Origin of the sequence: Shewanella vesiculosa (assembly GCF_009994065.1) — a bacterium.
Classification (GTDB): Bacteria; Pseudomonadota; Gammaproteobacteria; order Enterobacterales; family Shewanellaceae; genus Shewanella; species Shewanella vesiculosa.
The window spans coordinates 288,358-346,028 of record NZ_JAACSD010000003.1 but is presented as its reverse complement, the minus strand read 5'-3'; the positions used below and the strand labels follow the sequence as shown (position 1 = coordinate 346,028).

59 protein-coding genes (2 of these 59 only partly in view) are annotated in these 57,671 nt (G+C 41.2%); 22 read left to right on the top strand and 37 right to left on the bottom strand.

What is annotated here, in order from left to right:
- Positions 1-765 carry the 3' portion of a GNAT family N-acetyltransferase gene (locus GW828_RS01550; RefSeq protein ID WP_273057056.1) on the top strand. Its footprint begins 408 nt before the window's first position, so only the last 765 of its 1,173 coding nucleotides appear in the window; its start codon lies beyond the left edge, outside the window; it ends in the stop codon at positions 763-765.
- Positions 766-810: 45 nt separating this feature from the next.
- Here the strand turns inward: GW828_RS01550 and GW828_RS01545 are convergent, their stop codons facing one another.
- The 3 genes from GW828_RS01545 to GW828_RS01535 form a co-directional block, all read right to left on the bottom strand.
- Positions 811-1,428 carry a LysE family translocator gene (locus GW828_RS01545; RefSeq protein ID WP_124015822.1) on the bottom strand — a complete coding sequence of 206 codons (618 nt, stop codon included), beginning with the start codon at positions 1,426-1,428 and terminating at the stop codon, positions 811-813.
- Positions 1,429-1,532: 104 nt separating this feature from the next.
- Positions 1,533-2,573 (bottom strand): 4-hydroxyphenylpyruvate dioxygenase, encoded by a 1,041-nt coding sequence (gene hppD, locus GW828_RS01540; RefSeq protein WP_273057058.1) that lies wholly within the window; start codon positions 2,571-2,573, stop codon positions 1,533-1,535.
- 68 nt (positions 2,574-2,641) lie between these two features.
- On the bottom strand, positions 2,642-3,802 hold the full coding sequence (locus GW828_RS01535) for a homogentisate 1,2-dioxygenase (RefSeq protein ID WP_124015824.1): 1,161 nt from the start codon (positions 3,800-3,802) through the stop codon (positions 2,642-2,644).
- 219 nt (positions 3,803-4,021) lie between these two features.
- Here GW828_RS01535 and GW828_RS01530 point away from each other — a divergent pair, with 219 nt between their 5' ends.
- Both GW828_RS01530 and GW828_RS01525 read left to right on the top strand, forming a co-directional pair.
- A complete protein-coding gene (locus GW828_RS01530) occupies positions 4,022-4,951 on the top strand; it encodes a LysR family transcriptional regulator (protein ID WP_124015825.1) in 930 nt (309 codons plus the stop codon).
- Between the two features lie 187 nt (positions 4,952-5,138).
- Complete coding sequence (locus GW828_RS01525) at positions 5,139-5,927, top strand: TIGR00266 family protein (RefSeq protein ID WP_124015826.1); 789 nt, start codon at positions 5,139-5,141, stop codon at positions 5,925-5,927.
- Between the two features lie 149 nt (positions 5,928-6,076).
- Here GW828_RS01525 and GW828_RS01520 read toward each other — a convergent pair whose 3' ends face one another.
- Both GW828_RS01520 and GW828_RS01515 read right to left on the bottom strand, forming a co-directional pair.
- Complete coding sequence (locus GW828_RS01520) at positions 6,077-6,544, bottom strand: EVE domain-containing protein (RefSeq protein WP_273057060.1); 468 nt, start codon at positions 6,542-6,544, stop codon at positions 6,077-6,079.
- A 156-nt stretch (positions 6,545-6,700) separates the two neighbouring features.
- Positions 6,701-7,114 carry a YccF domain-containing protein gene (locus GW828_RS01515; RefSeq protein ID WP_124015828.1) on the bottom strand — a complete coding sequence of 138 codons (414 nt, stop codon included), beginning with the start codon at positions 7,112-7,114 and terminating at the stop codon, positions 6,701-6,703.
- Between the two features lie 197 nt (positions 7,115-7,311).
- Between GW828_RS01515 and GW828_RS01510 the strand changes: the two genes are divergently transcribed.
- Positions 7,312-8,283, top strand: a complete 972-nt coding sequence (locus GW828_RS01510; RefSeq protein ID WP_182722749.1) for a 1-aminocyclopropane-1-carboxylate deaminase/D-cysteine desulfhydrase — start codon at positions 7,312-7,314, stop codon at positions 8,281-8,283.
- A 226-nt stretch (positions 8,284-8,509) separates the two neighbouring features.
- Here the strand turns inward: GW828_RS01510 and GW828_RS01505 are convergent, their stop codons facing one another.
- From GW828_RS01505 to GW828_RS01485, 5 genes are all read right to left on the bottom strand, one after another.
- Positions 8,510-8,683, bottom strand: a complete 174-nt coding sequence (locus tag GW828_RS01505; protein ID WP_124015830.1) for a hypothetical protein — start codon at positions 8,681-8,683, stop codon at positions 8,510-8,512.
- A gap of 722 nt (positions 8,684-9,405) precedes the next feature.
- Positions 9,406-10,092 (bottom strand): ChrR family anti-sigma-E factor, encoded by a 687-nt coding sequence (locus GW828_RS01500; RefSeq protein WP_182722750.1) that lies wholly within the window; start codon positions 10,090-10,092, stop codon positions 9,406-9,408.
- Positions 10,085-10,747 (bottom strand): sigma-70 family RNA polymerase sigma factor, encoded by a 663-nt coding sequence (locus tag GW828_RS01495; protein ID WP_124015832.1) that lies wholly within the window; start codon positions 10,745-10,747, stop codon positions 10,085-10,087. The genes GW828_RS01500 and GW828_RS01495 overlap by 8 nt, the downstream gene beginning before the upstream one ends.
- 159 nt (positions 10,748-10,906) lie before the next feature.
- On the bottom strand, positions 10,907-11,497 hold the full coding sequence (locus GW828_RS01490; RefSeq protein ID WP_273057064.1) for an LON peptidase substrate-binding domain-containing protein: 591 nt from the start codon (positions 11,495-11,497) through the stop codon (positions 10,907-10,909).
- Between the two features lie 58 nt (positions 11,498-11,555).
- Positions 11,556-12,065: a lipocalin family protein gene (locus GW828_RS01485; RefSeq protein ID WP_273057066.1), complete on the bottom strand. Its 510-nt coding sequence runs from the start codon at positions 12,063-12,065 to the stop codon at positions 11,556-11,558.
- A 258-nt stretch (positions 12,066-12,323) separates the two neighbouring features.
- Between GW828_RS01485 and GW828_RS01480 the strand changes: the two genes are divergently transcribed.
- The gene (locus tag GW828_RS01480) at positions 12,324-13,265 is read left to right on the top strand and encodes a chemotaxis protein CheV (protein WP_124015834.1); all 942 of its coding nucleotides are present in this window, start codon (positions 12,324-12,326) and stop codon (positions 13,263-13,265) included.
- A 49-nt stretch (positions 13,266-13,314) separates the two neighbouring features.
- Here the strand turns inward: GW828_RS01480 and GW828_RS01475 are convergent, their stop codons facing one another.
- Positions 13,315-13,989, bottom strand: a complete 675-nt coding sequence (locus GW828_RS01475) for a hypothetical protein (RefSeq protein WP_420542411.1) — start codon at positions 13,987-13,989, stop codon at positions 13,315-13,317.
- A gap of 238 nt (positions 13,990-14,227) precedes the next feature.
- Complete coding sequence (locus GW828_RS01470; RefSeq protein WP_182697124.1) at positions 14,228-14,587, bottom strand: DUF2750 domain-containing protein; 360 nt, start codon at positions 14,585-14,587, stop codon at positions 14,228-14,230.
- A gap of 498 nt (positions 14,588-15,085) precedes the next feature.
- Between GW828_RS01470 and GW828_RS01465 the strand changes: the two genes are divergently transcribed.
- From GW828_RS01465 to GW828_RS01455, 3 genes are all read left to right on the top strand, one after another.
- Positions 15,086-16,333 (top strand): lytic murein transglycosylase, encoded by a 1,248-nt coding sequence (locus GW828_RS01465; protein ID WP_182722752.1) that lies wholly within the window; start codon positions 15,086-15,088, stop codon positions 16,331-16,333.
- An 83-nt stretch (positions 16,334-16,416) separates the two neighbouring features.
- Entirely contained in the window at positions 16,417-16,899 is a 483-nt protein-coding gene (locus GW828_RS01460; protein ID WP_124015838.1) for an FKBP-type peptidyl-prolyl cis-trans isomerase, read from the top strand.
- Positions 16,900-16,995: 96 nt separating this feature from the next.
- On the top strand, positions 16,996-17,223 hold the full coding sequence (locus GW828_RS01455; protein WP_124015839.1) for a DUF3389 domain-containing protein: 228 nt from the start codon (positions 16,996-16,998) through the stop codon (positions 17,221-17,223).
- Positions 17,224-17,490: 267 nt separating this feature from the next.
- On the opposite strand, the gene GW828_RS01450 is transcribed toward GW828_RS01455, so the two are convergent.
- Complete coding sequence (locus GW828_RS01450) at positions 17,491-18,522, bottom strand: glutathione S-transferase family protein (protein ID WP_273057071.1); 1,032 nt, start codon at positions 18,520-18,522, stop codon at positions 17,491-17,493.
- A 211-nt stretch (positions 18,523-18,733) separates the two neighbouring features.
- Here GW828_RS01450 and GW828_RS01445 point away from each other — a divergent pair, with 211 nt between their 5' ends.
- From GW828_RS01445 to GW828_RS01435, 3 genes are all read left to right on the top strand, one after another.
- On the top strand, positions 18,734-19,402 hold the full coding sequence (locus GW828_RS01445; RefSeq protein WP_124015841.1) for an alpha/beta hydrolase: 669 nt from the start codon (positions 18,734-18,736) through the stop codon (positions 19,400-19,402).
- A gap of 313 nt (positions 19,403-19,715) precedes the next feature.
- Complete coding sequence (ushA, locus tag GW828_RS01440) at positions 19,716-21,434, top strand: bifunctional UDP-sugar hydrolase/5'-nucleotidase UshA (RefSeq protein ID WP_124015842.1); 1,719 nt, start codon at positions 19,716-19,718, stop codon at positions 21,432-21,434.
- Between the two features lie 195 nt (positions 21,435-21,629).
- The gene (locus tag GW828_RS01435; protein WP_165870071.1) at positions 21,630-21,803 is read left to right on the top strand and encodes a hypothetical protein; all 174 of its coding nucleotides are present in this window, start codon (positions 21,630-21,632) and stop codon (positions 21,801-21,803) included.
- Positions 21,804-22,016: 213 nt separating this feature from the next.
- On the opposite strand, the gene GW828_RS01430 is transcribed toward GW828_RS01435, so the two are convergent.
- The 6 genes from GW828_RS01430 to GW828_RS01405 all read right to left on the bottom strand — a co-directional run bounded on the left by GW828_RS01430 (position 22,017) and on the right by GW828_RS01405 (position 26,339).
- Positions 22,017-22,862, bottom strand: coding sequence for a D-hexose-6-phosphate mutarotase (locus GW828_RS01430; protein WP_273057076.1), 846 nt, complete (start codon positions 22,860-22,862; stop codon positions 22,017-22,019).
- Positions 22,863-22,947: 85 nt separating this feature from the next.
- Positions 22,948-23,562, bottom strand: coding sequence for a DUF938 domain-containing protein (locus tag GW828_RS01425; RefSeq protein WP_182722756.1), 615 nt, complete (start codon positions 23,560-23,562; stop codon positions 22,948-22,950).
- On the bottom strand, positions 23,562-24,224 hold the full coding sequence (locus GW828_RS01420; RefSeq protein ID WP_182697130.1) for a response regulator transcription factor: 663 nt from the start codon (positions 24,222-24,224) through the stop codon (positions 23,562-23,564). Before GW828_RS01420 ends, GW828_RS01425 begins: the two co-directional genes overlap by 1 nt.
- A gap of 183 nt (positions 24,225-24,407) precedes the next feature.
- Positions 24,408-24,845: an acyl-CoA thioesterase gene (locus tag GW828_RS01415; RefSeq protein ID WP_124015846.1), complete on the bottom strand. Its 438-nt coding sequence runs from the start codon at positions 24,843-24,845 to the stop codon at positions 24,408-24,410.
- 233 nt (positions 24,846-25,078) lie between these two features.
- The gene (locus GW828_RS01410) at positions 25,079-25,618 is read right to left on the bottom strand and encodes a SixA phosphatase family protein (RefSeq protein WP_273057080.1); all 540 of its coding nucleotides are present in this window, start codon (positions 25,616-25,618) and stop codon (positions 25,079-25,081) included.
- Positions 25,619-25,622: 4 nt separating this feature from the next.
- Positions 25,623-26,339 (bottom strand): SIMPL domain-containing protein, encoded by a 717-nt coding sequence (locus GW828_RS01405; RefSeq protein ID WP_273057083.1) that lies wholly within the window; start codon positions 26,337-26,339, stop codon positions 25,623-25,625.
- A gap of 361 nt (positions 26,340-26,700) precedes the next feature.
- Here GW828_RS01405 and GW828_RS01400 point away from each other — a divergent pair, with 361 nt between their 5' ends.
- A complete protein-coding gene (locus GW828_RS01400; protein WP_273057085.1) occupies positions 26,701-27,924 on the top strand; it encodes an HD-GYP domain-containing protein in 1,224 nt (407 codons plus the stop codon).
- 101 nt (positions 27,925-28,025) lie between these two features.
- Here the strand turns inward: GW828_RS01400 and GW828_RS01395 are convergent, their stop codons facing one another.
- On the bottom strand, positions 28,026-29,090 hold the full coding sequence (locus GW828_RS01395; RefSeq protein ID WP_124015850.1) for a 3-deoxy-7-phosphoheptulonate synthase: 1,065 nt from the start codon (positions 29,088-29,090) through the stop codon (positions 28,026-28,028).
- A 194-nt stretch (positions 29,091-29,284) separates the two neighbouring features.
- On the bottom strand, positions 29,285-30,097 hold the full coding sequence (gene ppsR / locus GW828_RS01390) for a posphoenolpyruvate synthetase regulatory kinase/phosphorylase PpsR (RefSeq protein ID WP_124015851.1): 813 nt from the start codon (positions 30,095-30,097) through the stop codon (positions 29,285-29,287).
- 126 nt (positions 30,098-30,223) lie between these two features.
- Between ppsR and ppsA the strand changes: the two genes are divergently transcribed.
- The 5 genes from ppsA to GW828_RS01365 all read left to right on the top strand — a co-directional run bounded on the left by ppsA (position 30,224) and on the right by GW828_RS01365 (position 37,404).
- Positions 30,224-32,593 (top strand): phosphoenolpyruvate synthase, encoded by a 2,370-nt coding sequence (ppsA, locus tag GW828_RS01385; RefSeq protein WP_124016001.1) that lies wholly within the window; start codon positions 30,224-30,226, stop codon positions 32,591-32,593.
- A 129-nt stretch (positions 32,594-32,722) separates the two neighbouring features.
- On the top strand, positions 32,723-35,770 hold the full coding sequence (ydiJ, locus tag GW828_RS01380; RefSeq protein WP_273057374.1) for a D-2-hydroxyglutarate dehydrogenase YdiJ: 3,048 nt from the start codon (positions 32,723-32,725) through the stop codon (positions 35,768-35,770).
- 13 nt (positions 35,771-35,783) lie between these two features.
- Entirely contained in the window at positions 35,784-36,242 is a 459-nt protein-coding gene (locus GW828_RS01375) for a DUF1285 domain-containing protein (protein ID WP_273057087.1), read from the top strand.
- Positions 36,243-36,362: 120 nt separating this feature from the next.
- Complete coding sequence (locus GW828_RS01370; protein WP_124015853.1) at positions 36,363-36,782, top strand: MarR family winged helix-turn-helix transcriptional regulator; 420 nt, start codon at positions 36,363-36,365, stop codon at positions 36,780-36,782.
- A gap of 217 nt (positions 36,783-36,999) precedes the next feature.
- A complete protein-coding gene (locus GW828_RS01365; RefSeq protein WP_273057090.1) occupies positions 37,000-37,404 on the top strand; it encodes an NUDIX hydrolase in 405 nt (134 codons plus the stop codon).
- A 66-nt stretch (positions 37,405-37,470) separates the two neighbouring features.
- Here the strand turns inward: GW828_RS01365 and GW828_RS01360 are convergent, their stop codons facing one another.
- Genes GW828_RS01360 through GW828_RS01345 form a run of 4 tightly spaced genes read right to left on the bottom strand, consistent with a single transcriptional unit; the run spans position 37,471 to position 39,758 of the window.
- Positions 37,471-37,872, bottom strand: a complete 402-nt coding sequence (locus GW828_RS01360; protein WP_124015855.1) for a CBS domain-containing protein — start codon at positions 37,870-37,872, stop codon at positions 37,471-37,473.
- Positions 37,869-38,219 carry a P-II family nitrogen regulator gene (locus GW828_RS01355; RefSeq protein WP_124015856.1) on the bottom strand — a complete coding sequence of 117 codons (351 nt, stop codon included), beginning with the start codon at positions 38,217-38,219 and terminating at the stop codon, positions 37,869-37,871. The genes GW828_RS01360 and GW828_RS01355 overlap by 4 nt, the downstream gene beginning before the upstream one ends.
- A gap of 3 nt (positions 38,220-38,222) precedes the next feature.
- The gene (locus tag GW828_RS01350; protein WP_182722832.1) at positions 38,223-38,975 is read right to left on the bottom strand and encodes a DUF1538 domain-containing protein; all 753 of its coding nucleotides are present in this window, start codon (positions 38,973-38,975) and stop codon (positions 38,223-38,225) included.
- A gap of 45 nt (positions 38,976-39,020) precedes the next feature.
- A complete protein-coding gene (locus tag GW828_RS01345) occupies positions 39,021-39,758 on the bottom strand; it encodes a DUF1538 domain-containing protein (RefSeq protein WP_124015857.1) in 738 nt (245 codons plus the stop codon).
- A 252-nt stretch (positions 39,759-40,010) separates the two neighbouring features.
- Between GW828_RS01345 and GW828_RS01340 the strand changes: the two genes are divergently transcribed.
- Positions 40,011-41,117 (top strand): energy transducer TonB, encoded by a 1,107-nt coding sequence (locus GW828_RS01340; RefSeq protein WP_273057094.1) that lies wholly within the window; start codon positions 40,011-40,013, stop codon positions 41,115-41,117.
- A 46-nt stretch (positions 41,118-41,163) separates the two neighbouring features.
- Here GW828_RS01340 and GW828_RS01335 read toward each other — a convergent pair whose 3' ends face one another.
- The 5 genes from GW828_RS01335 to GW828_RS01315 all read right to left on the bottom strand — a co-directional run bounded on the left by GW828_RS01335 (position 41,164) and on the right by GW828_RS01315 (position 46,326).
- Entirely contained in the window at positions 41,164-41,508 is a 345-nt protein-coding gene (locus tag GW828_RS01335) for a hypothetical protein (protein WP_124015859.1), read from the bottom strand.
- Between the two features lie 371 nt (positions 41,509-41,879).
- Positions 41,880-42,338 (bottom strand): CBS domain-containing protein, encoded by a 459-nt coding sequence (locus GW828_RS01330; RefSeq protein WP_182697138.1) that lies wholly within the window; start codon positions 42,336-42,338, stop codon positions 41,880-41,882.
- A 104-nt stretch (positions 42,339-42,442) separates the two neighbouring features.
- Positions 42,443-44,182 (bottom strand): bifunctional ornithine lipid synthase OlsF, encoded by a 1,740-nt coding sequence (gene olsF / locus GW828_RS01325; protein WP_273057096.1) that lies wholly within the window; start codon positions 44,180-44,182, stop codon positions 42,443-42,445.
- Between the two features lie 13 nt (positions 44,183-44,195).
- On the bottom strand, positions 44,196-45,098 hold the full coding sequence (locus tag GW828_RS01320; RefSeq protein ID WP_273057098.1) for a UDP-2,3-diacylglucosamine diphosphatase: 903 nt from the start codon (positions 45,096-45,098) through the stop codon (positions 44,196-44,198).
- A 196-nt stretch (positions 45,099-45,294) separates the two neighbouring features.
- Positions 45,295-46,326, bottom strand: coding sequence for a Glu/Leu/Phe/Val dehydrogenase dimerization domain-containing protein (locus GW828_RS01315; protein WP_273057100.1), 1,032 nt, complete (start codon positions 46,324-46,326; stop codon positions 45,295-45,297).
- Positions 46,327-46,608: 282 nt separating this feature from the next.
- On the opposite strand from GW828_RS01315, the gene GW828_RS01310 reads away from it, so the two are divergent.
- Positions 46,609-47,049 carry a DUF4826 family protein gene (locus tag GW828_RS01310; RefSeq protein ID WP_124015864.1) on the top strand — a complete coding sequence of 147 codons (441 nt, stop codon included), beginning with the start codon at positions 46,609-46,611 and terminating at the stop codon, positions 47,047-47,049.
- A 129-nt stretch (positions 47,050-47,178) separates the two neighbouring features.
- Here the strand turns inward: GW828_RS01310 and GW828_RS01305 are convergent, their stop codons facing one another.
- The 6 genes from GW828_RS01305 to GW828_RS01280 form a co-directional block, all read right to left on the bottom strand.
- Positions 47,179-48,321 carry a ribosomal protein uL16 3-hydroxylase gene (locus GW828_RS01305; RefSeq protein WP_273057102.1) on the bottom strand — a complete coding sequence of 381 codons (1,143 nt, stop codon included), beginning with the start codon at positions 48,319-48,321 and terminating at the stop codon, positions 47,179-47,181.
- A 195-nt stretch (positions 48,322-48,516) separates the two neighbouring features.
- On the bottom strand, positions 48,517-49,887 hold the full coding sequence (purB, locus tag GW828_RS01300; protein ID WP_124015866.1) for an adenylosuccinate lyase: 1,371 nt from the start codon (positions 49,885-49,887) through the stop codon (positions 48,517-48,519).
- Positions 49,888-49,926: 39 nt separating this feature from the next.
- The gene (gene hflD, locus GW828_RS01295; protein ID WP_273057104.1) at positions 49,927-50,559 is read right to left on the bottom strand and encodes a high frequency lysogenization protein HflD; all 633 of its coding nucleotides are present in this window, start codon (positions 50,557-50,559) and stop codon (positions 49,927-49,929) included.
- Between the two features lie 3 nt (positions 50,560-50,562).
- Complete coding sequence (mnmA, locus tag GW828_RS01290; RefSeq protein WP_124015867.1) at positions 50,563-51,681, bottom strand: tRNA 2-thiouridine(34) synthase MnmA; 1,119 nt, start codon at positions 51,679-51,681, stop codon at positions 50,563-50,565.
- Positions 51,682-51,916: 235 nt separating this feature from the next.
- Positions 51,917-52,390, bottom strand: coding sequence for an NUDIX hydrolase (locus GW828_RS01285; RefSeq protein WP_273057106.1), 474 nt, complete (start codon positions 52,388-52,390; stop codon positions 51,917-51,919).
- A gap of 32 nt (positions 52,391-52,422) precedes the next feature.
- On the bottom strand, positions 52,423-53,034 hold the full coding sequence (locus GW828_RS01280; protein ID WP_273057108.1) for a pseudouridine synthase: 612 nt from the start codon (positions 53,032-53,034) through the stop codon (positions 52,423-52,425).
- A 437-nt stretch (positions 53,035-53,471) separates the two neighbouring features.
- Here GW828_RS01280 and GW828_RS01275 point away from each other — a divergent pair, with 437 nt between their 5' ends.
- Entirely contained in the window at positions 53,472-55,697 is a 2,226-nt protein-coding gene (locus tag GW828_RS01275) for an NADP-dependent isocitrate dehydrogenase (protein WP_182697144.1), read from the top strand.
- A gap of 145 nt (positions 55,698-55,842) precedes the next feature.
- On the opposite strand, the gene cspD is transcribed toward GW828_RS01275, so the two are convergent.
- Positions 55,843-56,049 carry a cold shock domain-containing protein CspD gene (cspD, locus tag GW828_RS01270; protein ID WP_011637711.1) on the bottom strand — a complete coding sequence of 69 codons (207 nt, stop codon included), beginning with the start codon at positions 56,047-56,049 and terminating at the stop codon, positions 55,843-55,845.
- A gap of 196 nt (positions 56,050-56,245) precedes the next feature.
- Between cspD and clpS the strand changes: the two genes are divergently transcribed.
- Together clpS and clpA are read left to right on the top strand one after the other, a co-directional pair.
- Positions 56,246-56,554 carry an ATP-dependent Clp protease adapter ClpS gene (clpS, locus tag GW828_RS01265; protein ID WP_124015871.1) on the top strand — a complete coding sequence of 103 codons (309 nt, stop codon included), beginning with the start codon at positions 56,246-56,248 and terminating at the stop codon, positions 56,552-56,554.
- A gap of 42 nt (positions 56,555-56,596) precedes the next feature.
- Positions 56,597-57,671: the 5' portion of an ATP-dependent Clp protease ATP-binding subunit ClpA gene (gene clpA / locus GW828_RS01260; RefSeq protein WP_124015872.1), read on the top strand. Its footprint extends 1,184 nt past the window's final position; 1,075 of the gene's 2,259 nt are visible here — the first part of the coding sequence; its start codon is at positions 56,597-56,599; the stop codon falls past the right edge of the window.

Below are 57,671 nucleotides of genomic sequence, written 5' to 3'. Positions count from 1 at the left end.
AGCATTCAGCACTTCTTGTCGCAGACTGTCATTGAACATAACTGGTCATCTTGGCATTGTTTATTTATCCATGAGGCGCAACAGCATCAGTTTTCTCAGGCAGATGCTATGCAACGCTTGGGGTGCCAGTTTCATTGGCACAACCAAGGTTATGCTGATTTTAATGATTTTATTGCCAGATTAACGTCACGTAAACGTAAAAACATCATCAAAGAGCGAACCATTGCAAGACAAAAGCTACAATTTAGTTTTATTGATGGTGATAAGGCCAGTCCTAAGCAGTGGCAGGGTTTTGTTCGCTGTTATCAAAATACCTATTTAAAACGTTCCGGTCACACAGGGTATTTATCACCTGCCTTTTTCGAACAAATAGTAGCAACGATGGGCGCGTCGATACGTTTATTGATTATTGAAGATGTTGATGGAAATCTAGTGGCATCGGCGCTGTACTTCGTGTCAGATACACACTTATTTGGCCGCTATTGGGGAGCATTAACTGAATGTGATGGATTGCATTTTGAGGCCTGTTACTATCAAGGTATTGAGTTTGCCATTGCCAATCAATTAATGGTATTTGATGCTGGCGCCCAAGGTGAACATAAAGTTATGCGAGGATTTCGTCCGGTCAAAACTTTCTCAAGTCATTTTATTGCTCATGAAGGTTTTAATGATGCGATTGGTCATTTTTGTCAGCAAGAACGCGCGCACATTGACATCTACATGCAACAAATGTGCGAACAACTGCCGTATAAGGCGATAGAATAATAGACATATCGGTAGTGAAATGGCTAAGTCAGTGGGATTGTGTGGTTAGCCTAATGCTAACCATATACCAACAACGATCATTAAACTCCCTGCAATACGGTTCATCCAACGAATGTTATCGCCGCGACTTAAGAATAAACGTAAGCTTTTACCACCACTGGCATAAGCCAACATAGAGACACTTTCGGTGATCATGATAATCCCGAGTAACACCGCAAGTTGTGGGCCAACGGCATAATCGACATTAATAAACGGTGGCAATAGTGAAATCATAAAGGCCCAACCTTTAGGGTTCGCAATGGCGGTGATAAAACCTTGACTGATTAAACTGACTCGGTTGGTTTTCACATCAAGGCCAGTAATGATGGCCATTCTGCCTTTGGCGCGCCACATATTAATTCCAATATAAGCCAGGTAGGCACCACCCACCCACTTAAGGATATCGAACACTTGTGGGTAATTTAACATGATGCTGGCCACCCCAAGTACTGCAGCAATGGCGACCAATGCCACGCCCACTAATTCACCGAGCATCATCCATAATGTTTTACGCACACCAATGCTCATGCCGAGGGTCATGGCTAATGTCATGCACATCCCAGGGGTGATAGACACAAAAAAGAATGTAGGGATAAAAACCGCAAGAACAGCATAATCTGGCATGGGTAACGTCTTTGGTTAGCAATATGGATGGCAGAGTGTAATGGCCTAAAATGATAAAAACCAGCACTTTGCTGGTTTTTATGTATCACTTAGTGTCTATAAAATTACAGCACACCACGTTTCATTTGATCACGTTCAATGGATTCAAATAATGCAGTAAAGTTACCCTCGCCAAAGCCAAGGTTATTTTTACGCTGAATGATCTCAATGAAGATTGGCCCAAATAAATTTTTGGTGAAAATTTGCAGTAAATAACCGTCATCATCACCATCAACCAAAATCTGGTGATGCTTGATCCGATCGTGATCTTCCGTGACCTGTGGCAACTTATCGAAAATAGTGTCGTAATATTCAGGAATAATATCCAGAGTCTTAATTGAAGTGCCTTCCATTGCATCTAATGAAGCAACAATATCACGGCTTCTAAATGCTAGATGTTGCACACCTGGGCCATTGTATTCACCCAAGTATTCATCAATCTGGTTTTTGTCGTTGCCTTTACCTTCGTTAATCGGAATGCAGAAGCTGCCATCTGGAGAACGCAAAGCATAAGACACTAGAGCCGTTTGCGCGCCACTAATATCAAAGTAACGCACTTCGGTAAAACCAAAGATATCTTTATAAAAGTTAGCCCATTTTTCCATAGTGCCTTTGTAGACATTATTGGTTAAATGGTCGACTTCCATAAAGCCTTTTTCTGGTGTGACGATAGGCTGCTCTAAATCAACAAAGTCAGTTTGATAAATATTGTTTTGTTCGCCAAAGATATCAATAAAATAAATTAAGCTATCGCCAATGCCATAAATAGCCGGATACGGCATGTCTTTGTTGGCATCATCTGCCGGTGTTGCACCTCGAGCCACCGCTTCGGTATATGCAAAATTAGCATCTTCAACCCGCCAACCCATTGAACAAATAGCTGGGCCGTGTGATTTAGCAAAGTCTGCAGAAAAGCCTGCGCGGCCTTTATTCAACAAAAAGTTAATGTCGTTTTGTTTGTAATAAACGATGTCGTTATTTTTGGCTTTTTTTAACATTGAAAAACCAAAATCAATAAACACTTGATGCATATATTCGGTATCTGGACTGGCAAATTCGGTGAATTCAATGCCTAACAGGCCCAGTGGGTTTAGTTCGCTTGCCATTTTTTTTTCCTTTATTTTATGTCAACACCATCACTCTTAGATGACTTAGGGTTGATATAAATGTGGTCTTAGTTTTCTAACCAAGAGCGATTGTAATCATCACTCATGCAATTTTTTACATGAGCGGTTAAATTCAGAGGGGCGAAGGTATCGACCATCACCGCGTATTCGTAAGTTTCAGTTTTACCTATAGAGGCTTCGGTCCGTCCAGGTTGCGGGCCGTGGGGGACACCTTTTTGATGTAAGGTCATGTAGCCAGCTTCAATACCGGTACGGCTCATAAAATCACCGTCGACGTAATACAGCACTTCATCGCTATCGATATTGTTGTGGTAATAAGGCGCCGGAATTGATCTAGGATGGAAATCGTATGGGCGTGGCACAAAGTTACAAATTACAAAATTGTGTGCAGTAAACACTAAATGTTCAGATGGTGGTAAATGAATTTTGCCAACTTTAGGGGCATATTCACTGATGTTAAATGCCCATGGATAGACACAACCATCCCAACCGACTAAGTCAAATGGATGCCATTGAAGTGTCATCTGTTGATAGCGATCGCCAAACTTACACATTAACGGGAATTCGCCTTTTTCGACCACAGCCTCGGTTAAGGTTGGGGTTCGAATATCACGCTCGCAATAAGGAGCGGACTCGAGCATTTGGCCATATTCATTTCTAAAATGCTTAGGCACCTCTACCATTGACGAGGATTCAATCACAAACAAACGTACATCTTGATAATCGTTAAATTTTAGCTGGTAGGTGGTTCCGCGCGGAATAATTAAATAATCCCACTTCTGAGTATTGATAACACCGTACTCACTTAATAGTTGCCCTTCACCTTGGTGAATAAACACCACTTCATCGGCATAAGCATTGCGATAAAACTCATTAGTGTCTTCAGTCACTTTAGCCGTGTACATGGCGACATCATTATTGAAAAATATTTTATTACGAGCACTAAAGAAATTGCCTTGGCAGTCGGCTTGGCGCGAGTCTAATTTGTAATTTTGAATGAGCGGATCTTGCCATTGTTCGCCATGTGACAGAGCATAAGGTTTAACATCGATCGCTTTGGTTGGCATATTATGATGATATTTATTGGAATAAATATTTGAAAAGCCATGGGTCGAAAATAATTCTTCACGGTACAACTCACCATTATCTTTTTCGAAGGCAATGTGACGTTTGGTCGGGATCTGACCTTGCTTAACATAGAATGGCATGTGATTGTCCTATGGTGAATCGACTGCGAGTGTCGTGGCGTTTATAGTATTTATTGTTATGGCCTAATCTCATTGGCTAAACCAATATGTGATCTAACTAACAATTTAGTGGTAAAGATGAACAAAAAAAAGAATAATAAATAACTCAACTCAATCAACTTTTTTGATTGTTATGTTAGCTTTACATTTGTGTATGGATAACGGGACAGTGGAAATCTTATGCGAATAGATATAGATGCCTTTAATGTACTGCAAGTACTTGTTGAAGAAGGAAGTTTTGCAAAAGCTTCAGAACGGTTACACAAGGCACAATCGGCAGTAAGCTATCAGATTAAAAAACTGGAGCAACATCTGGGGGTAACATTATTTAATCGAGATCATTATCGAGCGGAATTAACCCCCGAAGGTAAAGTGATTTTGGCCGAAGGGCAGCGCTTATTACAGCATTTAGCCAATATAGAACATCTTGCCAGTCGCTTTAGTCAAGGATGGGAACCTAAACTTGAATTAGTGATAGACGGCGCACTGCCGATGGAACCGATTATGACGGCTTTAAAACGGATGTCGGAGCATAATATACCCACTAAAATTCAACTCAATATGGAGTTTTTAGGCGGAGTACAGCATCGATTTGAACGTGATCAAGCCGACTTAATGCTAGTGAAAGACTATCGTACTGGGCCCTCTTATCATCCTAAAGCATTGCCTACCATTACCAGTGTGCTGGTGGCATCATCACAGCATCCATTAAGTCAGCTTAAGAGGATTAGTTTGCCTGAGTTACAGCAACATGTAGAGTTGACCATTGAAGATTCATCTCCTGGTAAACGTGACCGCGATGAAATGCAGTTTGGCGGCGATAAAGTCTTTTATTTGTCGGGCTTTATCATGAAAAAAAATGCCTTACTAAAAGGCCTAGGTTTTGGCTGGATGCCGGATTTTTTAATTACTGAAGAATTACATCAAGGACAACTTATTGAAGTTGATTTTATTGGTGGTAATAGGTTTAGTTTTACCCCGCAACTAGTATCAACTTTAGAGCGACCACTTGGTCGAGCAGGGCAATTATTTACTGAATTAATTTTGCAAGAATTTGCCCAATATCAGCAACAGCAACAATTAGGGTTAAGTGGTGCAGGATTGGGTTAATCATTGGCATACGTCTGGAGAGCCATCAACAGATTTATTGGGCAGCCTAGCACAGTGAAAAGTTGTCGTGTTAAATTGCGGATCCTTTTGTTATTTTATAACATTGTTACAGGGAAATTATTTAGCTTTGTTAGGCGACAACAATGTTAGGTGACAACAATCAATCATAAATTTTTAAGGAATGAAAATGACCAGAAAATGCCATGAAGTAGATTATGAAATTATCGGTTCTAGTATGCAGCTTGTTGAAGTTGAACTTGATCCAAATGAATCAGTGATTGCTGAAGCAGGCGCGATGACCTATATCGAAGAAGATATTAGTTTTGAGGCTAAAATGGGTGATGGCTCTGAGCCTGAATCTGGTTTTTTTGGCAAGCTACTGGGGGCTGGTAAACGTGCCATTTCGGGTGAGGGGATTTTTATGACTCACTTTACCAATGAAGGTCAACATAAACGAAAAGTGGCATTTGCTGCGCCGTTTCCTGGGACTATTTTGGCGATCGACTTAGCTCAACATCAAGGCGAACTTATCTGCCAGAAAGACAGCTTTTTAGCAGCGGCTTTAGGTACGCAAGTGAGTATGAAGTTTAATAAGCGATTAGGAACCGGTTTTTTTGGTGGTGAAGGTTTCATTCTACAAAGCCTTAAAGGTGATGGTATGGCATTTGTGCATGCCGGTGGCACACTGATAAAAAAAGAACTGCGTGGTGAGACATTGCGAGTTGATACTGGGTGTTTAGTCGGATTTACGCCCGGGATTGATTATGATATTCAGCGCGCTGGTTCTTTAAAATCAATGGTGTTTGGTGGCGAAGGTTTGTTTCTTGCGACCTTACAAGGTCATGGGACAGTATGGTTACAAAGCTTACCGTTTTCTCGCATGGCTGACAGAATTATTGCTCATGCACCATCTCGTGGTGGCAAAGATCAGGGTGAAGGATCTGTGCTTGGTGGAATAGGGCGGATGATTAACTAATCTGGGCATTGGCTGATCTTATTCATTTTCGTTCGTAATTAGATGCTCAGACGATTTAGCGCTAATTGTCTGAGCCGTCTTTAGGAAGCGGCTTTTAAAAGGATGGTTACCTGTTAGCGACCAGCTGCCCAGTGGTTAATTCAAGGTTATTAATCTACGTTTGTTAGTTTCATAATATGTTGGTATTGCTCTTGTGTGACGGGCTGAACACTCAGGCGAGTACCTTTAGCCACTAGTACCATATCTTGCAGTAAGGGATCTGCCTTCAATTGCTTCAAGCTGACTGGGTTAGAGAATTTGACCATAAATTGAATATGCACTTGCCACCAACGAGGTGCAGTGGCGTCAGATTTCATATCAAAATACGCTGAGCGGTCATCAAAAGCGCTGACATCAATTTGAGGCTGACTACTAATGTTGGCTAAACCTACAATGGCAGGTACTTTGCAGCTAGAGTGGTAAAACAACACTAGATCACCCAATGCGATTTGATCGCGAATATAATTACGTGCTTGATAGTTACGAATACCTTGCCAAGCAACCGTTTGCTGCTCACACATCTGTAGATCATCAATGCTAAAGTCATCTGGTTCAGACTTCATTAACCAATAGTTCATGCGATTCCATTACTGTCATTAAAGAGAGTGAATTACTTTTCTGTGCTTGATTATGGCAATGTACACGCTGCTAAGACAATTAGGCAAATAAAAAGCCGATAGCACTGTGCTATCGGCTTTTTATAACAGTAGTCATTCAACAGTTATTAATGAATGCTAATAAGTCGGTTTGGCAATAACAGTTTGACCAATAGGGGTTAAACTTAGTAAGGCTAACTTAAGATGTTGTAACGCGAAAGGAATACCTATAATTGTTACAAAACAAGCCAATGCATGGACTAGATGGCCAATCGCAAGCCAAATACCAAAGCATAAAAACCATATAACATTACCTACTAAACCTAACGTGCCAGTGCCAATATCTTCTTGGCCTGAAATGTGTTTTCGGTTAACCGTTTCTTGCCCAAATGGCCAGAAAGCCAGCTCGCCAATAACAAAACATGCACGGCCAAATGGGATACCAATGATACTGATAAAGCATAATAGCCCCACCAACCACCATGCTAGGCCCATGATAAACCCCCCCATAAGAAACCAAGCAATATTAAAGATTAAGCGTAAAAGTGACATTTTCAATCCTATCAATAGTCAATATTACTTAGAATGAAGCGATATTCATGCCATATTTTTAACTGTTTGATTATAATAGGTTAAATGTGAGTTTTTTACTTTATAGTTAGATGTGTGTGATGAGTAATACAAATGAATCGATGAGATTTATCATTTTTTAGTTAAAATACTCATATTACAGTTGATTAAGGCAATGTATGTTTTCGATAAGCCCAGTACAAGCGATGAACTTTGATGGACGCAGCATCTATATTAAACGGGATGATCTATTACATGCTGATTTTAGTGGTAATAAAGCGCGTAAATTTTATCATTTCCTCCATCATGATTATTCACACGTTAACCAGCTAGTGGCATCGGGCTCGGCACAAGCCAACTCATTGTACTCCTTGTCTGTACTTGCAAAGCTGCAAGGATGGAAATTTGATTACTATGTAAGTCATATCAACACATTCTTGTTACAACATCCTCAGGGTAACTATGCTGCTGCGATACAAAATGGTGCCAATATTATTGATGTCAGTCATTTGGCCGATGCCGAAAACCTTCAAGGTATGCATTTAGACGATGCGATGCAATACATTGTGTCGTCGCACCCAAATTACACAGATAAAAATCAATTACTATTTATTCCCGAAGGTGGACGTTGTGGGTATGCCGAAACCGGGATAACACAACTCGCCACTGAAATTATTCAATGGGCTCAAGACCGACGACTAAATGAGTTGATGGTATTTCTCCCCTCAGGCACGGGGACCACTGCGGCTTATTTAAATAAACAAATTATTCAACAACTGACTCAATTATCATTAACGGAAGTTTTTGCTATTGAGGTGTTAACTTGCAGTACCGTTGGCGGAGATAAATATTTACGCCAACAGTTTTCACAATTAGTTGATGAGATTTATTTTCCTAGAATTATTAATGATGGTCATAAATATCATTTTGGGAAATTATCACAACGTTGTTTTGATATGTGGAAAACAGTTTGCCAGTCGGGAATTGAATTTGAATTGTTGTATGATCCGGTTGGCTTTTTAGTATTACAACATTATTTAAATAGTCAGGCTGTCAGTGCCACCAATGTTCTTTACATACATCAGGGGGGAGCCTTAGGCAATAAAACCATGTTACCAAGATACCAACGAAAATTTCCTCACTCGGTTTGATCACACAAGTGCAGGATGCATTTTTGCTACAAGGTATTGATAGTAAGAGAAATAGGTTTTTTAGATGGTTAACTTGGGGTTTAAAACTGAAGAATAACTTGAAAATAAGCTAGTGAGCTATTCATTTTACTCTGTTTTAATAAACATCGGTAATTGAGAGGAGAATACCGAGAAATGAGTTTATTAAATAACAGAGTAAATGATTAACGCAAAGCGTTAGGGGGGATTACTTATTAGCTGATAATAACCATTTCATGAAGTTTATTGCTTCAATACGCTTTGAAAAGGTTTTTTTGTTTTTACCTAGGCTGTCGGTAAAAGCAATTGAGTTTTTGTTTGACGAAATAGAATTAACTGGAAAGCTAACTGAAATTTCGTGTCCATTAATGTTGTATGACATTGGCCACACTCCTTCTATATATTCACCCATTAGGTGAGACAATTGTTCAATAAAATATCCTTGGCATTTTTTAGTGTTGCAAAAGATTAATGTTTCGAGATTTAACTTAACCTATCTTTTACTCACTAATCAAGTGTTGTTATGTGAATAGTTGATTAAGGTCTAATTTGTGTCTACAACTTTTATGTTGCCACATAGCCTAAAATCACAGTAATACATACAGCACTTAATTTGTAAGTTGAACATAGTTTTATGACAATAAGATTACGCCAATAGAAATTATCATATCAACAGAAATCAATTGAATTTAAAACAATGTACAGAAGCTTGTCTTGGGTTTATTTACGAAGTGAAGTTGAGCAGACTTACAGGTAGGTAACCAAAATTAACAAGAAAACTAAATCTGTGTAGATAATATACTGAGTGTTTGCATATGGCAATAGTCTTTTTCAATTTTTAATCAAATTAATGTGCTTTTCGATTAAAAAATAGCTAATCCTAATGGCATTACTGGTTATTCATAGGATAATTTCACTGCGTTATACAGTTTAGCTCATAAAAATGGATGATGAGGTACCTCATCATCCATTTTCTAAATCATTCTTTTAGAAGAAATTAAACTAATAATCTAACTTATGCCGCCATCATCAGCTAAGTGATAAGTTGGCATACGTAAGCTATCTTTGCAGCGAGCAGTAAATAACTCGCAAGGATATTGATATTTAGTAAATTAGATCACCAATTGGATTTAGTAACTTACTTATACCTTTAGTGAAGTATAAGGGCGCATCGACTACGGTGTAACACAAACAACCATCAATTGTTTTAGGTGAATGTTGGTGCGCTTTATCAAGCAACATAAAATCACCTGGTTTATAAGTGTTATAGCAATCGCTAAACTCTCCTGCCAGTAACAAGGTTAACTCTGCACCTTTATGAGTATGCTCAGGTATTTCACCATTAGCAGCAATGTGCAACAAACTTGCTCTTGCTTGTGGCTCTCCGGTATCAAGTCTTAAACGACTCACTTTACCAATACCTTGCCATGATGCATTGATTTGATTGCGAAATGCTCTTGGTAAAGGGTAATGCTGACCTTTGATGTTGACACTGTTATCTTCTGTCTTGTCGATATTCGTCGGCTGCTCGGCCGCTAATGTATCTAGAGTTGAATTTAATAACTGGCTCAATAATGCGTCTAACTGATCATTATCTTTACTGTTAGTGAATTGTGGTGCTACTGCCGATTCAAATTGCTGTTCAGACATGGCAATTGTCATCTGGTCAAGCTGCTGTTGGCAATGCTGACAAAACTCAGCATGGGCAGAAATTGCAATCGACATGGACAGCGGTAATTCGCCTTTAGCATGGAGAGACAGCATGTGCTGGTCAGGGTGGTAATTAATCATAGTGTTTCTCCATAAAGCTTTTCAATTTTTCTAAACCTAGTCTAAGTCGAGATTTAACCGTTCCAATTGGAATATTAAGTTTGTCTGCAAGCTCTTGTTGAGTCAGCTCTTGCATATAAATACCTTGTACTACTTGGCGTTGTAAGGGAGGTAATTCCTCTACATGCTGCAACAAAGAAGCCGATAATAAGAAGTCATTGTCGTCATTTTCTGCATCATCAGATTCAAACAATGGCCAAATGTCATCACCAAATGCATCTTCGCGGTTATGTTGCACTTTGCGAAGCATGTCAAAGCATTGATTACGCATTATGGTGAAAACCCAAGTGCTTACAGCTGCTTTATCTGCATTATAAAGATGTGCTTTGGTCCATACTCGAGTCATTGTCTCTTGCACTAAATCCATTGCTAAGCCCTGTTGACTTAAACGCTGTACGCCAAAAGAATTAATTTTAGGGCCAAAATGCGAAAAGAGTTTGGCAAAAGAAGTCTTGCATCGATGATTAGCGACTTTCATCATTAATGCAGCGAGTTCATCTGCCATTGGATTTGGTTCGTCTGATTTCATAGCACCGCTTCGTTTAATTAGGGATCTCTGTGCAAGATGTCCCTTATCATAACGATTTTGTGCGCTTTGTGATTGAATATTTTCCATTATTTTCACTCGCATCCAATAATTACGTCATTAAGCATAATTAATTATCTTATCGATGCAGTTGCTAATGTGGCCTAAAAAGACATTAGCAACTTCATTGACAAACAATAGCTATAACCATGTATACGAAAGCTCACTTAATTAAGATCACTCTTGTTATTATTTTATGATATCGAATAAGAATGATTTAGCTAATTGGTGGTCATGACTATTTATACACTGATATTTTTGTTTTGAACTCAATGGGATAATTTCAAGCCAACGCTGGCATACCCAAGACATATCATTAAAACTTTCTTCAGAGTAATGGGCCAGATGCTGCGGATACTGCTGTAAAATTTGCTTTAACGTTTGACTCAGTATTTTATCTTTTTTTCGATTAATCATATTGCTTTGAGCCGGTTCAATTTGTTGTTCAATGATATCGCTTGGCCAAGAATCAATTAAACTGACGTCACCTCGTTTCAAGCCGTCATCATCAACGCTAATGTGGTTAATGGTGAAGGTTTGTTTTCCTTGAACACTGATGCCTAATAAGCCATCGTCAAGCGTCTCAAAGTCGATAATTTGGGTTAACGTACCAATAGGTAGAATGGTTTTTTTATCATCAGCCAGCATACATAAGCCAAACCCAATACCACTCTTTAGTGATTCAGATACTAAGCGTTTGTATCTGAGTTCAAAAATGCGTAATTGGGTATATCCCTGAGGCAATAAGCAAACGGGTAGTGGAAATAATGGGATATTCATAACGGCACCTGTGTCAGATATAACAAATAAACTTACTTAACGTACGTGTAAAAAGAGCTTAACGATCATCTTTTAATGTGCCTTGCTCCACCCAAATTAGATTGTTGGTGTTAATCCCCAATGCTGAGAGTTTGTTTATAAAACCTTGTTTGGTGTTGGAGTTAATCACAGCTGTTCTCGAGAGGATCCATGCATATTGCGTGTTAGGGCCAATCACTAGGGCATCGGTATATTGACCATTCGGAGCTTTGATTACGTCATGTATTTGGTATGCGCCATAAAAAGGACCAAAAAATGACACTTTAAGTAAGCCTTGGTCACTGCCATCAATAAAATAAGCTTTACCATTAGCTTCATCCCATTGCTGTTCATCTTGTTTAAATCCACGGTTAGTCACCACAACCTTGCTTCCTTGAAGTGTATATTGTGCGGTCACATGGGACATATTTCGCTCAAATGAATGATCGAGGCGGGCGATTTCATACCAAGTTCCTAAGTACTGACTTAGCTCAAACGGTTTTACAACAGTGACCGGTTTATCGATTAAGGTACAAGCGGATAAACTCATTATTGAGAGCCATATGCTCAAGTGCCTCAGAGGTTGGGTGATATTTATCATGTATAACCTTTGCAGAAAGTTTGCGAGATGCAACTGCTTGCATCTCTAATAAAATATGATACGAATTAAGGACGCTTTTTGATCTTGTTTAAAGGTTTTTTCTTTTTTTGGGGGATAAATCTTGTTTTAACACTGTTAATAAATCTTTTTTAAGTATAATTAGCGTTAATAATACATTTTTACGTTGTTTGTAGGTGGGACTCGTCCATGAGAAAAGTGCTCGATACGGTTGATCAAAGGACTAAGCTAGTTGGCGAAAATCGTTTAGAACTATTGCTGTTTCGCATTAACTCGACCCAGTTATTTGCCATTAATGTATTTAAAGTTAAAGAGGTGGTTAAGTTACCTCCGCTAAGTAACTTGCCTGGCAGTAACCACAACGTCTATGGTGTCGCTAATATTAGAGGGGTGTCGATCCCGGTGATCAATTTGCGTGAAGCAATTGGTTTTTCACCTATGCCGGTGACTGAAGACAGTAACTTGATTATTACTGAATATAACCGCAGTGTGCAGGGTTTTTTAGTCGGTAAAGTTGAGAATATTGTTAACATGACCTGGAGTGATATTATGCCTCCGCCTAAAACCTCTGGAGGGCATAATTACTTAACCGCGATAACTAAAATAGAAGACCAAGGTCAATCACGATTAGTATCCATTATTGACGTAGAGAAAGTCTTAGCTGAGATCATTAGCTATGATGTGAAGTTGTCAGATGGTGTGCTTGATGAATCTCTGACTTCTCATATGCCAGGGCGTAAGATATTAGTCGTCGATGACTCCTCCACAGCTCGCAAGCAAGTGAGGGACACATTAAGTAAGTTAGGCATTGAGATCCTTGAGGCATCAGACGGGCTACAAGCGTTACGGTTATTACAATCGTGGGCCGATAAAGGTCAAAACGTTGCCGAAGAATTGCTTATGATGATAACCGATGCAGAAATGCCTGAAATGGATGGTTATAAGTTGACTCATGAAGTCCGTAATGATCCCCGAATGGCGGCATTATTTATTACACTCAATACTTCTTTAAGCGGCAGTTTTAACCAAGCTATGGTAAAAAAAGTCGGCTGCAATGAGTTTATTTCTAAATTTCAACCCGACTTGTTAGTGAGTGTTGTTCAAGATCGTTTACGTGCTATTCTTTCATAGGCAATAGCATAAATCGTTAACCAGAGGCACGTATCCAGAGTGGATTGAGTTATTGAGCCGCACCTTGGTCCATATCTTCGATTAACTCATCAAGAATTCGACGCTGGTTTCCAGGGGTAATACCAATATTGAGCCGAGCTATTTTGACCGCATGGCCAAATTGGGCTTTACCCAATAGCGTAATGAGCTGCTGTAAAAAAATACTGTCTAAAGACAATGTTTGGCTGTAGTGGCTAATGGCTTTAGTGAGTGACGTAAACACAATGCCGTCAAATTCAAAACCTGTTTTATATTGACTCAAATCGCCAGCAATCTCGCCATCGAGTAATATACCTTCCAGACTTAATGGCCAACCTCTTGCATTCATTCGACTTTGTGCAATTTGGTACATCATCCAAGCACTTTTTTTAAAGCCTCCAAAAATCATACAGTCAAATTCTGATTGTTCGAGTTCTTCTTCAGTCCAGTTAATTCCAATGGCCAAGTCTTTACGGTATAAATGCATTAAATTGTCTTTTACTGCATCTCGACAATCCCAAATAGAGGTCAGCAGATTTTTCTTGGCTAGCATATGGCATTCTTTACACGCCGGAATCGTTAAAGAGGGGTGGGGAGTGTGAGTCATTCTATAATAATCAAACAATTGATTACTTGGCTCGTTACAAAACCAACATGTATGACGTTTATCAAAAGGAATATCAATCTGTGTAGGCATGGATGCAATACTATTAATGAGCAGTGAAATGATGGCTGAACTTAGTCGCTAAGCGTAAATTAATCTGAGCTTAGGATTATCATACGCAGCGATAACACCAAGCTGTGGCTTGTGAGTTATCACTGCGAATGGCGCTCTTTGAATGACCTACAAAGTCGAACCTAGTGTAAAGAATAACCTTAACAAAAGGTAAAGACGCTGTTTAAAGTGCGCTTTTTATTCCATATTCAGCTTAAATTAGTGACGATTATTCTTTTTCAAAATCGACTAATTCTTTAGCGAGTACGATAGGATCAATTTCTAAGCACTCTTGTTCTGCTTCCCAATTAACACCGATTAGAACGCCATCGTCATTTAAATCACTCACCCAGTATTCTAAGAACTCCGTTAGCGTAATAGTAACCGGATTATAGTCAGCCCATTCATCAGTGCAGTGACTTTTTGCTGCAGCTTCGCTTGACCAAAGTGGCATAACATCTGTTTCTTCAAATTCTGATGAGTCACATACTACCCAACCCTCACCAGTTTCATCTTGTAAGCCCCATAAGACTTGATGTTGTTTTACGCTTTCGATAAAGCTTGATAATGCTGCAGTTTGTTCTGTCATGATTAATCGCTCAAATGAGTTAGAATTAATGTCATTATACGGACTCATTGAATAAGGAAAAGGCTTAATTAATGACAATTATATTTAGGTGGAGACTTAAGCAGTGTTTAAAGGCTAAATTGACTCATTATCTTGTGACTCTGCGGTAAATGAGAGCAGCATAGATAATAGACACATCAAAAGTGTTTCGGTGATAATAGCTAGTGGCTCGTTGTTGTTGCTGCAAGTCTTTATGGCATGGCTCCTATTAAACTAACGTTTAAATGCGATGATTGCTTGGTTTTATGAGGTATTCATAATGGATAAACCATGGGGCTATTTTAAATGCTGCTGTGGTTTTGAGTCGGTTCACCATGATTGCGCACTTGTTAGCAGATTTTTCATTTTTCACTTCGGTTTAGCATAAATAAACAGGGTTTAATGTTAACAGCTCTTGTTTCCTTAAGGCTGATGCGTCACGATATTCAATATTCATTTTGCGTAAATTAAGTGTTGTTCATGGCCCATAAAAGACGTTTATCTGTGTTTATTGCTTCAATGTTTTTATCTAGTACCTTATTAAGTGCTTGTGCGGTATCGGCATCACCCGATCCTGTTGCGGATGTTGCTCCTGCTCAAGAGCAAGCTGATTTTGCAACTTGTGTCGTTACGTTACAGCAAAAAGCTAAAGCCGCAGGGATTTCACAACAGATTATCGACACAACAGTGGCAAATTTAAAGTATGTCCCTAGAGTGATTGAATTAGATAATCAGCAACCTGAATTTACCACCACCTTTGGTGATTACTTTGATAAACGTGTCACTGCGTGGCGAGTTGAGCAAGGTAAAAAAATGTTGGCTGAGCATAAATCATTATTAGCTAAGCTCACAAAAGAGTATGGCGTACCAGGGCAATACATTGTTGCTTTCTGGGGGCTAGAAACTAATTTTGGGAGTTATAAAGGCAGCATGCCTGTGCTTGATTCATTAGCAACATTAGCGTGCGATCCAAGGCGTAGTGATTATTTTACTGGTGAGTTACTGCAAGCGTTGACCTTAAAGCAGCAGTATAATTTTGCCGACAGTAAAATGGTTGGTTCATGGGCCGGAGCTATGGGGCATACTCAATTTATGCCAACCAATTATCGAAAGTATGCGGTAGATGGCGATGGCGATGGTGTTGCTGATTTATGGAACAGTACTGATGATGCACTGACATCTGCGGCAAACTTTTTACAGCATCTAGGTTGGAAAGCAGATGAACGATGGGGGCGTGAAGTGTTGATTCCTAGCGATTATTCTTTTGCTTACTTAGGCGGTAAACATCCTCTACCACTGGTTAAGTGGCGTGAGCTTAATGTTAAGCAAGTTAATGGTCAGCCTTTGTCTACACCAGATATGCAAGCAGCGTTATATTTGCCAGCAGGGCACACAGGGCCTGCTTTTTTAGGATATGACAACTTTAATGTGATAATGCGTTGGAATCGTTCTGAATTTTATGCCATTTCAGTGGGGCATTTAGCCGATCGTATTAATGGTGGTGCGGTATTAACCCGTGCAGTACCTAAACAGCCAAGGCTAAGCCGAGAAACGGTCAAACAAATTCAGCAAAAGCTCAATGATGCTGGTTTCGATGTGGGTAAGCCTGACGGTATTTTAGGGCGTAATTCAGTATTAGGGTTACAAGCTTTTCAACATGAAAAAGGGCTTATTGCTGATGGATTTCCTGATGTAGAGACGTTTACCGCCTTGGGTATCAAACTATAATCAGTATTTTTATGAGCATTTTTTGTGGATGCATTAGTACGCTTTTGCTAAGCTTCGGCAAATTTTTGAATTAAGGAACGATAATGAGCATTAAAGACAATATGGTCGTGCAGTTTAATTACACGCTACGTGATGAAAAAGGCGAAGTACTTGAATCAAACGAAGGTCGTGAGGCGATTGCCTATTTGCATGGTCATGACAACATGATGCCTGGTATTGAAGATGCGATTAATGGCAAAGAAATTGGCGAGAAATTCACTATTACTCCGCCAGCTGCAGATACTTATGGCGAACGTCAACCAGATTCTGAGCAGCGCGTGTCGGTTAAACACCTTGTAGGTGCTAAAGTATGGAAACCGGGCATGGCTGCCGTGGTGAATACTGAGCAAGGCCAGCGTCAAGTGACCATTATTAAAGTCGGTAAGTTTATGGCGACGGTTGATGTTAATCATCCACTTGCTGGCCGTGAATTAACTTTCGACATTGAAATTGTCGGTGCCCGCGATGCATCTGATGAAGAAATTGCCCATGGTCATGCCCATGGCGCTGGTGGTCATCACCACTAGTAGGGGACCGCTTGGGTAAATTGATATTTACTTATGGTTTAACCCTGTATAGATCCCAAGTGAAGACTTGGGATTTTTTGTTTTAAGAGAGTAGATATGATTATTGATTTCTCATTAGGTAAAATTATTGTCACTGTGCATGAAATTCAGTGCCGGTTTCATGATAGCCAATTAGTGCTTACCGCATCCATGGATGACATTAGCTGTTTTCATCAAGGCTTAGTGATTGTTGCCGATGCAGGAACGGTGAGGTGGAGTATTAAACTGGATAATCCAGCGCAATTAGACGCGCTATTGCAACACACTGGCATTCAAGCGCAATAACTTAATTTGTATCGGCTTAGTGGCAAGATGAATGGGAATAGGCTGCTCGGCTATGAGCCTTGATTCACTTGAATGACAAACTGAAAGTATTGACATGCTCTGAGCGATACATGACATGTCAATACGATTACTATCTATTTAACCTCCAACCAAAGCGAACACTCAGTTTGTGGCTTATATTATTGCTGCCGTTTTCGCTGCACTTCTGACTGCGTATTGCCGCGAGTCCATTAAACTCCCAAAGCGTGTTCAAAAACCTATGACAGATTAACCTTGTGGGTGAGATGTTGACGTCATTAGTTGCTCACGGTTATGTGGGCGTAAAAAGTCAATATCAGGCCCAGCAGGGACGATTTGAGTCGGATTAATTTGTTGATGGCTAAAGTAATAATGCTGCTTGATATGATCCATATCGACTGTGGCAGCAATCCCAGGTTGTTGATATAAATCACGTAAATAATCTGAAATATAGGCCATGCTTTCGATTGTATTGCGGTTGGTTTTAAAATGGCCGACATACACATTGTCAAAACGGATCAGGGTAGTAAACAGACGCCAATCCGCTTCAGTAATGCTATCGCCCAATAAATACCGTTTTGTGCTCAAGCGGGTCTCGATGGTGTCCAGCGCCGAGAATAAGGCATCATAGGCTTCTTCATAAGCGGCTTGTGAGGTAGCAAAACCACAGCGATAAACCCCATTATTGATTTTTTCGTAAATGAACTCATTGAGTTGGTTTATCTGCGGTTGTAAGGCTTGAGGATAATAATCGAGTGTATTGCCGGTAATATCATTAAAGGCGGTATTGAACATTCTAATGATTTCAGATGATTCATTACTGACGATAGTGTTGGTTTTTTTGTCCCACAATACTGGTACTGTGACTCGACCATTGTAGTGTGGTTTCGCTAATTGATAGATTTGGTATAAAAAGTCTTTTTGATGTAAAGGATCGGCTTGAGCCCCTGCTATGTGTTGACCAATTTTGCCATCAACAGCATTGGCAAACTCCCAGCCGTTTTCCCGCATATGTGCTTCAACAACAGTAACATCAATAAGTGATTGTAATTGCTTTAATTCTCTAAAGATAAGGGTGCGGTGCGCCCAAGGGCAGGCTAGAGACACGTACAAATGATAGCGGCCTGCTTCTGCAACAAAGCCTGCGTCGCCAGAGGGGCCAGCTTGGCCATCCGCAGTTACCCAATGACGTAATTGCGCATCTTCTCGAACAAACTTACCGCCATTTTCTTCGGTTGCATACCATTGATCGACCCACTGGCCATTTTGCAGTAATCCCATATCTCTTATCTCCTTAGTGGCTTTAGTCTTAGGTTACAACAAATAAAATCGAATAAAAGTGTAATTAATCGCTAGTTTTGTTCGATTAAATTAATTACATTGCCGTTAAGGTTGATTATTTGTGGTGATGGGGTGTGAATAGATCGATGTTAAAAATCAATTGACGTAATATAGCCTGCAATATTTTATTGCATTGATAGGATTGATATATATGTCTTTTAAGCTAGAAAAAATTGTAATCGAGCCGCAAACACCTGCGACAGCATGCGTTATTTGGCTTCATGGATTGGGTGATTCAGGTGCTGGCTTTGCGCCCGTCGTCCCCGTATTAGGCTTAGCTGGTCAGCACAGTATTCGTTTTATTTTTCCTCATGCACCAGAACAAGCAGTGACCATCAATGGCGGTTTTGTTATGCGCTCATGGTACGATATTAAAAGCATGGATTTACACGATCGCGCCGATATACAAGGTGTTATGGCGTCTGAGCAAGCCATCCGTCAGTTAATTGTCGAGCAGATTAATAGTGGTATACCTGCTGATAAAATCGTTTTAGCTGGTTTTAGTCAAGGTGGGGTCATGAGTTTGTTCACCGGGCTGCGTTTTGAACAAAAACTGGCCGGTATTATGGCGTTATCATGTTATTTACCCGGTGGCGAAACATTGCCAGAGCAACTTGCTGATGCTAATGCTCATACTGCTATTTTACAACATCATGGTGAGCAAGATGATGTTGTCCCGATGTTTGCTGGTAAAATGGCTTATGACGCACTGATTGCGGCAGGTTATCAGAGTACCTGGAAAACTTATCCGATGGCTCACAGTGTATTGCCTAATCAACTTGCTGATATTGGTCAATGGTTGCAGCAAGTGTTGAAATAACGCAAGCTCATCACTGTTCTCATATAAAGACAATAATCGTTATTGTCTTTATATAAAAAAATCAATCTATTTAAATGGCTTAGCAGCAAAAATGCTTAAGCCATTTTTTTTACTTTACTTTAACATACCCGTTAACATGGTGATTGTTTTTTACTGGGAACTATTGAGGTGTAAGTTATTGTTAAATAATGTATTAAAAATCACATTCTGTCATAAAAGTGACATCAAAAACCGTCAATCTTTGTTATCATTCTGGCCGTGAATAGGATAATTCACGGATTTAAAAATATAAATTATAACATCGGGGTAAATCATGACAAATATGTTAATTAAAGGATTGGTCGCAACGGCTGTACTAGCAGCGTTGACCGGTTGTGGCAGTGACGACGACAATACCGCTGTCGTTGCACCGACGACGTGTGCCGAAGCTGGTGCAGATTGTAAAATATTTACAGTATTACATACCAATGACAACCACGGTCGTTTTTGGGAAAACGGTGACGGCGAATACGGTATGGCAGCACGTAAAACGCTGATCGATCAGATCCGTGCTGAAGTTAGCTCAAACGGCGGTGAAACGATTTTACTTTCGGGCGGAGATATCAACACTGGCGTCCCTGAGTCAGATTTACAAGACGCAGTGCCAGATTTTATTGGTATGAATGAAATTGCTTATGACGCAATGGCAGTCGGTAACCATGAGTTTGATAATCCACTTGCGGTATTAGATTCACAACGCTCAATTGCTAACTTCCCAATGTTAGCGGCTAACATTTATAAAGCTGATGGCACTCGCTACTTTGATGCTTACAAAGTATTTAATATAAATGGTTTGCGCATTGCTGTGATCGGTTTAACCACTGAAGACACTGCGAAGATTGGTAACCCAGAATTTATCAAAGATTTAACCTTTACCGATCCAACCACTGAAGCAGCAAAAGTGATTGCAGAAATTAAAGCTGCAGATACTGCGGATCTTATTTTTGCAACCACTCATATGGGTCACTATGCTGATGCTATGAATGGTAGTAACGCCCCTGGCGACGTCGCCATGGCTCGTGCTCTAGCAGAAGGTGATTTGAATGCCATTATTGGTGGTCATTCACAAAACCCAGTATGTATGGAACCAGGTACGAACGATTACGCTGACTTTGCTCCTGGCGATGACTGTACGCCTGATATGCAAAATGGCACTTACATTATGCAAGCTCACGAGTGGGGTAAGTATGTCGGTCGTGCTGATTTTGAATATTTCAATGGCGAGCTTCACCTTGCTAGTTACAAGTTAATCCCGGTTAATTTGAAAACATCAGTGACTGATGCAGATGGCAATAAAACGAAAGTATTGGTTGCTGATGAAATCGCCGCAGATGCAGACTTAAAACAACTACTTTCTTATTATCAAGAACGTGGTCAAGGCCAACTTAGTGAAGTGATTGCTACCACCGATGGTTTATTAGACGGCGAACGTGCAAATGTACGTAATATGCAAACTAATTTAGGCCGTTTGGTTGCAGAAGCGCAACGCACTAAAGTCGGTGCCGATATCGGTGTAATGAACTCTGGTGGTGTGCGTGCTTCAATTGCTGAAGGTGATATCTCTTACCGTGACGTGTTAACCGTGCAGCCTTTTGGCAACATGGTAACGTTAAGCACTATGACAGGTGCAGAAGTCACTGAGTACTTAAACACTGTAGCATCTTTCCAACGTGGTTCTGGCGCATATGCACAAATCACCGGTGTGAAAATGACAGTAGATTGTACTGCTCAAACAGTTGCTATCAGTGAAATCAATGGTAAAGATTACAGTGCCACTGACTCATACAGCTTTACTGTACCAAGTTTCAATGCTGCTGGTGGTGATGGCTATCCTGAGCTTGCACCAATTCAAACAGGTTATGTTGATGCAGAAGTGTTATACACTTTCTTCAAAGATAAAGGCACCATTGCGGCTGCAGATTATGCTCCAATGGGTGACATTGTTTATGAAAACTCAAACAGCCCACTAGGTTGTGAAGTAACAGCAAACTAATTAGCCTCAATTTGGGTAAACAGATGGTATAACCATTTCTTATCTCGACCAAAGGTACGATTGCAAAAAAGGCAGCTGAAGCTGCCTTTTTTATTGGCTGCTATTTAGTTGACTTACAGTGGATTAAAGGGCTAATGTGATTGGAGAATATAGTGACTGATGAACAGTTCATTGATTGGGTTGAGAGAAATTAATATGACAGGTATCTACAGAGTCGTGGTCTTAATCGCATTAATTGCGCTGGCGTTGACATGTTATTTAGCCGGCAGCCAAACCGGGGCGGTGACATTTTTTGTGGCTGGAGGATTACTTGAAACCGCTTTTTGGTTTGGTTTGTTTCGAAAATCTACCAATCGAACCATTAGTTAATTCTAACCGCTAAGCTGATTAGTCATTTTACGATAAGCGATTAGCTCTATGTGAGCGATATCCTTAATGCTACTAAGCAACATGCGATAATCAACTGGCAGCCGAGGCTGCCTGTTGATTATGCTGAAGTCAAATTAGCTTGATAACTGCGTGTTTCATCAGTCTATGGCTGACATGATTAGCCACAATTAAGTGATATTATTTCCAGCCTATTTATTTCCAACCGATATGAGTGGTTAACGTGTGGGTTTGTCCTGGCGCTAACTCTATGCTGTCGTCTCGCACGTTGGCTGCTTCTAAACAGACCATGGTTAAGTAATCATCATGATTAAACCGAGATAGGCGGGTTGATTTGTCTATCCAAGGGTTCCATAACACTGCGGATTGGCTGTTTTCCCGGCTCACCACAATCGTTCCATTTGGAGTATGTAATTCCTGAATGGGCGCTAGTTTGGTATAAACTCTATCGGTTTCTCGATCAAATTTAACCACATCGTCGACTTGTTCAAAAGGTCCTTGATCAAATTCAATGTATTGTGAACCGCTAAATCCACTGGCCTTAAGTTGGTGAATATCTTCTATGGGGAAATAGCTATGCAATGCTTGTGTGAGCTCGATGTCGTAATCTGCATTGTTAATATTGATGATGCTTACCGATAATGTTTCACCTAAGTTAAATAGCACCTTCACTTGGGTATTATGCGGCCAATACTGCTTATCTATTTCGCTGGCGGGCAGGGCAAACAGCAACGCAACAGATTGATCGCCCATGTTGATGGATTCTAATGACCAAATCTTATTGCGCGCAAAACCATGCTGCGGAAAGCCTTGGATATCGCTCATCCCAAACCAAGGCCAACAAACTGGAATTCCACCTCTGATGCCATTGCCTGGTTGGTAATCGTCGGCACTTGATACCCATAAAAGTGGTGATTTTCCACTGGGTGTAAATTGATCTATTTGCGCCCCTTGCAAAAAAATACGCGCTTGGCAAAACGCGGTATCGACAGCAACATAATCGAGACCATTGGCATGTCTCTTGGTGGTAACTGAACCCATAATCTGTGTCCTTATATGTGTGAATCCAAGCCGATAGCTTATAAATGAACAGAAGCAATTAGCTTATTGGTTAAATGATTTGGGCTTACTTAATAAAATGCAGTAAACGATTATTGGCTGGCATAGCAATGTCTTCTCGAAGCGTTAGCCCTTGCTGCTGTGCTAATTGACAGATCCATTCGATATCGCGGATGCCGCTTTGGGGATTATTGTGTTGTAAAGACATATTGAACTGTCGATTACTGTCACTGGTAAATTGGCCTTGGTAATTGAACGGACCATAAATAACTAATGAGCCAGCGTTTACCAATAGATTACCCACGCCAATAAAAAATGCTTCAACCATCGTCTTACTCATAATATGCAGCGTATTAGCACTGAATATCGCATCGACATTTGATGTCAGTTGCGGCCAAGGCTGGGTGACATCTAATTCAATAGCGGGCTGTAAGTTTGGTGATGCTTGCAAATTGAGACGAGCTTGCAAATTAGGCAGATAATGCCGTTGATCGCTTGGTTGCCAGCGGATATGCGGAAGATGGTTAGCAAAATACACGCTATGCTGGCCAGTACCACTGCCTATTTCAAGCAAATGAACGCAACTAGGAAGCCACTTTGTTAATAGCGTTAATATAGGCTGCTGGTTATTTTCACAAGCTTGCGAAAAAGGTAGCTGTTGTAACGTTAATGATTGAGGCATTACGAGATATCAATTCTATCCATTTCTAATTGTTGTAATGCTATCACCGCTTGAGTGCGATTGCGAACACCCAATTTGCGAAATATTGCCGTTGCATGAGCCTTGATGGTGGCTTCTGATACCCCAAAATCATAAGCAATTTGTTTGTTGAGTAACCCTTCGGCAAACATCTGCAGTACGCGATATTGCTGTGGGGTTAAATCAGATAGACGTGAGGCCATTTTGTCAGTTGGATCATCAGAAACCGGTACAATTTGGGTACCTTTGGGTAACCAAATATCACCATATAACACCGCGTTTAATGCTTCTTCCAACACTTCCATAGACGCTGACTTCGGAATGAATCCGCTACTACCATAATGTATTGCTCGGCTTATGGTATTGATGTCTTCGTGGGCAGAAATCACCACCACAGGAATGTCTGGATGATGGGTTCTAAGGTGGATTAACGTTGAATAACCGTGAGAGCCCGGCATCTGTAGGTCAAGTAAGATTAAGTCAAACGGTTGGTCTTTCTCATCAAGGACATGTTGTAATGCCTCGGCACTATCAGCCTCAAACCATTGCGTGTGTTCAAAGGCATTACTCAGCGCTAGCCTTAAGGCATTACGGAATAATGGATGGTCATCTGCAATAATGATATTTAAATTTTCGAGCTTCATGGCGTTTTTTATTCTATGTTGCACGTGAAGATAAACTCAATGTAACAGAAAAGTAATCGAGTATTCTATTGCTTTGTGCAAGATTATCATTGATTTGAATAAAAACAATCAAACTATAGACTTTAGTCTAGTGAGCGAAATGATGATGCAGCCATCTATCTGACTGCATTTACTGGGGCGTTATTAATTATGTGGCCACACTTGGGTCGGGTTGCGATTTTCATCTACCGCAACAAAAGTAAACACGCCACGTATTGCATGTTCCCTATGATCGCGGTACATATCTTCAACATAAATATTCACTTCAACTTTTAGCGATGTGTTACCAACATGGATCACATTTGCAATCAGCTCAGCCAAGCTGCCAGCGGGTATCGCTTTTTTGAAATCAATCCGATCAGAACTCACGGTTACTAATGATTTACGACAAAAACGTGTAGCGGCAATAAATGCTGTTTCATCCATCCAGGCTAATGCATCACCACCAAATAAGGTGTTATGGTGATTAGTATTAGATGGGAAAATTGCCTTAATAACGCGGGCTTCTGATTGAGCAATACGTGCTGCAATGTCATCAGGGAAATGGTTTTGAGTTTGTGCTGGGTTTTGAGCAAGGGACATACAACGACCTAATGTTATGCGGTTCAATAAAGAATTAAGCGAAAAAGCCGCGCATTGTACTGTATTGAGCGTATTCGTGTCGATGTTGTGGTGCTTATTTGTCGATAAGGCCTCACGATTGTGCAACCTTATGGACAATATGTTGTTTAATAGTAACAACTGAATTATTTGATTAACCTAATGTGCTTAAATGCAGTTGTCGATTGAGTTGATGTCTATTCTGCACAGGCTAATTAATAACGAAGCAATACCGTTGATACTATTTGTTTGTTGGCATTTAGGGTCACAATATATAAACGATCAAATTCACTGGCGTCATCAATCGGTATTTGTTGCTTTGCCCCGAGTTTTTCAACTAAATCTGTCGAAGTATTACTGTGGCCTACCACTAAAATATTACCCTGTTCGGCTAATAACTGCTGGGCAAAGTTTGCCATATGTTGAGGATCATAAACACTCAGCTCCAGGTGTTGATCTTGAGCGACTTGCTTGGCTGTTTCACGGGTACGATTATAATCAGTGGTGTAGACTTTTTGTAAAGGGGTCGCCGATAACACTGTTGCTAAACGTAAGGCTCGTAATTGTCCTTGGGCAGATAAACTGGGATTTTTACCAGCATTTTTTTCTGCATGCCTAACGATAAAGATAACGTGATTACTTGTGGCCCCTTTATGGTTAACATCAACTGATGTCGATTCTGGCGACTGTGCCATTATCGATATGCTCATCAAGCTCATCAAACCAATCAGTATGCTGGTGATTATCTGTTTCAAGTGGTTAATCCGCTAAGTAATATTCGATGGTTGATACCACACGCACTTGCTTAATGTAGGGCGTATTCTTATCTCTGTTATTGATACTGAATTGCCCTTGAGTGGCCTTTTTAATTTTTCCTAATCGGCTTTGAGAATCTTTAGCAAATTTTTCGGCCACTGAGCGGGCATTAGTGGTCGATTCTTCAATCATTTTTGGCTTAACGTCATTTAATCGGCTGAAAATATACTCGACTTGGGCATCATAGTTATTCTGCGAAAATACAATGCCTGTTTTCCCCAGCTCAGTTAATTGCGGCATGACACCACGCACTTTATCGATGTCATTAGAATAAACCGTAATGGTTTGTGTCGCGGTATAGCGCAATTCTATTGGTTGATTACCACCATATTGTTGCGCCAATTTATCGGTAATTGTCGGCGCTGTGAGGGTAATTTCTTTTGGGTCGATATGTTGCTCAGTTAAAAAACTGACCACTTGGTTGTTTTGTGCTTCCAGCTGTTTATACAGTTCATCGAGATTATTATTGGCCGCAGTAAATTGGATAGGCCAGATGACAATGTCAGCAGGATATTCATTTTCTGCTAAGCCTTTAACTGTGACACTGCGCTCAAGTAATTTGTATTCAACAATGGCTTGTTTGAGTAACAGACCCAAAGCACCAAAGCCCAGCGCAATGAATATTCCAAAAACAGCAGCACTACGAGACGAACTTTGCATAACAACATCCTTATTAATAGGTATCAGTGTGGCTCGACGAAGGTGACTCTTTGTTGCAGAGAATGAATAGAAGTACTTCATTATCATATAAGGGCATCATTATGGTCAAATAAGGCACTATCAACAATCATCGTCATTCCAATGAAGGGCGATCATAATCGAATATGGACTCAATATTGGTTTTATGGATTATTTTTAATCCTATTTTTTGCGTATTGTCAGTGTTGCAACAATACTTACAAGCGCAAATAACACAATTGCTATATTGCCTTTATCACTTGGATAACGTTTTAAGCTATTCAATTTACTATATTAAAAAAACTCAATGCTGTGAGCACAACCTCGCATTAAAGGAATTAATATGTCTTCTCGGTTAACCGCACAGCTTATTCTTCATGGGTTTGATGATTCATTACCAGCATGGCGTCGAGTGATTTTTCAACGATTATTTAGCATATTAGCTTTATTGTGTATTCCGGTTTACATCACCAGTGTCTATTTGTGCGTCGTTAAAAACTTATGGGGCATGGCAATATTTGATACTCTGGCTTATGGAATATTGTTATTCATTTTGTTTTATCCTCGCATTACTGATAGGCAAAAATTTATCGTAGGATGTTACCTTGCATTTGGTATCGGTATTGGTTTTGTCATTGCTATCGGCCCCTCTGGCGCGGGCTTTTTTTGGCTATTTGCTTTCCCTCCACTGTGCAGCATTTTGCTCGGCGAAAAAATGGCGCTATGGGCTCAAGTTGTCAACGCGATATCGCTATTACTAATCGGTATCGCCTATCAATACCAACTAGTTCATTGGCCTGATGTGAGTGGCTTTTCAATCTTGATCTGGTATGTGGTAGCGATTAACTTTTTAGTGACTAATGCCATTGTGACTCAGTCTATATCTTATTTGTTGGGTAAATTAACGCATTCGTTAGCATCTACTTTGGCCTCACGTAAAGCCACTGTGATGGGATTAGCTAAGTTAGCTGAGTACCGTGATAATGAAACGGGGGCGCATTTAATCAGAATGCAGCAGTATGCCAATATGCTGGCAAAACAACGATTAACTGATGAGCATGTTCCACAAGAATTAACCGAAGCTTTTATTCAAGAAATAAGCCTTTCAGCCATTTTGCATGATATAGGTAAAGTGGGTATTGCCGATCATATCTTATTAAAACCTGGACGCTTAACGGCAGAAGAGTTCGAGCAAATTAAGGCGCATCCAGTGATCGGTGAAAAAGTACTGAATAGTCTATTAGCCTATGCCCCAGAATGTTCATTTATTCGGATGGGGCGCGACATTGCCGGAGCTCACCATGAAAAGTGGGATGGCAGCGGCTATCCTAAGGGGTTAATCGGTGATGCCATTCCCTTGTCTGCGAGAATAGTGGCTCTGGTTGATGTATATGACGCATTAACATCACCACGCTGTTACAAGAGGCCGTTTAGCCATGAAGAAGCGATGACGCTTATTTTAGAAGGTAAAGGTAAGCATTTTGACCCTGAGTTAGTCGACAGCCTGATGATGATCAGTGAACAGTTTGCCGTATTGTCTAAAGCTTCTTTACTAGAACAAGAGTAATAGGATGGATTTAAGACTATAAATGGCAATGCCAGTCATAAATGACTGGCATTGGTAAACGTTCATCAAGCTGCTCAACTAGCGAATAAGTCAGTAAGGACTTATTGTGCGAGTAAGGCTTTACGCTCTCTTGATGCTTGAGCTAAATCACGTAACAGTTTTTCTGAATCAGCCCAATGTAAACAGGCATCGGTAATACTTTGACCATAAACTAAAGGTTCGCCTTTAACGACTTTTTGATTACCTTCAATCATAAAGCTTTCTGCCATAATACCAGCGATAGCTGTGCTACCACTGCGCAGTTGCGCTATGATGCTATCGGCAACATTTAACTGATTTTTATGCTGTTTTTCACTGTTGCCGTGGCTAAAGTCAACCACCATACGCTGAGTTACACCCACTTGTTCAAGTTGGGCGCGAGCCACTTCAATGTCCTCTGCACAATAGTTTGGTGTTTTCCCACCACGTAAAATAATATGCCCAAATGGATTGCCGTGAGTACGATATACCGCCATGGCGCCATCTTTATCCGGAGAATAAAAAATATGTGGAGCTTGGGCTGCGCGAACGGCGTCAACAGCGATATTAATGTTACCGTCGGTACCATTTTTAAAGCCCACAGGACAGGACAACGCAGACGCCATTTCACGGTGAATTTGGCTTTCGGTGGTACGTGCGCCAATAGCGCCCCAAGTGATTAAGTCAGCAATATATTGACCGTTTACCATGTCTAAAAATTCAGTGGCGATAGGCAGTTTTAATTCGGTGATCTGCTGCAATAGCTCACGCGCCAAGCGCAAGCCTTTGTTGGGGCTAAAGCTGCCGTCTAAATCAGGATCCGAAATTAATCCCTTCCAGCCAACAATAGTGCGAGGCTTTTCAAAATAGACCCGCATCAGAATGCATAAGTCATCTTTTAGTTCGTGGTGAAGTGCCGATAAGCGCTCGGCATATTCAAGTGCCGCTTTGGTATCGTGAATTGAACAAGGGCCAATAATGACTAATAAGCGTTGGTCTTCACCGGCAATAATGGCTTCAACTTCTCGGCGCTGTGCAACAAGATAGTCTGCAGCATCTTGAGTCAAAGGGTATTCTGATGCCAGTTGAGCGGGTGAAATGACTTTGCTTAAAAGGGTAGTTCGTAGTTCATCTGTTTTAATTGTCATGCATATTACCGAGAAATCGTGAGATGCATCAGCATCATATTACTCGGGATTATATACCCAAAGAAGTTCAAGATGCGAGGCTTAGCCTCGGATTCTCTGGCTGAATAAACAGATTGCTGTAAACGGCTTACCCGAATTAAGCGAGTCAGTCTGGGTTTGAAAGCCTATTTACAGCGTATTTTATTGTTTATAAATTAGAACATGTGACGTTCTAAACCGGTTATATCAATAATTTTTGTGGCAATTTCTTCAACCGAATGATTGGTGGTATTCACAAAGGGGATACGTTCTTTTTTATACATCATTTCCACTTCTTTCACTTCAAGCTTGCATTGTCTTAATGATGAGTAACGGCTGTTTTCCATTCGGCTTTGACGAATTTCATGCAAACGATGGGGGTCGATTGTTAAGCCAAATAATTTGGATTTATTGCGTTTTAATGCCTCAGGTAGCTGAAGGTTATCCATATCATCTTCAGTAAACGGGTAGTTTGCAGCCTTTATACCAAACTGCATCGACAGATATAAACTGGAGGGTGTTTTACCACAGCGAGATACGCCCAATAAAATGATATCGGCTTTATCCATGTGTTTCATGGTTTGGCCATCGTCGTTTTCCATTGTGTAGTTAATCGCATCTATACGAGTTTCGTAACCGTGGTTACTTTTACCATGAGTTCGATGCAATAAAGGCTTCGCTTGCACGCCCAAGTGTTGTTCTAATGGCGCGACAAAGGTATTCAAAAAGTCATAATCGACACATTCGCTTGAAAAAATCACATTGCGGATTTCCGGATTAATGATTGAGTGGAACACAAGTGGTCTTACACCTGTTGTAATAAAACAATCATTTATTTGTTGCTTCACTTTTTGTGCTTTCTGAATCGTTTCCACAAACGGAATCGTAAGTGCTTCAAATTCTATGGGAAATTGCGAAAGCACCGCATGCCCAAAAACCTCAGCTGTGATCGCGGTCCCATCTGAAATGTAGAATACTTTTGGTGTCATTCTGACCTCTTGTAGTAATAAAATTACAAATAAAATTATAGATTTACGCGTGTTGTATGGGAGTGTAAGATGCTATTGCCCTCGTGTGAAGTGGCCACTGAAATAAAAACTTGCGGAGATAAAACTGTGCAGCAATACGTACTCTGGTATCAAGAATTAGGCATGGGTGATGTAAACAAGGTTGGCGGTAAAAACGCATCCCTTGGTGAGATGATCAGCAATCTGGCTAATGCAGGGGTTCAAGTTCCTGGCGGTTTTGCAACGACCTCTCATGCGTTCAATGAGTTCCTTGAACAAAGTGGAGTTAACCAGAAAATTTTTGACATTCTGGCGACATTGGATGTTGATGATGTCAATGAACTGGCAAAAGTAGGTGCCCAGATCAGACAATGGGTTATTGAAACCCCATTTCAACCCGCATTAGAAGACGCGATTCGCGAAGCTTACGAGCAATTGTCGAGCGAAACGAAAGAAGCATCATTTGCTGTGCGTTCTTCAGCCACTGCTGAAGATATGCCTGATGCATCTTTTGCTGGTCAACAAGAAACTTTCCTCAACGTTAAAGGGTTCGATGCTGTCATGCTGGCAATTAAGCATGTATACGCATCACTGTTTAACGACCGTGCAATTTCTTACCGTGTCCACCAAGGTTATGAACATCAAGGTGTCGCTTTATCTGCTGGCGTACAACGTATGGTCCGTTCAGACAAAGCCGCATCTGGGGTGATGTTCACTATGGACACTGAGTCAGGTAATAATGACGTCGTATTTATCACTTCATCTTTTGGTTTAGGTGAAATGGTTGTACAAGGTGCTGTTAACCCTGATGAATTCTATGTGCACAAACCTATTTTAGCGCAAGGCCATCAGGCTGTTGTGCGTCGTAACATCGGCAGTAAGTTGATTCAGATGGTTTACTCTGATGATGCCGGCCATGGTAAGCAAGTTAAAATTGAAGACGTTGCTGCAGAGCAACGTCGTGTATTCTCGATTAATGATGAAGAAGTCATGGAGCTTGCTAAGCAAGCCATGGTGATTGAAAAGCATTATGGTCGTGCAATGGATATCGAATGGGCCAAAGACGGTAACGACGGAAAGTTATATATTGTCCAAGCTCGTCCAGAAACCGTTCGTAGCCGTGAAGATGTGCAGTTAATTGAACGTTATCACTTAAAAACCAAAGGTGAGGTGATCTGTGAAGGTCGTGCTATTGGCCATAAGATTGGTACTGGTGTCGCCAAGGTATTAACCTCTATTGACCAGATGGATCAAATTGAGCCAGGTGATGTGTTAGTGACTGACATGACAGACCCAGATTGGGAACCTATCATGAAACGTGCTAGTGCGATTGTAACCAACCGTGGTGGCCGTACTTGCCATGCTGCGATTATTGCACGTGAACTAGGTGTTCCTGCTGTTGTAGGTTGTGGTGATGTGACTGACCGCATTAAGACTGGCGACATAGTTACCGTATCTTGTGCTGAAGGTGATACTGGCTTAATTTTCTCGGGTAAACAAGAGTTTGAAATCGTCACTAACCGTGTTGATACCTTACCGCCTTTACCAATGAAAATTATGATGAACGTGGGTAACCCTGATCGTGCATTTGACTTTGCTCGTTTACCTAACGAAGGTGTGGGTTTAGCGCGTTTAGAGTTTATCATTAACCGCATGATTGGTATCCATCCTAAAGCGTTGCTTGACTTCAATGGCCAAACTGCTGAGCTACAGACCGAAATTAATGAAATGATCGCTGGGTATGACTCGCCAGTTGAGTTTTATGTTGCGCGTCTAGTTGAAGGTATCGCGACTATCGCATCGGCTTTTTATCCGAAGAAAGTTATCGTACGTATGTCAGACTTTAAGTCTAACGAGTATGCAAACTTAGTCGGTGGTGATCGTTACGAGCCAGATGAAGAAAATCCAATGTTGGGCTTCCGTGGTGCGAGCCGTTATATTTCTGAATCATTCCGCGATTGTTTCGCGCTCGAATGTGAAGCGATTAAACGTGTTCGTAATCAAATGGGCTTAACCAATGTTGAAGTGATGATCCCGTTTGTGCGTACCGTAAACGAAGCATCTCAAGTTATTGAGTTACTAAAAGAACAAGGCTTAGAGCGCGGTAAAGATGGCTTACGCGTTATCATGATGTGTGAACTACCATCAAACGCCTTGCTAGCTGATCAGTTCCTTGAGCATTTTGATGGTTTTTCTATCGGTTCAAACGATTTAACTCAGTTAACATTAGGGCTTGATCGTGACTCAGGAATCATCAGTCACTTGTTTGATGAGCGTAATGATGCGGTTAAAGCATTATTAGCCATGGCGATTAAAGCGGCTAAAGCGAAAGGTGCTTACGTCGGTATTTGTGGTCAAGGTCCTTCAGACCATTCTGATTTTGCTGCATGGTTAGTTGAGCAAGGTATTGATTCTGTATCGCTTAATCCTGATACCGTTATCGATACTTGGTTATATTTAGCTGAAGCTCATGGCTAAATTATGCTAAAATTGCTGGTGGATTGTCTGCCTAACATGCAATTTTATCAAGTTGTTAGAAAAGCCGCTTTTTAGCGGCTTTTTTTTGTTTATAATGGCTGCAATATGCCAATAAATAATAAGTCCTCTATGTTACCTTTACTATCACATAAACAAACATTAGAACCTATCTATCTTGAGTATCTTGACGCGCTGGAGCAAAGCGAGTTTGAAGGTGAAATAGACAAGCGCTACAGTGCGCGGCTTATTCAGGCAACCGATAATTCTGTGTATCAATTTTTGCCACAAGCGGTGATTTATCCTTTACATCAACAAGATGTCGAGTTGGTATTATCGTTAGCGGCGCAACCTCAATACAAAGCTGTGACTTTCAGTGCGCGCGGCGGTGGAACGGGAACTAATGGCCAGTCATTAACCCACGGCTTGATTTTAGATGTGTCGCGGCACATGAACCAAGTACTCGAGATTAATGTCAAAGAGGGTTGGGCTAGGGTACAAGCAGGCGTAGTCAAAGATGCGTTGAATGATGCTTTGCGCCCGCACGGCTTCTTTTTTAGTCCAGATTTATCTACGTCAAACCGCGCGACAGTTGGCGGCATGGTTAACACCGATGCCTCTGGTGCGGGGTCACTGGTTTACGGTAAAACATCGGATCATGTGTTAGGACTGACCAGTGTTCTCATTGATGGCAGTGTACTCACTACTACGCCGATAGATCATGACAAAGTTGATCAACACCCTTTTGCTGCTAATCAACTTGGCAATGCCATTGCTAGCCAAGTAGCAGCTTTATGCTTACAAAAACGTGACACCATTATTGAACGTTTCCCTAAATTGAACCGATTTTTAACTGGTTATGATTTAAAGCACGTGTGGAATGACGACCTAAGCCAGTTTGATTTATCGCGCATTTTAGCTGGCTCCGAAGGGACGCTGGCGGTGATCACCGAAACCAAGCTGAATCTAACGCCATTACCGAAAACGCGCATGATGGTGAATATTAAGTATGACTCCTTTGAGTCAGCGTTACGTCATGCCCCATCATTAGTTAAAGCCAGTGCCACAGTTGTTGAGACTGTTGATTCCAAGGTACTTAACCTTGCTCGCGAAGACATTATTTGGCACTCGGTGGCCGATCACATTAAAGCCGTACCGAATAAGATCATCGAAGGTCTTAACATGGTTGAATTTGCTGGTGAAGATGATGAAGTTAAACATAAAGTTGCCCTATTAGAAGAAATGCTCAGCGGACAACTCAGTCAACCTCAGTTTGGTTTAGTCGGTTTTCAAATCATTACCGACAGAAGTGATATTGACAGTATTTACGCGATGCGTAAAAAAGCCGTTGGCTTATTAGGTGCCACCAAAGGCACTCGTAAGCCGCTAGCCTTTGCTGAAGATACCGCTGTGCCACCAGAACACTTAGCCGACTATATTATGGAGTTTCGGGCACTGCTTGATAGCCATAATTTGCAGTACGGCATGTTTGGTCATGTCGATGCAGGCGTACTTCATGTGCGTCCGGCGCTTGATATGTGCGATGTCGCCGATGAACAATTACTCAAAGTGATATCTGATCAAGTGGCTGCATTAACGCTAAAATATGGCGGTTTAATGTGGGGCGAACACGGAAAAGGGGTTCGCGGTGAATATGGCCCCGCGGTGTTTGGCGAAGAACTCTACGGAGTACTTGAACAGATTAAAGGATTATTTGACCCTGACAATCGCTTAAACCCTGGTAAATTAGTCGCGCCACCTCAATCTGGCCCACTACTGTTTAATGTTGACAGTGCCAAACGTGGCAGTTTCGATAGACAAATCCCAGTGCAAGTGCGTAATGCTTTTCCTGACGTGATGAACTGTAATGGTAATGGATTGTGTTTTAACTACAGCAGCTATTCGCCTATGTGTCCGTCGTTTAAGGTCACTGGTGATCGAGTACAATCACCAAAAGGGCGTGCCGGGTTAATGCGTGAATGGTTACGTTTGCTTGAAGCTGAAGGCGTTGATGTTGACGCGCTGGCAAAGTCGAAGCCACTTGGCTGGATGCAACGTACTCAAAATACCTTAAATAACCAACGTGATTATGACTACTCGCACGAAGTCATGGAATCTCTTAAAGGCTGTTTAGCCTGTAAAGCTTGTTCAGGTCAGTGTCCGGTTAAGGTCGATGTACCAAAGTTTAGGGCGCAGTTTTTCAATATTTACTACAAACGTTATTTGCGTCCGGCTAAAGATTATCTGGTTGCAGGTATCGAAGATTCATTGCCGTTAATGGCTGCTATGCCTAAATTGACTAATTTAGCTTCGCAAAATCCGTTGAGTAAATGGGTGATTAAAAAAGCGATTGGGTATGTTGATGCCCCCAAACTATCTGTGCCGACACTTAAACAGCGTTTAGACGGGCATTCTAGTCGTGGTTATGATTTGGATTCTTTGTACACCATCCCAGAAGACCAGCGCAATCAGTATGTGCTAGTTGTACAAGACCCGTTTAACAGCTTTTATGATGCTGACTTAGTTTATCGCTTTATTCAATTAATCGAAAAGCTCGGCTTTAAGCCGGTTTTACTGCCATTTAAACCCAATGGTAAACCGACCCATATAAAAGGCTTTTTAGACAAGTTTGCCAAAACAGCGCAAAACAGTGCTGATTTCTTAAACCGTGTACATGCCCTTGGTATGCCGATGGTCGGCTTAGACCCTGCTTTGGTATTGTGTTATCGCGATGAGTATAAAGAAGCCCTCGGCATGCGCCGTGGTCCCTTTGAGGTGCTATTAGCCAATGAATGGTTAATGGATGTTGTTGCAAATCGAAAAGAAGCGACAACGTTAGCCAATGATGCGCCACAATATACCTGGTTTAGTCATTGTACAGAATCTACCGCAAAGCCTAATACCGCTAATGAATGGAAAGCCATTTTTAGTCATTTTGGCGCAAACTTGAGCAGTGTTAATTTAGGCTGTTGTGGGATGGCTGGCACCTATGGCCATGAACTTGAAAACCTTGAACGCTCTGAAAAACTGTTTGAAATGTCTTGGCAACCTAGCATTGAAAAAATAGCTGAACAAAGTCAAGTTTTGGTGTCGGGCTATTCTTGTCGTAGTCAAGTTAAGCGCTTTGCAGGTTTTAAACCTCAGCACCCAATTGAAGCCTTGCTTAAGTTAATGGCATAAAGGTATCAGCATAATGACAGATGAAACAGCAGCATTAGCTTCGTTTACTCAGCCAGATGGAGTGGCGCTGTGCAATGATGATGCACTGTTTCACATCCAAGCTAATGGCGATTGGTTATATTTAGACAGTCCGTTGCCCGCAAAATTTGCGGCTTTATTCAGCAGTATTTTACATTGTATCGATGGCGAGTATTTCTTAATGACTCCGGTGGAGAAGGTGAGAGTCTCTGTTGAGACATATCCTTTACTGCTGGTGGACTATCAAGCTAATTCTGTTGCTGCTAATAATGTTAATGATAGTATTAAGCTGATATTTACCAATAGCATAGGTAAACAGCATTCTGTTGTTGATCGTGCTGATATCATAGTCACCGATAATGGTATATATGTACTATTAGTCCGCGGCTTGGTCGGGCAATTGAGTCGAGCCTGCTACTATCGTTATATTAATGAATATTTATCTTTTGACTAAAAGCGCTTTTTTTAACGTATAGAGATGGTAATGTAAACATGTTCAAGTGTGGTTAGCTGCTGTATAGGCCAATATGGTAATAGGGCCAAAACATCCCACTGACGATGTAGGAGGTTTCATTTGAAACGCTTTGAAAGTTTAAGTTACCTGATTTCTCATCTGAATATTGCTTTGCAGCAAGAAATCGATACGCGCTTAAAGCGCTACGATTTAGACAGTAAACTTTGGCCGGTATTGTTTACCTTGTGGCAAGAAGAGGGCTTAAGTCAAACTGAGCTTTCTAAACGTTGTGATGTGGCCAATTACACCATGACCCGTCTGCTCGACCATCTGCAAGTTCAGGGGTTTATTACCCGTCATCAAGAAGCAGACAACCGCCGTGCATTTCAAATATTTTTAACCGACAACGGTAAAGCGTTACAACAAGATTTACTTCACGAGGCTGCGTGGGTTAATGAACGATTTTTAGAAGCGCTGACAGATTCTGAGCAGCACGAGTTTATGCGTTTGTTGAATAAAGTGAATAAATTTAACCAATAACATATTGTTTTTGATTACTAAGACCATAGGGCTCCACCGAGGCAAAATGATGATTGTCAGTTTCTATCCTGCAATAGCTAAATGGCGAGCAACAAGGATCAACCAAGGTATTTTGCAACCCCCCATTTTTGTACATCATTTATCGCGATGATCATTTATTCATTTATTGAATGGAAGTTAGCCAGTAACCATATCTATTTCTAATGAGAAAACCATCATGGCTTTTAACGATTTATTTAGACTCAGTTCCCATGCGGTGATCACCAATGACGATGGACAAGTGCTGTTGTTAAAAGCCAATTATGGAAATAAACATTGGGGTTTACCCGGTGGTGGGCTTGATCCTAATGAAACCATACATCAGGCGCTGCAGCGTGAATGTATGGAAGAGCTGGGTTATGCTGTGACGATAAATTATCTCTCTGGGGTGTACTTTCACAGTGCTTATCAATCTCAAGCGTTTATCTTTCGTTGTGAGCTACCAGAGTCGGCTCAAATTATCTTAAGTGATGAACACAGTGAATATGCTTATTTCGCTGTTGCCGATCTATCTGCAGTGCAACAACAGCGAATCAATGAGTGTTTAGCTTTTAGTGGTGTGGTGACAAGTGCTGCCTTCTAATACCGCTAGGGCTCACAACAGTGGTTATCTTTATCGTCAATCAATTAACAATACATTGGCATAAGATTATGGGTTGAACATTCCTTTTAATACTATGTCATCGTAAGCGACAAAGCCTAAAATATTACCAGATTCAATCACTGGAGCTTTGTTTATATTGAAACGTTCAAATAAGCGTGCGGTATAGCGCACATCCATGTCTGCAGAAACAGCAAATACCGGTTTAATCATGATTTCATAAATGTTGGTGCGCTCAGGTGATTTGTCCCTGGCTAAAACTTTTCGGGCAATATCACTCATTAATACCATGCCATATTCGTCATGTTCATTGCGCTTATTGACCACTAAAATATTCACTTTTTTACTGACGGCAACTTCAATGGCTTCTGCTACCGTATGCATTCCATCGATCATAGCGTAATGGTTATTCATCACATCGCGATTGCGGGTCGGGATTGTGCTACTCATATTTGATCCTCAATGTCTTTACTTAGCTTTTCAACTTGATGCGCCACACCAACGGCATCTTCAACATCAATTTGAATCGCAATACCTTTACCAGAATTGGTGTCAAATTCACCTACTTTTGCAATAGTTTCTAGAATATGCCGACTCATGTGTTCTTCTACCAGCCATAAGATCACATCCCGCTGCACATCTAAGGTCAGTCCCATAAAGGTTTTCTTTTTTTCTAATCCTTCACCTCGGGCATGATTAATTACCGTAGCGCCAGTTGCGCCAGCGATACGCGCTGCATCGAGTACCTTGTCGGTACAGTCATCATCGACAAAGGCGACAATTAATTTAAAGCGCATAGGTTACTCCTTAATGGCTTTTCGTTTTGATAAGTAATCAACCACTTGGGCATAGCCCATCACAGTGATCATCGGAAATAAGCTGGCAAAGGCGATCAAACCAAACCCATCAATCAATGGATTACGCCCTTCAACATTAGTGGCAAGCCCAAGGCCTAATGCGGCGACAAGCGGGACAGTCACAGTAGAGGTTGTTACGCCTCCGGAGTCATAGGCTAATGGCACAATCATTTTAGGGGCGTAAAATGTTTGGATCACCACTACCACGTAGCCGGCCATAATGTAGTAATGAATGGGGTCGCCAACCACAATGCGAAAACAGCCTAAAGTGATGCCGATAGCGACTCCAAGTGCCACTGACATTCGCAAACCTTGAATGCCTATGGTGCCACCGGACACTTGGTTAGCTTTAATGGCCACAGCTATGAGTGAGGGCTCAGCAATTGTGGTACTAAAACCTATTGCTGCAGCAAATACATACACCCAAAAATAGTCTTGCCAAATGAACGGCGTATTATTACCGTCAGGATGTAAAAATGCGCTGGTGGTGAGTTGATTGGCCATGCTTTCACCAATAGGGAATAGCGCAAGTTGTAAGCCTACTAAGAAAAATGTTAGCCCAATAATGACATACACAAAGCCGAGTAGTACTTTGCGCCATTGGCTAACGGGACGTTTTAGTACGCCTAATTGAAAGCCAAACAAAATCACCGCAATGGGGATCACATCGCGAGCGGTCAGTAACAGAGTGGACATCAGTTCATTAAACAAATGTACGCCTTCTTCTTTTGATGATACTACTTAATTTAAAAATACCATGCCGTACAGCAATACAAAAATCATCGGACTAAGGCTAGCAAAAGCAATCAAACCAAAGCCATCAATCATCGGATTTCGGCCTTTAATGACGCTGGCTAAGCCAACGCCAAGTGCGGTGACTAACGGAACCGTAATGGTCGATGTGGTAACGCCGCCAGAGTCATAAGCAATACCTATGATATTAGCTGGAGCAAAGCTGGTAAGGATCATCACCAATACGTAACCGCCAATAATAAGGTAATGAATTGGCCAACCTTTAAGGATACGGATCACCCCCAGTAAAATCGCGAGCCCAACCGAAACGGCAACAGTTAACCTTAATCCCATGGAATATGAGCTCATTGCTTGTTCATTGGATTCTATGGCGCCAGCGTCAGCGGCAACCTGTGCGGCTTCGTTTGCCACGGCAGTCAGTGCTGGCTCTGCTAATGTGGTCCCAAAACCTAATGAGAAAGAGAAAATAATTAACCAAAATACACTGCCTTTTCGGGCCAGGGCTTCTGCAAGTGATTCGCCTATAGGAAATAAGCCCATTTCTAAACCAAAGACAAAAAAGGTCAAGCCTAATACAACAAACACTATCCCCACAAGAATAGAGCCAAGTTCTGCCGGTGCTTGATGAAGTACAAATAGTTCAAAAAAACTGACCACTAAGATAATCGGAATAAGATCTTTAAAACTGCTTAGCATGGCGTGGAGCAATTTCATGATGGCTGACATCTTGGCTCCTGTAGTTTTTGGTCATTATTAACATTGGTGCCGGTGTTATTATATGGGCCTATACCATCGTAGGCGGCGTCATTCAGTTTGCCAATTAAGAGAGATTAAACAACATATTGTTTACAAAAGTTTTCATTAAGTTGACGTGAGTCATAAAAATGATCCAAACTGTTTACGATATCGATAATGGCTCACATTGTGCAAAGAATGACAAAGGGCCAAGGATAAAAAATAAAAAGGATTTAGACAGTAATGAAAACACTTTTACGTATATCAATAGCCGCGGCGTTTGTGAGTCAGTTTGCTTATGCAGAACCTACCGATATAGATAGTTTTTCTCAAGCTTACCAGCAATACAATGTTTCTCTTGAAAGCCACAATAACCAAGATACGCTTAAATATGCGCAACAAGCCTATGAGTTAGGCCAAATCAAGTTTGGTCAAGATAGCTTTGATAGCGCTAAGTTAGCCATCAATTATGCAAATGCGTTAATGGTTGAACCAAAGAACAACAATCAGGGCCGTGTTATTGAAGATGAAGCGACACTTAAGGCGCATCAATTATTTACATCTGCATTAGCCGTATACCGTGAAAACGTGACGGATAATGGCATCGAGTTAATTGATCCTTTGGTTGGGTTAGCTGAATCGACAACAGATGATAAATACGCAAAAACGTTATTATTTGAAGCAATTGAGATTGCTGATAAAGCTGACAATCAGTTGACGGTTGCCGAAGTGAAACTCATCGCGTTTCATCGCTTATCACGCACCGAGTATTATACTCGTAAAGTGAGAGATTTTGCGTTTGATGCTTATGATATTTATAGCCGTAAATTACCAGAAGATGCCATAAAACGAGTTGATGCTACTTACCTAGCTGGTGCGTTATATGAAGCTATGGGTAAGCCAACTAAAGCTATCGACAATTTAGTTGAAGTTATCAAACAATATCAGGCATTGCCTTATAGTCATCCCTATGAGCTTCGTGCGCATGCCTTGTTAGTGAAACTGTATGAACAAAAAGGCCTTGGCGATAAAGCTACTGAGCATTGCGTTGCAATTGGTAAAATGACTCCATGGAATGACCAACAAGAACAAACCCCGTTATTTAGAAAACCACCTAATTACCCTCAATCATATGCCCAAAGAAGAAAATCTGGTTGGGTGAAAGTTGAGTTTACGGTTGATGCAAATGGCTTTGTTAAATCGCCGGAGATTATTGACTCTAAAGGTGGTGTCCAGTTTGAAAAAGAATCGATAGAAGCACTTAGCCAGTGGCGTTATGCACCTAAATTTGTTGATGGCAAGCCAACAGAAGCAAAGTCTACTGTCCAGCTTGAGTTCACTATAGGTTAATAGCTCAATCAGCTGGTTTTATACTAATCCCATTAGATATGTTTAGTTAACTCAGCCAATACACGCTCAACATGGCAATGCACAAGACAACAAAGCTAGTTTCAATCAGAAACTGGCTTTTTTGTAGCTGTTTTTTGCCTTGCTTTAAAATAGTAACGAGTTGGTTTTGTTTATAAATACGGCACGAGACTAATTCTGTCTGTGGATCAACAATTAATTGGAATCGGCATTTTTTACCATTATTAAGCAGCACGTCATGCATACTTTGTAGGCCAAAGTTGAATTTTCGTGACACGACTTTGCCGTTAATAAATACCCGCTCTAGTCCACACCAATTACTTGCTTGTAGCTCAATATTGTCTTGATTGAGATGGTAAGTAAACTTAATCATAATGCCGTCCTTATCACATGATACTCGCGAGCCCTGTGTACAATAAAAGCAGAGTAATGTGACATTTTCCAGCATATAAATATGAACAATTTACGAAATGTAGCTATCTAGTTGGCCAGCTTAATAATATTTATTTTTTACAGATTCGGTTGCAAAAATGGGTTTTATGTACACTCTAATATTAGCTATCTATGATGAATTAAGCGTGCCGGGAGTGGCACAATAAGCAATTAAGTTAGGGGTAAAAAAGCGACGACAAGCATAATTCAAACCGCAGCATTACGAGTAGTATATCTGGAGGGTTAATTAGATTTTGCTATCACGTTGATTGCTAAAATTAGTCATCGCTTCATCGAGATGGTCATCAGAATTTATCGAACGCAATAGGCATTTAATAGATCTTTCCAAGTAATAATACCGACAATGATGTTGTTTTCTAATACAGGTAAGCAGCCTATATCATTGTCTAGAATCATTTTAGTTGCTTGGTTAATATCGCAATGAGGGGCAATAGTGATCGGGTTGTGAGTCATGACTTGATGAACCCTTTTTTGCAGGGTTTCTGTGTCTCGAATGAGTTCAGCTGCAGTACCAATATTAGGACTAAGCGCCCGTAAAAAGTCCCGATGAGACAAGATGCCACTCAATTTCTCGTTATCAACCACGAGCAAATGGTGAAAGCTGACATTGTCGAAAATTTCTTTGGCAAGTACCAGCCGATCATCCATTTCTATGGTAACCACTCGAGTTGTCATGATGTCCGAGACACTGATACGGTTAGTCGTGCTATCTGATAATGTCTCTGTCAGCATTTCGGTAGAAGTTGTCATAAGCGATTCTCCACATATTTATTCTTTTATATCAGATAAATATCAGTGTAACAATCATTTAACGGCCAATGACAGTTGCTTACTCAGGTTAGTGCGCGATTTGCTCACGATGCAATTTTGTTTTCGGGTAAATGCCCCGCTAAATATTTTTGATATTTAATCGGTTTTAATTGATGGATATCGACTAACACTAAACCATCGATACAGTCACCAAACTCTGCATCAATACCAAAGTCTAAAAACTGAACGCCTTGGTTATCACACAGTTCACCATATTGCTTAAATAGTGTCGGTACTGATACAGCCATATTTGCAAGTGTCCGTTTGAGTATTTTAAAGTTTTCAGCATAGTCACTGCCATTAAATAGCTGGTGTAATTGATGCTGACGTTCGTCAGTGAATTGATATGAATTAAATGAGCGGGCTAAAACATCTTGAGTAGCAAATTGATGTTTATAAAAAAACACCAACATTTCTTTGGCTTGTACGGGTAAATTGTCGCTTAATGATACTGGACCAAAGAGGAAACGATACTGGGGATTGTTAATTAAAAATGCCCCAATACCTTGCCATAAATATTCTAAGCTACGACGCCCCCAATATTTAGGTTGCACAAAACTGCGTCCAAGCTCGAGTCCTTGGTCAAAATAGGGAGCAAACGCATCGTGGTATTCAAATAATGACTGACTATAGAGGCTATTTTTACCAATGGTTTCATGTAGCATTTTGGCACTGGCAAAACGGTAAGAGCCAACAATCTCTAACTCATCCTTGTCCCATAATACTAAATGGTAGTAATGATTATCATATTTGTCGGTATCACGTCGCTTACCTGTACCTTCGCCCACCGCTCTAAATGCAATTTCACGAAGCCTGCCAATCTCACGCATAATCGCACTGCTTTGACTATGCTTGTATAAATAGATTTGTTTGTTGTCTTGGGTCTGCCCCAGTAATTCACATTGTTGTAGCGCTTGTTGAAGCTCACTGCGTTTTTCTGGATGGGCAATGGCATTCTGAGTTATAAATAATGGGCTGCGATTTTTACCAATGCGGTATAAATGATTTTTAAGCAGTTTTACTTTGGTTTTAAGGGGGAAGTCTTGGCTGCCGACCACTTCCTTGGCAATTAATTGACCAATTCTCACCGGCATCACATGGTCCATCTGCTTAAACATTTCTTTAACCAGCAGCAAGGTGGCTAATGGTTTGTAGATCATTGATGCACCATAAAATGTGGCTGAGTTTTTTGCATCAACAAATATAGGTAAAAGCGGTGCATTACACGCGCGGGCCATTTTCAAAAAACCACTGTGCCAATGTAAGTCTGTTACGCCTGTAGGGCGCAAGCGTGATACTTCACCAGAGGGGAAAATTAACACCGCACCTTCGTTGTTAAGGTGATGATGGATTTCATTTAAGTGTTGTTTCGGCGTACCGCCAGTCATATTGCGTACTGGCAATAAAATTGAATGCAGTGGCTTAATGGCCATGAGTAATTCATTGGCAACGACTTTTATGTCTGGTCTAACTTGGCTAATTAATTTGATTAACGCTAATGCGTCTAACGAACCAATAGGGTGATTAGCATAGATCACCACACGACCTTCGATAGGAATATTTTCAATTTCGTTATTAGGGACACTGTAACTGAAATTTAAACATGCAAGAATTTGTTCAACAAAATCGACGCCGGATAAATGCGCGTGTTCATTGGCCATGTCGTTACACTGCTTTTCATGCAGTAAATAGCGCAACATTGCTCTTGTTGGCACGGCTAACCAAGGCTTGTTATGCACATTGGGCAGGTTTTTTTCTACTACATTATCGACAGAAAATATCATATTTTAGCCTTATTTATGCAACGTGTTGGGGCTGAGGCGTAATGATTAACTCGGTTTGTGAAGCGCCGAAATAAATCGTGTTGACAACTTTTGCTTGTAACGTTTGTTCATCCCACTTGAGCAACTCCACGTTACCCGTCAGGGTTTCAGCAATTAAGGTGCAATTTTCGACCCAGTCGCCATCATTGGCATAGGTGATAGTGCGATTATTGATAGTGTGCTGTGATAACTCTGGTTGATGGATATGACCACAGATAACCATGTCGACCTGTTGTTTAGCACAATAGCGAAGTACCGCATCTCGATACTGATTAATGGCTTGTTGGGCTTTATTGACCCGCAGCTTTATATAGCTGGCTAATGACCAATACGGATATCCTAAGCGGCTTCTAACACTGTGTAATTGGCGGTTTGACCAAAGTAAAACATCATATAAATGGTCACCTAATTTAGCGTAGATCCTGCTGACACAAACTTGGGCGTCAAATTGATCACCATGAAGAATTAAAAAGCGTTTGCCATTAATGGACTGATGGACATACTGTTTGGCGAGGGTAATGCCTCTAAAGTGACTGTCTGCGTAGCTTTTAAACGCTTCATCGTGATTACCGGGGATATAGATAACTTGAGTGCCATTACTGGCCAGTTCGAGTATTTTCTGGATGACGTTGTTATGACTTTCTGGCCAAAAGACCCGTTTTTTTAATGCCCAAATATCAATAATATCGCCCACCAGATACAAATATTGGCACTGGCTATGATTTAGAAAATGTAATAAAAATTCTGCTTTGCAATCTATGCTGCCTAAATGCACATCAGAAATCCACAGTGCATGAAAATGCTGGATTTTCCCAGACGTAGTTAAATGAGATAACGGTTGGCGTTGCTGGTTACTCTTATTGCTGTGGGAGTTCATCTGCCTTCACCCTAATACACAGATTGCGTCAGTGTTAACTTAGAGTAGGGCTGTTATTTGACGCTAAGGTGAACGATTTGTTGCAACTTGATTAAGCTTGCTGCTTAAGTTGGGTCATAAAAAAAGGAAATGCCTGAGGATTTCCTTGTACATCAGAGTAAAAATCACTCTTAATCAAGCATATTAATGATTGATATTAACGAGCCGCGTCGATAATCGCTTTAGCCATTTCATCTGCAACTGAGCCTGTGGTGCGATCTTCAGCATCAGCACGCTCAAAAATGGTCAGTAGCGTATTGTAAATCTGTTCTACTTTGGCGGTTGACGCTATAGCATCATAGTTTTTCTCGAACGACACATTGATAATACCGCCAGCGTTTATCACATAATCTGGCGCATACAAAATACCCATTTGCTTGAGTTTTTCACCATGGCGAACTTCAGCTAACTGGTTGTTGGCACAACCGGCAACTATGGTGGCCTTGAGTAATGGTAAGGTCGTATCGTTAAGTGTTGCACCTAATGCGCATGGCGCATATACATCAACATCTTGGGTATAGATATCTTGCGGTGCGACAAGAGTTGCACCAAATTCGCTAGCAACACGGTCAAGTGAAGCTTGATGAATGTCGGTTACAATCAGCTCAGCGCCTGCTTGGTGTAAATGCTTACACAAGTAGTAACCCACGTGACCGACTCCTTGCACTGACACTTTAATGCCTTGTAGGCTGTCGATACCTCGTTGATGTTTTATCGCAGCTTTAATACCAAGGTAAGTACCTAAGGCGGTCAGAGGTGATGGATCACCTGATTTACCTTCCAGACCTGCTACGAATTCAGTTTCACGATTGGCTATCATCATGTCTGACGTTGAAACACCAACATCTTCAGCTGAGTAGTATTTTCCGCCTAAACTGTTCACAAAGCGTCCGAATGCAAGAAATAACGCTTCGCGGTCGGTGGTTTTCGGATCGGCAATAATAACCGCTTTACCACCACCCATAGTAAGACCGGCCAATGCATTCTTATAAGTCATACCGCGAGAAAGGCGTAATACGTCTGTTAAAGCTTCATCATCCGATTGATAATTCCACATACGACAACCACCTACCGCTGGGCCGAGGTTAGTGTTGTGTACGGCAATGATGGCTTTTAAACCACTTTGCTTATCATGACAAAAGACCACCTGTTCGTGTTCATCGAACGAAACATGATTAAAAACTGCCACGTGACATCTCCGTTTACTAGCTTGTTAAAGTAAAGTTTTGGCACCTGATGCAATTGAGTACATAAGGTGCTAACGACTGCTTGTTATATTTATTGCAGCAAGATAGCATTTAGAGATACTCTCAACAAAGCATGATTTAGTTATTTTTGTGATTAGTGTGGCAATTTAGCTTGCCACTTTACGTAAACGTAAAGTATTTTGTGTTACGTAATTGTTTTTTGATTAAATCGCAGGTAAGTTTTTTGTTCTAATCTGCATTATAACAATAAGATAGGAAGTATTATGACTGAAGAAGTTGCAGAACAGGTTGCACAGCCAACACCAGAGCCAGAAGCATTAAGACAAGAATGGGTGCGAACTCAATTCCAAAAGGCGAATCGTTTTTTGGCTGAAAAAGGGGTGATCCCAAGCAAAGTCCTTGCTGACGAAAGTCGTTATCTTGCACCTTATTTAGCTATTTGGAAGATGGAATCGAAACAGCCTAAAAAACAGACCTTTTGGGTGATGTCGGGCGATTTACCGTCGGACTATGTTGATGTGAAAGTGGCCGCAACGGCGCGTGACGCGATTAGACATTTTTCGATGATGTGGCAACTTAAAGCGGAAAACTTGCATAAGTCAGGTGTTACCAAAGATGCTACCCAACTGAAATTTGCGCAGTTATTGGTGTCGCGTGCAGAAAGTCTATATAAAATGCATCAAGATGAAAAATTGTGGGCGTAACAGCCTGAGTCACCAAACTAACGTAACAAACACAAAAAAGGCACTGCTAGTGCCTTTTTTATTATTTTAGCTAAGCGAGGTTAATAACCATCACTCAGCTTAGTCGCTTTTACGCTATCGCTCAGACGCTTATTCGCAATCGTCTTCTGCTAAGTAGAATAATCCTTGATTGAGTAACCCCGTGATGACATCTAGCGCTGCCACATTGTCAGTGAATAAATGAGCCTCATTAGGGGTAATGCTCACTTGATTGGCCAAAAGTTGTAGCATGTCATTCGGCGCATCAGCAAAGGTGTACGCTTCACCGTTAATAAACAAACGTGGTAGGTTATCATTTTCTAAGCGCAAGACTTTTAGACCACCGATACGTTGAATAACCGCACCTTGTTCAATGGCTTCTAATACATCATCAGCCGTTAATGGCTCTTCGCCTTCACAAATATCCAGTTCAAAACGATTTTGACTGAGTAATTTACCTAACATAGTCTGGTAGCTGGCAGGATCTTGTGCCAACTGCGTCAATAAATCCATAATGCCTTGTTGATGAGTTTGGCTGATAAGGCCGGGTTCTGCTGGCTCGTCAGATGACGTGAAACGCTTCTGCCCCTGGTTGCTGTCAATTAACGCGTCAGCTAATTCAGTTAATAGCTCTTGCTGACTTGGGGCTCTAAATCCAATGGAATATGACATAGCCAGTGATAATGTTTCGCCGCAATGTGGGTATCCTGGTGGAATATAAAGTACATCACCTTTTTGTAAAATCACATCAATAATCGGCTCAAAATCGTCAACCAAAGGCGAGTTTGGATTATCGCCGCGGCGTTTATGTTGCCCTTTATCGCCCACTTTCCAACGACGTTCCCCATCACCTTGAATGATAAACACATCGTAATTGTCGATATGCGGGCCAACACCACCACCAGGTGTGGCAAATGATGCCATTAAGTCGTCAAAGCGCCAGTCTGGTAAAAATCGGAACGCTTCGACTAAAGCTTGCGAATCTGGGTACCAATGATTGACGGCTTGGACTAATAATTGCCAGTTGTCTTCACCAAATTGGTCGTAGTCTTCAAATGGACCTTGAACAACGTCCCAGTCATCACCTTTGGTCACCACAACACGTGACGATATTTCTTCTTCACAGGCAAGTCCAGCAAGTTCATCTGCTGCGATAGGGTCTTCAAAGTCGACAAAAGCCTGTTTGATCACAAGTGGTTTTTGTTGCCAATGCTGTTTAATAAAGGCTTGGGTATCAATATTTAATGTGTACATGGTTAATCTCAGATCGGATAATAAATAGGTGCAATATTCTGATTTAGCTTACTTAGCCCATCTCTTAATCTGAGTTGAGATTAGTGAGTCTTAATGAACAATAACGTATTTTCAGCAGAATAATAACAGGTATTTCATACAATAAAAAAGCGGCCACATATGCGACCGCTCATGTTATGCATAAAGCGTGTAAGACTATTTTAGCTCATCAACAAAGGCTTCTGCGCGGCCAATATAGTTTGCTGGAGTCATTTTTTTCAATTCAACTTTTACGTGTTCTGGTAATTCAAGACCATCAATAAATACTGCAAGTTGTGCCGCATCAATACGCTTACCACGTGTCAGTTCTTTTAGTTTCTCATACGGTTTTTCAATGCCGTAACGACGCATAACGGTTTGTACTGGTTCTGCCAGAACTTCCCAGTTTTTGTCTAATTCCGCTAAAAGTTGTGCTTCATTGACTTCTAACTTGCTAATGCCTTTTAAGGTCGCTTGATAAGCTATTAACGAGTGAGCCATACCTACGCCTAAGTTACGTAATACGGTTGAGTCAGTTAGGTCACGTTGCCATCTTGATACCGGTAATTTAGCCGCTAAGTGTTGCATTAGCGCGTTAGCGATACCTAAGTTACCTTCGGAGTTTTCAAAATCAATTGGATTGACTTTGTGCGGCATGGTTGATGAACCAATTTCGCCAGCGATAGTGCGCTGCTTAAAGTGGCCTAGTGCAACATAACCCCAAATATCACGATCAAAATCGATTAGGATGGTGTTGAAACGAGCAATGGCATCGAACAATTCAGCAATGTAATCATGCGGCTCAATTTGGGTGGTATACGCGTTCCAATTAATACCAAGACTGGTTACAAAACGTTGCGACAGCTCATGCCAGTTAACTTCAGGGTAGGCTGAAATGTGGGCATTATAGTTACCCACAGCACCGTTAATTTTACCCATGATTTCAACAGCGTTGATTTGGTTTAATTGACGGTCTAAACGCACAGCAACGTTAGCCATTTCTTTACCAAGTGTTGATGGCGATGCTGGCTGGCCGTGGGTTCGCGACATTAGCGGTACGCTTTTATTGTCATGCGCTAATTTTTTGATTGCATCAATAATTTGCTGACACTGTGGTACTAATACTTGCTCGCGCGCTTCTTTTAACATTAAGCCATGAGATAAGTTGTTGATGTCTTCAGAAGTACAGGCAAAGTGCACAAATTCATCGATAGCAACTAGCTCGGCGTTGTCGGCAATTTGCTCTTTAATGAAATACTCAACCGCTTTTACATCGTGATTAGTGGTGCTTTCAATCGCCTTAATACGCAGGGCGTCTTGTTCGCTAAAATTGTCTTTGATGCTGTCTAACAAGGCGAGGGCGGTTTCGCTAAAAGGGGGAACTTCTTCAATCTCTGGGCAGCTAGATAATAGCTTTAACCAATTGATTTCAACTTGAACACGGTACTTAGTAAGACCGAACTCGCTGAAAATCCCTCGTAATGAGGCGGTTTTGCTACCATAACGACCGTCTATCGGAGAGATAGCAGTTAGTGCGGAAAGATCCATTTGAAGCTCCTTGATGAACTTAGTTGTAGGGTGATTCGATTAATTGTTATTTTGGCTTTGTTTTGCTGTGTCAAATATTGCCTTGCGAGCAAACACCAGGTGGCGGCGTTTGCCACCTAATTGACGCCATAATACTGCACTGCGCATTGCTGCAAGCAGCAATGCACGAATTTTATGTTGCACCTGAGGTTGCTTTAGGCAATCGGGATTACCCGATATTTGTAATTTAGGCCCTAATTCGCTGATGACATCACTATATATACTGGCAAAATTGGCCAGGACTTGTTCATCGGTAATGGCAAAGTGTGCTAATTGGCGATGCACTTGATTGATGCGCTCAGCAAGCATGCCCAAACCATTTGGTGAGCGTGCAAGCTTTCGTTCCAGGGTTAACACGCCAACAAGGTAACGAGTGGTTTCGACATCTTTGTTGCTGCCATCCCCAAGCTGATTTTGGATCAATTGGTAACCATTATCTAAAATGGTTTTATCCTGATACACATCTGCCGTGGATTCTGGTTCGGTGACTAAAATAGTGTTAAGAGTTGCCGCTAAGGCGTCTTTGTCACTTTCACCGTGGCGGGCTAAATACTGCACTTGACCGATAGCTTGTAAAATACCGGCAAAAGCCATAGTGCGTTCAAACAAGATGTTGTCTGGAGTTTGGCTCACGGATTATCCTCGGATTAAGGTATCGATTATGCCGCCACCTAAACAGATGTCACCATCATAAAATACTGCTGATTGCCCTGGGGTCACTGCGGCAACGGGTTCATCAAACATCACGGTAATGTTTTCGGCGTCATCATAAGAGAGTGTGCAGCCGACATCACGTTGACGATAACGTGTTTTAACCGTGATATGGCAATGATTGGCGGGACCTTTTCGATCGACCCAATGCAGTTGATTAACTGTCATGCCGTTGGACATCAGGCGAGGGTGGTTGCCCCCTTGCGCTACAATCAACACATTACGGACTAAATCTTTTTCAACCACATACCATGGGTCTTCATTACTGTTTTTAAGTCCACCAATGCCAAGGCCTTTGCGTTGTCCAAGCGTGTGGTACATCAAACCTTGGTGAGTTCCAATGACTTCGCCTTCAGAGGTTTCAATATCACCAGGCTGTGCAGGTAAATAGGTGGCTAAAAAGTCGGTAAATTTGCGTTCACCGATAAAGCATATGCCAGTGCTGTCTTTTTTGTCGTGAGTAATTAATCCCAGTTTTTGGGCTATTTCGCGAACTTGATGTTTTTCAAGTTCACCAACCGGGAATAAGCTGCGACTGACTTGTTCATGACTTAAGGTGTATAAAAAATAGCTCTGATCTTTATTACCATCAACACCGCGGAGCATTTCAACGCTGCCATCACTGTTGTCTCGACGGCGGACATAATGGCCCATGGCGATGTAATCGGCGTCTAAAATGTCGTCGGCAAACTCAAGAAAGGCTTTAAATTTGATTTCTTTATTGCACATAATGTCAGGATTCGGTGTGCGGCCCGCTTTGTATTCTGCTAAAAAGTATTCAAATACATTGTCCCAGTATTCAGCAGCAAAATTAACGGTATGCATTTTAATCCCGAGCTTGTCACATACCGATTGAGCATCTTTTAAATCATCGGCCGCTGCGCAATATTCATCAGTGTCGTCTTCTTCCCAGTTTTTCATAAACAGACCTTCAACCTCGTAGCCTTGCTGCATTAACAAGTAAGCTGATACTGAAGAGTCTACACCGCCGGACATACCGACAATGACTTTTTTACCGTTTGATGCTGGGTTGATTGATGTCATAAATCCTAAAAACCTTGAAGATAGATAGTGTGTATATGGTGCCGCAATGCCAATGTTTCAAGGCAATTGCACTCGATTTTTGTTGGTCGAGATGTTGGATATTGTTGCTTGCACGTATTGAACCGATTGATTCCGATAATGCTGAGTAAACATGACATTTGTGCGGCGCATATTCTATCACGCATTCGCTTAATGGGCTATCTTGAGGTGCAGGCAAATTGCCTGACACCAGTCATTAAAAGTAATCGACATTCAGCAGTGACAGAGGGGTGTGCTGTGATGGGGGGGGTTTATCGGCTTGCAGCACAAAGTCTGCAATACTTTTTACCACTAGCGGGCTACGAAGCTGGCTGCCAAGGGCAATGATTTCAGCTAGGCTTAGCCAATGCGTGGTTGTAATGGCACTGTCCAGAGGAAGCGCTTGGCGTTGTTCAGACAGTTCGATACAAAATGTATAGCGCACAAAGGCTAACTCGTCCGAGGCACTAAATTGGTAGATGCCGACAATGGCTTGAGGTGATAACGCGAGTCCGGTTTCCTCGACTATTTCACGAGCACATGCCTCAATTATCGATTCATTTGCCTCTAAATGCCCAGCCGGTTGATTAAATTTAATGGCACCGTTAATGCGTTCTTCAACCAATAAAAATTTACCTTGGCAGTGGATCACGCAAGCGACAGTGGTATTAGGTTTATAACGTTCAGTCATCTTGTCCTCTTGTATACAGTGTCTGCCAGCGATTACTTTGCTGTGTTGATCAGTTTATATTCACCATTTGGTAAATCATCTAGACACCATTGGCCTATTTTATAACGGATTAGTCTTAAGGTTGGATGGCCGACATGTGCCGTCATGCGCCTTACTTGGCGATTTCGACCTTCACAAATCTGTACTTCTAGCCAGCTTGTTGGAATGGCTTTGCGCTCACGCACTGGTGGGTTTCTGGGCCAAACCGCGGGTGAGTCCATCAGACTGACTTTTGCAGGTAAGGTCATACCATCTTTTAATTCTACGCCATTACAAAGCGCGTTAATGGTGTCAATTGACGGCTCACCTTCAACTTGGACCCAATAGGTTTTGAAGGTTTTTTTAGCTGGATGAGTCAACTTTGCCTGCAATTGCCCGTCGTTGGTGAGTAACAGTAAACCTTCACTGTCACGGTCTAAACGCCCGGCAGCATAAACATCTGCAACTGGAATAAAGTCTTTTAATGTTTGCCGGCCTGCTTCATCGGTAAATTGGCACAACACATCAAAAGGTTTATTAAATAACACAATGAGTGGATTTTCAGGTCGAGGTTTTTGCGGCGGACGCGATTTCACCCTGCTGCTATTGCCAGCTTTTGTCGACATGTCAGCTTTGTAGGGAGATGTTTTTTTGAATGGACTCAATTTACCGATTTTTGCCATAAAGGTATGGTTAACATCCTTTGCTAATACGAGTGAGTGATAAGTAAGCGAATATAAATCAATTTATGTTAGTTTACTGCGTATTCGCCCTTAGTGGAATTTGAAAATTATTAAGAATGATCTATGATGTCCGCCTAAAAATTGTGATCTGTGCCTAATTTATCATTCTGAGCTGGCGAATTTAACCGTCAAATCTCAGAGGTTTGAGAACAAAATATAATAAAAAATGGGATAGGGGATTTCACATACTTGGCTGATAACAAGTGGACCTAGATCGCAGATCTTGGCTTACTTATGCGAGTGTTATCCATCAAAGCCCGTCAAATGCTTACGCAATTTATTCTAATAAATTATTAATTTACAATAATGTAGGAAATAAAATGAAAGATAACACTCCAACGATCATATACACAGAAACTGATGAAGCGCCGGCACTTGCTACGCTATCATTATTGCCTATTATCCGTACTTTCACTGACGCTGCAGGTGTGAAAGTTGAAACGCGTGATATTTCTTTGTCGGGTCGTGTTATTGCTAACTTCCCTGAAAAATTAACCGCAGAGCAAAAAATTGCCGATGCGTTAACAGAATTAGGTGAATTGGCTAACAAGCCAGAAGCCAACATCATTAAGTTACCTAACATCAGTGCGTCAGTGCCTCAGTTAAAAGCATGTATTGCTGAACTTCAAGCAAAAGGCTATGACATTCCTAATTATACTGATGAACCTAAAAATGACGCTGAAGTTGAAGCGCAGTCACGTTACGACAAAATTAAAGGCAGTGCAGTAAACCCAGTATTACGTGAAGGTAACTCTGACCGTCGTGCACCAACCTCAGTGAAAAACTACGCCAAGAAAAACCCTCATTCAATGGGTAAATGGGCCAGTGATTCTAAGTCTCACGTTGCTCATATGAGCGAAGGTGACTTCTACGGTAGCGAACAGTCTGTAACCTTAGCAACAGCAGATAAAGTCAATATCGTATTGACTCAGCAAGACGGTAAAGACGTTGTTCTGAAAAGTGGTTTAGCACTATTGGCTGACGAAGTGATTGATTCTTCAGTGATGAGTAAAAAAGCCCTTGTAGAATTTTATACTCGTGAAATTGAAGCGGCAAAATCTGAAGATATATTATTATCTTTACACCTTAAAGCCACCATGATGAAAGTGTCTGACCCAATATTATTCGGTTTGGCAGTGAAAGTGTTCTTTAAAGATGTATTTGATAAGCATGGCGCATTATTTGCTGAGCTCGGCGTAGATGTAAACAATGGTTTTGGTGATGTCTATGCCAAAATCAGTACTTTACCAGAAGCTAAGCGCAACGAAATTGAAGCTGATATTGCTGCTGTTTATGCTGCTCGTCCAGCACTTGCAATGGTAGATTCAGACAAAGGTATCACCAACTTACACGTACCAAGCGACATCATTATTGATGCTTCAATGCCAGCAGCGATTCGCTCTTCTGGTAAAATGTGGGGCCCAGATGGCCAGTTGCAAGACACCAAAGCAATGATCCCAGATCGTAGTTACGCCGGTGTTTATCAAGAAACTATTTCGTTCTGTAAAAAGCACGGTGCATTTGACCCGACCACTATGGGCAGCGTGCCTAACGTGGGCTTAATGGCTCAAAAAGCAGAAGAATACGGTAGCCATGATAAAACGTTTGAAATTAAAGCAGCAGGTACGGTTAATGTAATTAATCAAGCTGGCGATGTATTAATGAGTCATAACGTTGAAGCTGGCGATATTTACCGTATGTGCCAAGTTAAAGATGCGCCTATTCGCGACTGGGTTAAGCTAGCCGTTAAGCGCTCGCGTTTAAGCAACACACCTGCAGTATTCTGGTTGGACAGCAATCGTGCTCACGATGCTGAGTTAATTAAGAAAGTGACTGTATATCTTGCCGAGCAAGATACCGCTGGTTTAGACATCCAAATCATGACCCCAGAAGATGCGACTCGTTTTACTTTAGAGCGCATTATTAAAGGTGAAGATACTATTTCTGTAACGGGTAACGTATTACGTGACTACTTAACAGACTTATTCCCAATTCTTGAGCTGGGTACCAGTGCAAAAATGTTGTCTATCGTTCCATTGATGAGTGGCGGTGGCTTATTTGAAACAGGTGCCGGTGGTTCAGCGCCTAAGCACGTGCAACAAGTCGAAAAAGAAGGTCACTTACGTTGGGATTCATTAGGTGAGTTTTTGGCACTAGCGGCTTCTTTAGAGCACTTAAGCCAAACAACAAACAATGCTAAAGCGCAAGTGCTAGCAGATACCTTAGATGTGGCTATTGGCGTGTTCCTTGACACCAATAAATCACCTTCTCGTCGCGTAGGCGAACTCGATAACCGTGGTAGTCACTTCTACCTAGCGATGTATTGGGCACAAGCATTAACAGAGCAAACTGAGGATGCAGAGCTGGCAGCGCATTTTGCTCCACTCGCCCAATCATTGGCTATAAATGAAACGGTTATCCTTGCTGAGTTGAATGGTTCACAAGGTCCTGCAGTTGATTTAGGTGGTTATTACCGTTTAGATGCAACTAAAGCCGAACACGCCATGCGTCCTAGTGCAACATTAAACCAATTTGTTATTGGTTAAGGGCATAACCGCTCACTAAACGTGATTTTTGTTTAATGAATCCATCTTGGTATCAAGGTGTTAAATTGATAAATTTGACGTTTTTTAGATAATAAAAAAAGACAGGGATTAAAATCCCTGTCTTTTTGTTTTATAGTCTCACCAATTAAATTGTTGGCGAGATGGCTGAAGCATGCATTCCTTTAGGGCCTTCTTCAACTTCGAAGCATACAGGTTGACCTGCTTTTAAGGTACGATAACCTTCCATTTCGATAGTTGAATAGTGCGCAAATACATCTTCACCACCCTGATCAGGGCAAATAAACCCGAATCCTTTGGCGTTGTTGAACCATTTAACAGTTCCGTTTGCCATACTTCCACTTCCTTCTGTTGTCTACTTACCAGTAAGATAGTAAAACTTATTATCCAGCGGTCTAGTATTCGCCGCCTAGCAAACAGAATGAAATTTGTACGAAAAGAAGTCAAGAGCTAATTAACAAAAAGGCAACATTTAATTAATTTAACAATATCAAGTGGTCGGGAACCAAACGAGAGGCTAGTATTAAACAATGGCTAAATTAGGCAACGTAGAACATATTGCGGAAAAGGTTGAATCTGAACTACAACCGCCCAATATGTATAAAGTGGTGTTAAATAATGATGATTACACCCCAATGGATTTTGTGGTAGAAGTATTACAACGATTCTTTGAGAAAAATGAACAGCAAGCTGTTGATATAATGTTAGCTATTCATAATCAAGGTAAAGGATTGTGTGGTGTATTTCCATTTGGAATAGCAGAAACAAAAGTTTTTCAAGTAAATCAGTTTGCAAGAGAAAACCAACATCCGTTACTGTGTACGTTAGAGAAAGCATAATATCGATTTCTCATAGTCTGTGGTTAAATTTAAGAGGTGCTTATGCTGAACAAAGACCTGGAAGTCACCTTGAACCTAGCGTTTCAGCAAGCTAGAGATTCACGTCATGAATACATGACGGTAGAACATTTATTATTAGCGCTGATCGACAATCCCTCTGCCTACGAAGCATTAATTGCTTGTGGTGCGGATGTGAATCGTTTACGTGAAGAAGTGGCTAATTTCATTCAACAAACCACGCCGATTATTGCTGAATCGACTGAAGAACGTGAAACTCAACCCACCTTGGGATTTCAACGTGTTCTGCAGCGTGCGGTGTTCCATGTGCAATCATCTGGTCGCAACGAAGTCTCCGGTGCCAATGTGCTGGTGGCTATTTTTAGTGAGCAAGAATCACAAGCGGTTTATTTGCTGCGCCGCTGTGATATTACTCGCCTAGATGTAGTGAATTTTATTTCTCATGGCATGGCTAAAGAAGATGATTCTGGTGAATCACCAGATCAAGAACGTGTTGAAGACCAATCTGAAACTGCCGAAGATCGCAGCATGTTGGCGCAATTTGCCGCCAATTTAAACCAACTTGCGCAAGACGGTATTATCGATCCACTTATTGGGCGTGATGCTGAAATTGAGCGTGCAATTCAAACCCTGTGTCGTCGCCGTAAGAATAATCCCTTGCTTGTGGGTGAAGCTGGTGTCGGTAAGACGGCTATTGCAGAAGGTTTGGCTTATCGGATTGTCAATAAACAAGTGCCAGATGTGATGGCTAATGCCACCGTGTACTCGCTAGATTTAGGCTCGTTATTAGCGGGCACTAAATATCGTGGTGATTTTGAAAAGCGTTTTAAAAGCTTGTTGAAAGAATTGGCTGCAGATGAACATGCGATTTTATTTATTGATGAAATCCATACCATTATTGGTGCTGGCGCCGCTTCTGGTGGTGTCATGGATGCCTCTAACTTACTCAAGCCATTATTGTCTAGTGGTAAGTTACGCTGCATGGGATCGACTACATTCCAAGAGTATCAAAGTATTTTTGAGAAAGACCGCGCTTTAGCTCGTCGCTTCCAAAAAATTGATATCAATGAGCCTTCTGTGGCCGAAACCACCAAAATAT

What these genes read in the sequence shown, in the direction of transcription:
- GW828_RS01395 (WP_124015850.1), bottom strand. Translation starts at nt 29,090, where the DNA reads ATGACAATTAAAACAGATGAACTACGAACTACCCTTTTAAGCAAAGTC.
- mnmA (WP_124015867.1), bottom strand. Translation starts at nt 51,681, where the DNA reads ATGACATCAATCAACCCAGCATCAAACGGTAAAAAAGTCATTGTCGGT.
- GW828_RS01335 (WP_124015859.1), bottom strand. Translation starts at nt 41,508, where the DNA reads ATGATTAAGTTTACTTACCATCTCAATCAAGACAATATTGAGCTACAA.
- GW828_RS01450 (WP_273057071.1), bottom strand. Translation starts at nt 18,522, where the DNA reads ATGGGATTACTGCAAAATGGCCAGTGGGTCGATCAATGGTATGCAACC.
- hppD (WP_273057058.1), bottom strand. Translation starts at nt 2,573, where the DNA reads ATGGCAAGCGAACTAAACCCACTGGGCCTGTTAGGCATTGAATTCACC.
- GW828_RS01470 (WP_182697124.1), bottom strand. Translation starts at nt 14,587, where the DNA reads ATGACAGAACAAACTGCAGCATTATCAAGCTTTATCGAAAGCGTAAAA.
- GW828_RS01515 (WP_124015828.1), bottom strand. Translation starts at nt 7,114, where the DNA reads ATGTCACTTTTACGCTTAATCTTTAATATTGCTTGGTTTCTTATGGGG.
- olsF (WP_273057096.1), bottom strand. Translation starts at nt 44,182, where the DNA reads ATGATATTTTCTGTCGATAATGTAGTAGAAAAAAACCTGCCCAATGTG.
- GW828_RS01465 (WP_182722752.1), top strand. Translation starts at nt 15,086, where the DNA reads ATGGCCCATAAAAGACGTTTATCTGTGTTTATTGCTTCAATGTTTTTA.
- GW828_RS01525 (WP_124015826.1), top strand. Translation starts at nt 5,139, where the DNA reads ATGACCAGAAAATGCCATGAAGTAGATTATGAAATTATCGGTTCTAGT.
- GW828_RS01495 (WP_124015832.1), bottom strand. Translation starts at nt 10,747, where the DNA reads ATGGAAAATATTCAATCACAAAGCGCACAAAATCGTTATGATAAGGGA.
- GW828_RS01485 (WP_273057066.1), bottom strand. Translation starts at nt 12,065, where the DNA reads ATGAGTTTATCCGCTTGTACCTTAATCGATAAACCGGTCACTGTTGTA.
- GW828_RS01375 (WP_273057087.1), top strand. Translation starts at nt 35,784, where the DNA reads ATGACAGATGAAACAGCAGCATTAGCTTCGTTTACTCAGCCAGATGGA.
- cspD (WP_011637711.1), bottom strand. Translation starts at nt 56,049, where the DNA reads ATGGCAAACGGAACTGTTAAATGGTTCAACAACGCCAAAGGATTCGGG.
- GW828_RS01420 (WP_182697130.1), bottom strand. Translation starts at nt 24,224, where the DNA reads ATGAAGCTCGAAAATTTAAATATCATTATTGCAGATGACCATCCATTA.
- GW828_RS01280 (WP_273057108.1), bottom strand. Translation starts at nt 53,034, where the DNA reads ATGTCGACAAAAGCTGGCAATAGCAGCAGGGTGAAATCGCGTCCGCCG.
- ushA (WP_124015842.1), top strand. Translation starts at nt 19,716, where the DNA reads ATGACAAATATGTTAATTAAAGGATTGGTCGCAACGGCTGTACTAGCA.
- GW828_RS01415 (WP_124015846.1), bottom strand. Translation starts at nt 24,845, where the DNA reads ATGTCCCTTGCTCAAAACCCAGCACAAACTCAAAACCATTTCCCTGAT.
- GW828_RS01340 (WP_273057094.1), top strand. Translation starts at nt 40,011, where the DNA reads ATGAAAACACTTTTACGTATATCAATAGCCGCGGCGTTTGTGAGTCAG.
- GW828_RS01545 (WP_124015822.1), bottom strand. Translation starts at nt 1,428, where the DNA reads ATGCCAGATTATGCTGTTCTTGCGGTTTTTATCCCTACATTCTTTTTT.
- GW828_RS01310 (WP_124015864.1), top strand. Translation starts at nt 46,609, where the DNA reads ATGACTGAAGAAGTTGCAGAACAGGTTGCACAGCCAACACCAGAGCCA.
- GW828_RS01490 (WP_273057064.1), bottom strand. Translation starts at nt 11,497, where the DNA reads ATGAATATCCCATTATTTCCACTACCCGTTTGCTTATTGCCTCAGGGA.
- ydiJ (WP_273057374.1), top strand. Translation starts at nt 32,723, where the DNA reads ATGTTACCTTTACTATCACATAAACAAACATTAGAACCTATCTATCTT.
- GW828_RS01455 (WP_124015839.1), top strand. Translation starts at nt 16,996, where the DNA reads ATGATTATTGATTTCTCATTAGGTAAAATTATTGTCACTGTGCATGAA.
- GW828_RS01510 (WP_182722749.1), top strand. Translation starts at nt 7,312, where the DNA reads ATGTTTTCGATAAGCCCAGTACAAGCGATGAACTTTGATGGACGCAGC.
- GW828_RS01405 (WP_273057083.1), bottom strand. Translation starts at nt 26,339, where the DNA reads ATGCAAAGTTCGTCTCGTAGTGCTGCTGTTTTTGGAATATTCATTGCG.
- GW828_RS01505 (WP_124015830.1), bottom strand. Translation starts at nt 8,683, where the DNA reads ATGTCATACAACATTAATGGACACGAAATTTCAGTTAGCTTTCCAGTT.
- GW828_RS01355 (WP_124015856.1), bottom strand. Translation starts at nt 38,219, where the DNA reads ATGCGCTTTAAATTAATTGTCGCCTTTGTCGATGATGACTGTACCGAC.
- GW828_RS01530 (WP_124015825.1), top strand. Translation starts at nt 4,022, where the DNA reads ATGCGAATAGATATAGATGCCTTTAATGTACTGCAAGTACTTGTTGAA.
- GW828_RS01345 (WP_124015857.1), bottom strand. Translation starts at nt 39,758, where the DNA reads ATGTCAGCCATCATGAAATTGCTCCACGCCATGCTAAGCAGTTTTAAA.
- GW828_RS01480 (WP_124015834.1), top strand. Translation starts at nt 12,324, where the DNA reads ATGAGAAAAGTGCTCGATACGGTTGATCAAAGGACTAAGCTAGTTGGC.
- GW828_RS01520 (WP_273057060.1), bottom strand. Translation starts at nt 6,544, where the DNA reads ATGAACTATTGGTTAATGAAGTCTGAACCAGATGACTTTAGCATTGAT.
- GW828_RS01365 (WP_273057090.1), top strand. Translation starts at nt 37,000, where the DNA reads ATGGCTTTTAACGATTTATTTAGACTCAGTTCCCATGCGGTGATCACC.
- GW828_RS01350 (WP_182722832.1), bottom strand. Translation starts at nt 38,975, where the DNA reads ATGTCCACTCTGTTACTGACCGCTCGCGATGTGATCCCCATTGCGGTG.
- GW828_RS01460 (WP_124015838.1), top strand. Translation starts at nt 16,417, where the DNA reads ATGAGCATTAAAGACAATATGGTCGTGCAGTTTAATTACACGCTACGT.
- GW828_RS01400 (WP_273057085.1), top strand. Translation starts at nt 26,701, where the DNA reads ATGTCTTCTCGGTTAACCGCACAGCTTATTCTTCATGGGTTTGATGAT.
- GW828_RS01425 (WP_182722756.1), bottom strand. Translation starts at nt 23,562, where the DNA reads ATGCCTCAATCATTAACGTTACAACAGCTACCTTTTTCGCAAGCTTGT.
- GW828_RS01430 (WP_273057076.1), bottom strand. Translation starts at nt 22,862, where the DNA reads ATGGGTTCAGTTACCACCAAGAGACATGCCAATGGTCTCGATTATGTT.
- GW828_RS01285 (WP_273057106.1), bottom strand. Translation starts at nt 52,390, where the DNA reads ATGACTGAACGTTATAAACCTAATACCACTGTCGCTTGCGTGATCCAC.
- clpS (WP_124015871.1), top strand. Translation starts at nt 56,246, where the DNA reads ATGGCTAAATTAGGCAACGTAGAACATATTGCGGAAAAGGTTGAATCT.
- GW828_RS01330 (WP_182697138.1), bottom strand. Translation starts at nt 42,338, where the DNA reads ATGACAACTTCTACCGAAATGCTGACAGAGACATTATCAGATAGCACG.
- purB (WP_124015866.1), bottom strand. Translation starts at nt 49,887, where the DNA reads ATGGATCTTTCCGCACTAACTGCTATCTCTCCGATAGACGGTCGTTAT.
- GW828_RS01360 (WP_124015855.1), bottom strand. Translation starts at nt 37,872, where the DNA reads ATGAGTAGCACAATCCCGACCCGCAATCGCGATGTGATGAATAACCAT.
- GW828_RS01445 (WP_124015841.1), top strand. Translation starts at nt 18,734, where the DNA reads ATGTCTTTTAAGCTAGAAAAAATTGTAATCGAGCCGCAAACACCTGCG.
- GW828_RS01435 (WP_165870071.1), top strand. Translation starts at nt 21,630, where the DNA reads ATGACAGGTATCTACAGAGTCGTGGTCTTAATCGCATTAATTGCGCTG.
- GW828_RS01275 (WP_182697144.1), top strand. Translation starts at nt 53,472, where the DNA reads ATGAAAGATAACACTCCAACGATCATATACACAGAAACTGATGAAGCG.
- ppsR (WP_124015851.1), bottom strand. Translation starts at nt 30,097, where the DNA reads ATGACACCAAAAGTATTCTACATTTCAGATGGGACCGCGATCACAGCT.
- GW828_RS01500 (WP_182722750.1), bottom strand. Translation starts at nt 10,092, where the DNA reads ATGATTAATTACCACCCTGACCAGCACATGCTGTCTCTCCATGCTAAA.
- GW828_RS01320 (WP_273057098.1), bottom strand. Translation starts at nt 45,098, where the DNA reads ATGAACTCCCACAGCAATAAGAGTAACCAGCAACGCCAACCGTTATCT.
- GW828_RS01305 (WP_273057102.1), bottom strand. Translation starts at nt 48,321, where the DNA reads ATGTACACATTAAATATTGATACCCAAGCCTTTATTAAACAGCATTGG.
- GW828_RS01535 (WP_124015824.1), bottom strand. Translation starts at nt 3,802, where the DNA reads ATGCCATTCTATGTTAAGCAAGGTCAGATCCCGACCAAACGTCACATT.